The organism is Paramaledivibacter caminithermalis DSM 15212, from assembly GCF_900142245.1.
Classification (GTDB): domain Bacteria; phylum Bacillota; class Clostridia; order Peptostreptococcales; family Caminicellaceae; genus Paramaledivibacter; species Paramaledivibacter caminithermalis.
On sequence record NZ_FRAG01000019.1, the window covers coordinates 1 to 57,671 of the forward strand.

Here is a 57,671-nt window from a genome sequence, read left to right on the forward strand (position 1 = left end):
CGATAATTAGAGTAATACTCATAATCGTGGTGAAGAAAAGTTGCCTTTCCACAAAGGGGACAGCGAGGGTATTTAGGTACCTTTTTAGATATTGGTTTATCAGGAGCAAATTGGTGATTACATTTGCGACAAAGGTATTTTTGATAACCATCTTTATCTTTACCATAACGGTAAAAAGAATCTTTATTATTGCATTTTGTACATTTAATTGGTACAATTTTTTGCATGAGGACTTCATCCTTTCTGGGAGGTATAGTTTTTTTAGCAAAAACATTGTACCACAGAGGATTGAAGTCCTCAATTTTCATTTAAGTTTACAGAGCGATTTTATAAGAAAGGATGATAATTATGAAAATGACATTCCGTTGGTATGGTGACAATGATAAGGTTACCTTAGAGCATATAAGGCAAATACCTGGAATGGTGGGAATTGTTTCGGCAATATATGATATTCCAGTAGGAGAAGTATGGCCATTAAGAAAAATAATTCAGCTAAAGGAAAAAATTGAAGCTAAAGGATTAACTTTAGAGGTTATTGAGAGTGTTCCTGTTCACGAAGATATTAAATTAGGACTTCCTACTAGAGATAAGTATATTGATAACTATCAAGAAACAATTAGAAATCTAGGAAAAGCAGGTATACCTGTTGTGTGCTACAATTTTATGCCAGTTTTTGACTGGACAAGATCTGCTTTAGATTATGAATTAAAGGATGGCTCGAATGTTCTTATCTATGATGAACAAACTGTTTTAAAAATGAATCCTTTATCAGGAGATTTAGAATTGCCAGGTTGGGATACAAGCTATAAAAAAGGTGAATTAGAAGAATTACTAAATAAATATCAGAAGATATCAGAAGAGGATTTATGGAACAATCTTGAATATTTTCTGAAAGCTATAATACCTGTGGCGGAAGAAGCAAATGTCAAGATGGCTATTCATCCTGATGACCCACCATGGTCGATTTTTGGATTACCAAGAATAATTACAAGCAAGGAAAATTTAATAAGATTTATTAATTTAGTTGATAGTCCAAACAATGGATTGACCTTATGTAGCGGTTCACTAGGAGTAAATCCACAAAATGACATCCCAGAACTTATACGTTTTTTTGGTAAAAAGAATAAAATTCACTTTGCCCATGTTAGGAACGTAAAAATAACAGGCGAAAAATGCTTTGAGGAGGCGTCCCATAGGTCAGAGGATGGTTCTTTAGACATATATGAAATCATTAAAGCATATCATGAAATAGGCTTTAATGGACCACTTAGACCTGATCACGGAAGAATGATATGGGGAGAAACAGGTAGACCAGGCTATGGTCTTTACGATAGGGCATTAGGTGCTACATATATTAACGGGATATGGGAAGCTGTAGAAAAAAATAAATAAATAAAGGAGAGATAAAAATGAATATTCCATTCCATATAGATTTAGGAAATAAAGTGGCCGTTGTTACAGGCGGTGGTGGTGTTTTATGTGGAATATTTGCGAAGGCATTAGCACAATGTGGTGCAAAGGTTGCAATACTTGATATTAAAAAAGAGAATGCTGATAAAGTAGCCCAAAGAATAAAAGCTTCTGGAGGTAAAGCCATTGGGGTAGAAGCAAATGTTTTGGATACCAATAGCTTAGAAAAAGCAAAAAGTATAGTAGATGAAGAGCTTGGAACATGTGACATTCTTATTAATGGCGCAGGGGGAAATCATCCAAAGGGAACTACTACAAAAGAATTCCTCGAAAAGGATGATTTGATAAAAAAAGAAGGTTTAACTACCTTTTTTGATCTTGATTCAAGGGGAATTGAGTTTGTATTCAATTTAAATTTTTTAGGCACATTGCTTCCAACACAAATTTTTGCAAAGGATATGATAGATAAAAGTGGAGCAGTAATTATTAATATATCGTCCATGAATGCCTATACTCCTTTAACTAAGATACCTGCCTATAGCGCTGCTAAGGCTGCTGTGAGTAATTTTACGCAGTGGCTAGCAGTACATATGGCAAAGGTAGGAATACGTGTAAATGCCATTGCACCAGGCTTTTTTTTAACTAAGCAAAATGAGGCTCTGCTTATAAATGAAGATGGAAGCTATACCCTTAGAGCAGAAAAGATCATTAGGCAAACTCCAATGAATAGATTCGGAAAGCCAGAAGAACTAGTGGGTACATTATTATGGTTAGTAGATGAAAATGCTTCTGGATTTGTAAATGGGACTGTAATTCCTGTAGATGGAGGATTTTCGGCTTATTCTGGAGTATAAATCCTAAAGACTATTTTAACTTAACTTGTTATGCTAGTTCCCTATCACAAGAGGTTTAATATTTCTTTTTCGCTCATGTAATAAAAATAAACCTGTTTTTTCATATTATTTTAGATGTGAAAACAGGTTTATTAAAATCACTCAAATGAATATTAATCTCTGAGACATTTTAAAATAGAAAGTTAAATTAACTAACACAAGGAGTTAACTTATTGCGTTATTATGAAAATATATATCAGTTGGAGGTGTAATATATTATGGATATTAGATACAGCGTTAGTCCTTTTGAAGGAAAAAATCTTGATACTGAAGGTTTAAGACGAAACTTCTTAATAGAAGATATATTTCAGCTGGATTTTATAAAGCTTGTTTACAGCCATGTAGACAGAATAATTGTTGGAGGAGCTTGTCCTGAAAAGCCTCTTAAACTAGAAGCTGGTAAGGAGCTTGGTGCTGATTATTTTCTTGAAAGAAGAGAGATGGGAATAATCAATATTGGGGCAAAGGGATATGTTATAGTAGACGGACAAAGATTTGAGATGGGGAGGGGAGATGGATTATACATAGGTAAAGGTGCAAAGGAAGTAATATTCGAGAGTTATGATACTGAAAATTTAGCAAAATTTTATTTCAATAGTGCTCCTGCTCATATGAAGTATCCTATAAAAAAAATCGATATAAGCAATGCTAAACCACAGCGATTAGGATCTATAGAGAAATCCAATACAAGGACTATTTATAAATATGTTCATCCAGAAGTTTGTCAAAGCTGTCAGCTTTTGATGGGAATGACTATACTGGAGCCTAATAATGTATGGAACACTATGCCTTGTCATACCCATGATAGAAGGATGGAGGTTTATATGTATTTTGATATGCCTCAGGATGGACTAGTTTTTCATTTGATGGGAGAACCACATGAAACTAGACATATAGTGATAAAAAATGAGCAAGCAGTTATTTCTCCAAGTTGGTCAATACATTCTGGGGTGGGTACTTCAAACTACACATTCATATGGGGTATGGTAGGAGAAAATCAAGTGTTTAGTGATATGGATTATATAAAAAATTGTGATTTGAAATAAAGAGGAGTGGAGATATGGATTGGAATATAAACCAGCTGTGTGATAAGTTTTCTATGGATTTCTTTTCTTTACATGGGAAGGTTGCCATAGTAACTGGAGCAAACAAAGGTTTAGGACTTGCATATGCAATAGCTTTGGCTAAAGCAGGAGCAGATATATTTATAATTAGCCATAATAATAATAATTGGCAAGAAATAAAAAAGACTGTTGAAGGGCTAGGTAGAAGGATAGAATTTACGGAGGCTGAGTTATCAATAAAGGAAAATGCTAAGAAAGTGATAGATCAATGCGTTGAAAAATTTGGAAAGATAGATATATTAGTTAATAACGCAGGAACAATAAGAAGATCACCTATACTTGAATATAAGGATGAGGACTGGGAAGATGTAATTAAAATCAATTTAAGTTCAGTATATTATTTGAGCCAAGCCGCAGTTAGGTATATGGTTAAGCAGGGTTCAGGAAAGATAATTAATATAGCTTCGATGCTATCCTTTCAAGGAGGAAAATTTGTACCGCCCTATACTGCAAGTAAGCATGGTGTTGCAGGAATTACAAAGGCTTTTGCCAATGAGTTAGCTGAGAAAAATATACAAGTAAATGCTATAGCACCTGGATATATAAAAACTGCAAATACTAAAGCTATTAGAGAAGATAAAGAAAGAAATGCAGAGATTTTAGCTAGGATACCTGCTGGAAGATGGGGAGAAACCTCTGATTTAATGGGTACTGTAGTGTTTTTAGCTAGTCATGCCTCCGATTATATAAATGGTCATATATTAGCTGTAGATGGAGGCTGGCTTGTAAGATAAATATTTTTTAAGAAAATAAAATGTTAATAGAGTTTAGATGTTTGAAAAATCTAGTAGTATAGCCTATTTCCTTATTTTTAGTTATCTTGACATCTTAAATATCATTACACTTGGATTTCCCAAGTGAGAATTATACAATTTGCTCATGTACTCATGTATGAATAGAGTTCTACCATGGGCAATCTATATTGATAAATTATTATGATATTGAATTATAAAATAAATTCATTGAGAAAATTGCATAATATATTAAAAAATTTTAGAATACAAAATACAGTAGAGATAGTCTAGAAAGCTATCTACATATTGTATTGTCAAATTATTAATGTTAATTATGCAAATTTTCTCTATTGTAAAAAAATGTTATTTACAAAGAGAAAATATGATGATATAATAATTTTAAATAAATAAGTAAACGTTTACATAAAGAAATTTATTTTTGTTTTATATGTAAACGTTTACATATAATATTATTTTTTTAGAATTAATAAGTAAACGTTTACATAAGAGGAAGGCAGTGATTTTAAATTGAAATCAAAAAAAATTAGGGGCTATACAACATTAAAGGATGTAGCTAAAAAAGCTAATACTTCTGTAGCGACAGTATCATATATATTAAATGGTTCAAAGGATAGGTATGTTAGTGATGAATTAAGAGAAAGAGTACTTAAAGCAGCTAAAGAACTTAACTATATGAAAAGTAGCATGGCAAGCAGTTTAAAAGGCAAAAAAAGAGGTGTTATAGGTGTTATAATTCCTCAATTTGAGAATGTTTTTTTCATTAGGATTGTACAGGCAATAGAAGAAGTAGCTCAAGATTTAAATTATATAATTGCAACTTGTAGCTCTGGTGACAATCCTGAAAAAGAAAAACAAATTATAGAAAGATTGATTCAGCAGAGAGTTGATGGTTTTATTATAAGTCCAACCATAAAGGGAAAGGAAAATATTGAAATTATTAGAGAAATAGGCATTCCATATGTAATAATCGATAGATCTATAGATAATAAAAAGGATCATGATTTTATAGAGTCGGATAATAAAGGCGGGGGGTTTATTGCAACTGAGCATCTACTTGATTATGGACATAGGAATATTGGTTTTATAGGTTGGGATGTAGAAATAGAGAATTTGAAGGAGAGACTTGAAGGATACATGGAAGCTATGAAAAAAAGAAATTTAAAAGTAAAGGATAACTGGATTGAAGTAGGGGATTTAAGCAGAAATGAAGGTTATAGAATGACGGAAAAACTCCTACAAGATCAGTCTATATCTGCCATCTTATTTGGCAATCATGTTTTAGCGGAAGGGGGGATAATGGCTCTAAGAGATAAAGGAAAGAAAATACCCCAGGATATATCTGTAGTATTGATTGGTTCTCCCAAATGGACACAAATAGGTGTGATTAAATTCACATGTGTTAAGCAGTCAGAAGCAGAAATGGGGAAAATGGCTGCCGATAGACTATTTAGTATTATAAATAGTACTACCAATGAGCTGAAACATATTCAGAAAAAGGTAAAAAACAAGATACTTATTGGTGAGTCAGTCAAGAAAATTGAAAAAAAAATTAAGGAGGAGTTTTAATGAAAAGAGTTATTATTTTAGGGTTATGCTTAATTTTAGTTTTAGGATTAGCTGTGGGATGTTCACAAAAGCCTACTGCTTCAGTGGAACCTGAGAAGAAGTCTGATAAAGAAGAAGCTAAGGCTGAAGTCGATTGGCCAACAAAGGATATAAAGATTATAGTTCCTTGGAATCCTGGTGGAGGTACAGATTTAACGACTAGAACAATTGCGGATGAAATGAGCAAGGCTTTAGATGCAACAATAATGGTTGTAAATACTCCAGGTGCAAGTGGTTCCATTGGAACACAAGAAGTATTAAATTCTCCACACGACGGATATACCATTGCTGCAAATGGAATGATGCCCTTTGTAAGTTATTCTGTAATGGGATATTTAAAAAATACATATAGAGATTGGCATGTGTGGCTAGCTACTTTTTCACCTAATGTTATAGCAGTAAATAAAGATTCTCAATACAAAGACATGAAAACATTAGTAGATGCATTTAAGAATGGTGAGGTTAGTGTTGGAACAGCTGGACCAGGAACTGGTGGGCATATTGGTATTGAGGTTGTAAGGTCTAGTTTGGATTTTGATTATAACCATGTTCCGTATGGAGGTGGAAACCCTGCTATAGTTGCAGCGCTTTCAGGAGAAGTAGATGTTACTCCGCAGCTTTCTATGGAGATGATAGATATGCTAAGATCAGGGGATTTAAAGGGTCTAGCTGCATTAACTGAAGGACCATTACAAATTAGTGAAGAAATTGCGATTCCATCATTGGCAGATGTTATACCAGAAGCAGCTAAGGCTGTTCCAATGGGAGAGTCTTTTGGTATTGCTGTACCTAAGGATACCCCAAAAGAAGTTGTAGATAAAATTGACGAAGCCTTTAAAAAAGCTATTGAAAGTGAAGCAGTTAAGAAGTTTGCAGAAGAAAAGGGAGTAGTTGTTTTAGGCTATAGCGGTGATAAAGCTCAGAAATTTTTAGATAAACTTGCATCCGTTGTTTGTTGGACACTATATGATGCGGGAAATGCTAAAATATCGCCAGAAAAATTCGACATCCCTAGAGCAGAATAGTGATATTAAATTTTCTATTAGAGGATAGAGAAACATAAAAAGAATTCGCTTTCCAAGTGTTTAAAACTAGGCATGTAAAAAATACTTGGAAGCGAATTACCCCAATTATATTTATTATACTATATTTTTTTCAAAGGGAAGGGTAGAAAATGAAATTAAAACAAAAACATCAGTATTTAGATATTGTAACTGCTGTAGTGCTTTCAGCAATATCAATATATATAATTACTGAAAGCTGTTGGATTATAAAGGATTCCAAGGTTAAACTATATACTTCGCCTGGACTTATGCCATTGATTCTAGGGATTTTTCTTTTGCTGTGTTCACTTATTCTTCTTAAGAGAAACATAGAAAAATTGGTTCTTAAAAAGATATTGTCGAACTTTAAATTGTTGTTTGAAAGCTTTATAAGGGATAGTAATACAATAAATATTCTAAAGGGAATAATTTTTTTGGCTATTTATGTATTTTTATTAGTGCCAAATTTTAGGTTTTGGTTAGCATCGTTAATATTTTTGATTAGTATTATGTCAATTTTTAGAGCTACATCACTAGTCAGGATATGTATAATTTCTATACTAAGTGTAGTTTCTATTAACGTGCTATTTCAAGTAATTTTTCACGTTCCATTACCGTAACGAAAGAGGTGTTATTACAATGATTTCTCAATATATAATTGATGCTTTACAGCAATTGCTAATACCCATAAATTTTATTACGCTCTTGATATCTGTTTTTTTCGGATTGTTAGTTGGAATGCTTCCAGGCTTAACAGCAACAATGGCAATAGCTCTTCTAACTGGATTGACTTATAGAATTGCTCCAGATACAGCTATTCTTTCCCTTGTTGGAGTTTACGTAGGCTCCATATCTGGTGGGTGTCAATCAGCTATTTTATTGAATATACCTGGAACACCTGCTTCTGCTGCTACCGCTACAGATGGCTTTAAAATTGCCAAGAGGGGTGAAGGGGGATTAGGTATTTTTTTAGCAACGACATCTTCATTTTTAGGTACAGTGATAAGTATATTTTGTATTATTTTGCTAACACCACTATTAACCAAATTTGCATTGAAATTTGGCTCTTATGAATTTTTTCTTTTGGCTTTATTTGGAGTAGTAATATGTGGGAATCTAACCTCGGGTGATGATTCGTTAAAGGGATGGATTTCAGGTATATTAGGTTTGTTTATAGCCCAAATAGGTTTAGATGGGCTTAATTCATATCCAAGATTTTCTTTTAATAATATTGAACTAATGGGAGGAATAACTTTAATACCTGTTATGATTGGTTTATTTGGTTTTCCAGAAGTTATAAATGCTTTCATGAAGGAAGAAAAGCAAATCTTAAATATTACAAAATTCAAGATGACGGAAGGATTTAAAATAATTAAGAAAAACATAGTGACTGTGATAAGATCTGGATTAATAGGAGTTATGGTTGGAATAATACCAGGAGTAGGGGAGGATATTGGTGGATGGCTCTCCTATTGGGCGGCAAAAACCAATAGCAAAGCAAAAGAAACATTTGGGCAAGGAAACTATGAAGGTGTGATAGCTGCCGAAGCAGGAAATAATGCTTGTGTTGGTGGAGCTATTATTCCAATATTATCCCTTGCAGTACCAGGTAGCGCACCAGCAGCAGTGCTGTTAGCAGCTTTTTGGTTGCACGGACTCAGACCTGGTCCTTTGATGATGAAGGAAACACCTTACTTTTTATATCAGCTATGTATATTCTTAACGGCTGGAGCATTTATGATGTGGATTCTATCACAAATAATATCAAAATTTACAGTTAGAGTATTACAGATAAATAAACAGATACTAATGCCTGTTATTTTTGTTTTATGTACTGTTGGAGCTTTTGTAATCAATAATAGAATATTTGATGTATACTTGATGTTTATTTTTGGAATTGTTGGATTGTTTTTAGCCAAGCTTAATTATCCAGCTGCTCCATTCTTACTAGGGGTAATACTTGGACCTATGGCAGATACTAATCTGAGAAGAGCTTTAGTATTATCAAAGGGAAGTCTCAAACCGTTCTTTACTAGACCCATTAGTATATTTTTTATAGTATTAATAATGGTTTTGATATTATCACAATTAAATTTTGTTAAAGGGTTAAAAAAAGAACTAGTAAAGGGAGCGAAGTAAATGAAATATATAAATGTTGGTTTAATTGGAAGTGGGTTCTCAGCGGCTCTTCATTGTGAAGCTTATAAGAGAGTATATGGTGTAGATGTTCGATTAAAGAGTATAGCATCTACAAGTAATGGGGTTGATGAGTTTGCCCAGAAATATGGAATAAAGACGATCTATAAGGATCATGTAGATCTACTGAATGATGAGGATATAGATGTTGTAGATATATGCACTCCAACTTATTTACACCATGATATGGTAATAGATGCATTGCTTCATGATAAGCATGTTATATGTGAAAAGCCATTTATCGGCTATTTTGACAAAATGAAAATTGGTGATAGAAAAACTCTAAATCATATACTAGAAAGAATGAATAAAGTAAGGGATATATTAACTAAGACTAATAGAAAATTTATGTATGCAGAAAACTGGGTTTATGCACCTGATATCAGCAAAATAGCTGAGGTTATTAGAAAAAGGAAAGACAAAATACTTTATATGAAGGGTGAGGAGTCCCATAGTGGGTCCCATGCTTCACATGCTACAAGCTGGAGTAAAACTGGGGGGGGAGCCCTTATAAGGATGGGATGTCATCCCTTAACAGCTATATTGTATTTAAAAAGAATTGAGGCAGAGACTAGGAATGAAAAAATCGTTGTCAAGAGTGTACTAGGAGATACGGGAGTTTTAACAAAGGCTTTATGTGAAGATGAGCTTTCATATATAAAGGCAAGACCAATAGATGTAGAGGATTGGGGTAGTGCTTTAATAACTTTTTCGGATGGGACTAAAGCCAGTATTATAGCGGGCGATATGATATTGGGCGGAGTTAGGAACAATATGGAAATATATTGTAATGACGGGATTATGATGTGTTCTATAACTCCTAATAATAAACTATTAGGTTACTTTCCTGATGAAAAAAATCTAGATGATTTGTATATAACTGAAAAAATTGAAACAAAAAAGGGATGGCAGTTCTTTTGTACTGATGAGGAATATGTCAGAGGTTATATTAATGAACTTCAAGATTTCATGGAGTGTGTTTTATACAATAGAGAGCCGATTAGTGATTTTGAATTGGCTTATGAAACTATTAAAGTAATATATGGGGCATATAATTCAGCCCATGAAGGTAGAAAATTTGAATTTATATAGGAAATGATTTGGAGGTTAAAATGGATAGAAAAGTAAATTTTGCTATTATCGGATTAGGGAATATTTCTAACATTCATGCTTTGGCAATAAATAATATTGAGAATGCTTGTTTAAAGGCAGTATATGGTAGGAATATAGAAAAAGCTAAAAACTTTGCACAAAAATATAATGTTGAAAAGGTTTATACTGACCTTCCTAAGATGTTGACTGATAGAGAGATAGAAGCTGTTTGTATTCTCACTCCTAGTGGGCTTCATGGCGAGTTAGGAAAACAGGTGGCTAAGGCTAAAAAACATGTTATAGTAGAAAAGCCAATAGATATAACCTTGGATAAGGCAGATGAATTGATTAAAACGTGCGAAGAAGAAGGTGTAAAGCTTGCTGTAATTTCACAGCATAGAATGGATCAATCAATAATCAAGGTAAAGGAAGCTGTAGATAATGGTGATTTTGGAAGACTAGTACTGGGAGATGCTCATATAAAATGGTTTAGATCCCAAGAATATTATGATTCAGATTCATGGAGAGGAACATGGGAATTAGACGGAGGAGGAGCTTTAATAAATCAAAGCATCCATACTATCGATCTTTTACTGTATATCATGGGAGATGTTGATAGTTTATACGCATATTGCAACACTTTAGGGCATGAGAGGATTGAAGTAGAGGATGTTGCTACTGCGACACTGAGATTCAAGAATGGTGCATTAGGGACTATTATTGGATCTACAGCAGTCTATCCAGGTTTGCCAGCAAGGTTAGAAATTAATGGAACAAAGGGAAGTGCAACAATAGAAGGAGATGAAATCGTTTATTGGAATTGTTTAGATCCTCAAAAAAGCATAAATATTGTTGACAATACTCATAAAACAGGTGCTTCAAATCCAATGGATATTGATTATATTCCTCATAAGCTTCAGCTTGAAGGAATTGTTGATGCAATAATAAATGATAAAAAAATAAAATGTGATGGCTATGAAGGTCGTAGAGCATTAGAGGTAATACTAGCTATTTATGATTCTGCGAAAACAGGAAAACCAGTAGTTTTAAAGAATTAGGTTATTGACTTTAGTAAAGAGGTGTAAATATGGGAGGATTTCTTTTAAGTGCTTTTTCAGATGAAGTTAGTAGTAATCTATATGCTCAGATTGATGCTCTTATCGAACATGATATTAAGTATATGGAGATTAGAGGAATAGAAGGAATAAATATTATTAAACATCCATTAGAAAAGATAAGAAATATAAAAAGGATACTCATGGAAAAATCTGTAGGTATTTCTGCAGTTGGGTCACCAATTGGAAAAATCAATATTAAAGATGATTTCAATAAACATCTTGAACTTTTCAAGTATTCACTAGAGGTAGCCAGCATACTTGAAGCACCTTTTATTAGAATTTTCAGCTTTTATATTTCTGAGGATAAGAGATTTGAAGATTGCAGAAATGAAGTTGTTGATAGGTTGGGAGCGATAGTGGATATGGCAAAAAGCTATAATATAACCCTATTGCATGAAAATGAGAAGGGGATTTATGGAGATACGCCACAAAGATGTTTAGATATTTTTAAGACTTTAAATAATCCAAACTTTAGGGCAGTTTTTGACCCTGCTAACTTTATACAATGCAATATAGAGCCCTACCCCTATGCTTTTAATATTCTTAAAGATTATATTGAATATATACACGTAAAAGATGCTAGGATGTCAGATAAAATCAATGTTCCAGCAGGGCAGGGAGATAGCAATATAAAGGAGCTTTTAGCAGAGTTAAAAGTAGACGGATTTACTGGATATCTTTCTCTTGAACCACATTTAGGATATTTTGAAGGTTTTTTAGAACTAGAGCCACACAGTGATATAAGGCATATGAAAAAAAGCAATGTAGAAAAATTTAGTATTGCAGTTGAAGCCTTAAGAAGTATAATTAAAGAAATATGATGTAGACATAAATGTCTATGATTATTTTAAATTTACATAGATAATTGAGAAAGCAATGTAAATATTTTCTAGAATAAGTCAACAAATAAGAATTATTAATATTTTCCATATATTAAATATAATTACTTGAGGAAATTGCATAATATATATGGTATGATTTTGGAAATTTTAAAACTATATATAGTAATTGATTTTTTAGAACGGTAATTATGCAATTTGCCTACTTAAAATAACATATAAGTTACAATTTCTTATATGTTATTTTTATATTTGTACGATTAATTTTCAAAAATATTGTTAACGTGTGCAAGTTGTGTTATTATAAATTTGAGGTGATTGAATGAGTGTCACGATAAAGGATATTGCCAAAATTGCTAATGTTTCTCATACAACAGTATCTAGAGCTTTAAATGATAGTCCCCTTATTAGTGAAGCAACAAAAAACAAAATAAAAAAAATTGCAAGAGAATTAAGTTATACTCCTAACTATAATGCAAAAAGTCTTGTATTGGACAGGTCATATAACATAGGAGTGTTTTTTTCTACAATGGGAGAAGGTACATCACCAGATTTTTTCTATGAAGTTATAAGCGGAGTAAGTCATGTTATAAAAAACACCTATAACTTAGTTGTTGCAGGAATAGATGACTATGATGATTATACTTTAATAAATAAAAAAAGATATGATGGAATTATTGTAATGAGTCAAAGTAACAAGGACAATGGATTTATTTATAATATCATAGAAAAGAAAATTCCTATAGTTGTATTAAATAGAAAAATGGAGGAGCAAGGGATTATCAATATACTTTCCAATGATCGAAAGGGTGCCTATAATGCAGTAGAATTCCTTATTAATCAAGGACATAAAAGAATTGCTATTATAGAAGGTAAAAAAGGTTTCGAATCTACTAGGGAGAGAAAAGAGGGCTACATAGAAGCCTTGATAGGTAACGGAATTGATGTAAAAAAGAAATACATGGTTCAAGGAAAATATGATTTAGGAAGTGGATATCAGGCTATGCTAAACTTGCTTGATATCAGTGAAAGACCTACGGCGGTTTTTTGTTCCAATGATGATATGGCAATAGGTGCTATGAAGGCCATTACTGAAAAGGGGCTAAGAGTTAAAGATGATATATCAGTTGTAGGTTTTGATGGCAGCAAATTTTCAGCCTATTGTTTACCAGCACTTACAACAGTAAAAAGACCCATACAAAAGATTAGCTCTGATGGCGTAAGGAAGTTACTTGCATTGATTGATAATAAAGAAGTATCAGAAGGGGTTTATTATATGAATACAGAATTAATCATTAGAGACTCTGTTGGAAAAATAGAATAAATATGTATATACTGAATTCACCCGTTGTGCTTAAAAATAAAAATTTCTATTTCTTAAGTGCAAAGGAAATATTAAAATTCCTGTGATAGGAATTAGCACAGTGAGTTAAGTTCTGTATTCATATTTTTTTGCTGTCTTATGCACACGTTAACAAAACAAGGAGGTATGATAATGAAAAAAATTCAAGAAACCTATCATAAACCAAAGCATACTGAGAAAATATTACAGTTTGGAGAAGGAAATTTTTTAAGGGCATTTACTGATTGGATGATAGACAAAATGAATAAAGAAGCTGATTTTGATGGTGGGATAATTGTTATTCAGCCTTTGAAAGATGGACTAATTGATGTACTGAATGAACAAAATGGTCTTTACACCCTTTATCTAAATGGAATCAAAGATAATGAGGTAAAAAGAGAAAATACAGTGATTGAAGCCATAAGCAGAGGAATAGACCCCTATAGTGATTATGACAAATATTTAGAAGTTGCAAAAAATCCAGATTTAAGGTTTATTTTATCAAATACCACAGAGGCTGGAATAGACTTTGATGAAAACGATAGATTGGAAGATAGACCGCAAAAGAGTTTTCCAGGGAAATTAACTGCATTATTATTCGAAAGATTTAAGATTTTTAACGGTGATTCAGGAAAAGGTTTTATTTTTATACCATGTGAGCTTATAGATAAGAATGGAGAAAAACTAAAGGAGATAATCTTAAAGTATGCAGATTTATGGAATTTAGGAGAGGCTTTCATAAATTGGATAGATAGTTCAAATATATTTTGCAATAGCTTAGTAGATAGAATAGTACCAGGATATCCAAGGGATAGAATCAATGAAATCACTAAAGAATTGGGCTATGAGGATAAATTAGTAGTGGAGGGAGAACAATTTCATCTTTGGGTAATAGAAGCTCCAGACTTTGTAAAACGTGAATTTCCAGTTAATAAGGCTGGTTTAAATGTGGTGTTTACTGATGATTTGACTCCCTATAGAACGAGAAAGGTAAGGATTTTAAATGGAGCACATACAAGCATGGTTCCTGTCGCATTATTATATGGATTGGAAACTGTCAGAGAGACAGTAGAGGATGAGGTTATGGGTAGGTTTGTTAAGGAAGCTATATTCGAAGAAATAGTTCCTACCCTTGATTTACCAAAGGAAGAATTAGACTATTTTGCAGGTGCTGTATTGGATAGGTTTAAAAATCCATTTATTAAGCATCTTTTAATGAGTATTTCCCTTAATTCAAACTCAAAATATGAAACTAGAGTTTTACCATCGGTTTTAGAATATAAAGCAAGAAAGGGGAAGCTTCCTAAAAAATTAGTATTCTCATTGGCTGCTTTAATAAGATTTTTTAAAGGAGATATAGATGGAAAAACCATTGAATTAAAGGAAACTGTCGAAATTATTGATATGTATAAAAAGCTATGGAAAAGCTATGATGGTACAAACAACGGACTAAGGAAGATTGTAGAACATGTTTTATCACAGGAAAAGATTTGGAAAATGGACTTAAATACTATTGAAGGTTTAACAGATGAAGTAATACGTTATTTGATTCAAATAGAAGAATATGGAATAAAAGAGGCTATAAGTGAGGTGCTGTAATGAAGCGATTTATTAAGATTAACAGCAAGGATAATGTAATAGTTGCTTTAACGAATTTAAAGAAAACTGACATTTTAGAGTTAGAAGGAAAAAAAATAAATTTAAAGGCAGATATAAAAAGAGGTCATAAGGTAGCTATTGAGAAAATAAAATCTGGAGAAAGAATTATCAAATACGGATATCCTATTGGATGTGCGACAAAGAATATTGACGTAGGTGAATGGGTGCATACTCAAAATGTTGAAACGAATTTAGAGGGAATTTTAGAATACAACTATAATCCTAATATAAAATCAATAGATATAGAGAATAGAAAATTAAGCTTTAGGGGGTACAAAAGGGAAAATGGTAAAGTTGGAATAAGGAATGAGCTTTGGATTATACCAACTGTTGGTTGTGTAAATGGCATAGGGGAAATGATAATAAGAAAATTTAAAGAAGAAGTAAACCCAAAGAAAATAGATGAAGTAAAAATATTTAAACATAATTATGGTTGTTCTCAATTAGGAGAGGATCATGAAAACACTAAAGCTATTCTCAGAGATATTGTAAAGCATCCTAATGCAGGAGGGGTATTAGTACTAGGACTCGGTTGCGAGAATAATCATATGGAAGGCTTTATAGATTCCTTGGGAGAGTATAATAAAGAAAGAACAAAATTTTTAGTTGCTCAAGAGGTTGATGATGAAATACTAGAAGGGGTTAAATTATTAAAGCAGTTATATAAGAATATGAAAAAAGATATAAGACAAGAAATACCAATAAGTGAATTGGTTATAGGACTAAAGTGTGGAGGCTCCGATGGATTATCGGGAATAACAGCCAATCCTCTTTTGGGAGAGTTTTCCGACTTTCTTATATCACAAGGGGGTAGTTCGATATTGACTGAGGTTCCAGAGATGTTTGGAGCAGAGACTATACTTATGGATAGATGTGTAAGTAAAGGAATATTTGATAAGACAGTCAAGTTAATCAATGATTTTAAAGAATATTTTATTGGTCATAATCAGGTTGTATATGAAAATCCTTCACCAGGAAATAAGGCTGGAGGCATAACTACCCTAGAAGAAAAATCCTTAGGTTGTATTCAAAAATCAGGTTCTAGTGGTGTTGTTGATGTATTAAAATATGGTGATGTAATAAAGAAAAAGGGTTTAAATCTACTTAGTGCTCCTGGAAACGATTTGGTAGCAGCAACAGCCCTAGGAGCATCGGGTTGCCATATGGTATTGTTTACAACTGGAAGGGGAACTCCCTTTGGAAGCTTTGTTCCAACCATGAAAATTTCAACAAACAGCAATTTATATAAGCAAAAAACAAATTGGATAGATTTTAATGCAGGGGTATTAGCGGAAGATGTATCTATGAAGGAGCTTTTACAAGAATTTATTGATTATATAATAAGGGTTGCCAGCGGAGAATATGTAAATAATGAAAAAAATAAATTTAGCGAAATAGCGATTTTTAAGACAGGGGTAACCCTGTAAAAGGGTTTAATATATCATTTATGGTATAAAGAGTGAACTTAATAAAAAAGAAGGGATGATTTGTTTGAAAAAGTTTATGGATGAAAATTTTTTACTAATTAATGATGCTGCTGTTAAATTATATCATGATTATGCAAAAAATATGCCTATTTATGATTATCATTGCCATTTAAAGCCTGAAGAAATATGGGAGGATAAAGTATATAAAAACATTACTGAAGTTTGGTTATATGGAGATCATTATAAATGGAGAGCTATGAGAAGTAATGGAATAGATGAAAAATACATTACTGGAGATGCAAGTGATTATGATAAGTTTATGGCATGGGCAAAAACTATCCCCTACTGCATAGGAAATCCACTATATCATTGGACGCACCTTGAGCTTCAGAGATACTTTGGTATATATGAAATATTAAATGAAGATACTGCAAAGTCTATATGGAATAGATGTAATGAGATGTTAAATAGTAAAGACTTTACTGCAAGGGCACTCATGAAAAAATTCAATGTTAAGCTTGTTGGAACAACCGACGACCCAACGGAGTCATTGGAATATCATAAAAAGATTAGAGAAGAAGGTAAACTAGATGCTAAGGTGGTTCCTTCATTTAGACCTGATAAGGGCATTGATATAAATAAAGAAGGCTTTGTAGATTGGATAAATAAGTTATCTGAAGTCACTAATAGGTCAATCGAAGACTATGAAGATCTTCTAGAGGCTTTAAAGGAAAGAATAGAGTTTTTCCATGAGCAAGGATGTCGTATATCTGATCATGCCTTGGATTATGTTCCATATAAAGAGGCTGAAATAGAAGAAGTAAGGAAGATATTTGAAAAAGCAATGAATATGGAAGATATAAGCTTAGAAGAAGAGGAAAAATATAAAACATTTACATTAGCATATATGGCAAGAATATATAGCCAAAAAAATTGGACTATGCAACTTCATATTGGTGCTATGAGAAATAATAATACAACTATGTATAAACTACTAGGAGCAGATACAGGTTTTGATTCTATAAACGATTATGAAATAGCTGTGTCATTATCTAGGTTTTTAGATTTATTAGATAAAGAAAAAAAGCTTCCCAAGACGATTCTTTACACATTAAATCCTAAGGACAACTATGTATTAGGTACAATGTTAGGAAATTTCCAAGGTGATGGAATTCCAGGGAAAATACAGTTTGGGTCTGGTTGGTGGTTCAATGATCAAAAGGATGGTATGATTAAACAAATGACTGACCTAGCTAATCTAGGACTTTTAAGTAGATTTGTAGGAATGCTTACGGATTCTAGAAGTTTCCTATCCTATACTAGACATGAGTATTTTAGAAGGATATTATGTAATCTTATAGGTGAGTGGGTAGAAAATGGTGAAGCTCCTAATGATATGAAGCTTTTGGGATCGATGGTACAAAATATATGCTATAATAATGCTAAAGATTATTTTGGAATAGATATATAGATTTTTATAAACCTGTTTTTTTCTTCAAAAATATATAAAAAACAGATTTATTACTTAGGAGAAGAGGAGACATCAAAACCTCTGCCATAGAAATTAGCTTGGAAGCTTAAATTAATAATAAATGTAGGGTTTAGCTAGATGTAAAGGGAAAGAATATCTCAAATTCTTTCTCTTTTATAAAGTCTTTACTTAAATTTCTATATCAATTTATTGAGTGATAATCTTATCTTAAAGGCAAATAGCATCTGTGAGGGGATATAATGAAAATAATTCAAAGAAAAAAGCAAAAATCCATAAAGATACGGGTAATAAATATATTTATTTGGATTCTTATTGTCATGATTATAGTTTTCTATATTTCTTTTTCATTGAAAAAAAATATAATAAAAGAGTATAACAAATCTATGAATACAAGTATAATGCTTAGTAATCTATCTATAGAGATTAATAAATGTATAGGCGAGTTTGATAAGTACATGAAGAATAGAGAAAAAGAGAACTTTGAAAGATATACTAAATCCAAGGATGAAATCAATAGAATATTAATACAAATAGATAAGGATATTGAAGATAAATACAGCGCCATATTCCTTAGAAATCTTAAGAACATGTTTGATTACCATATTGCACTGACAAATGAAATTTTATTTCAGGAGCAGTTAAATATTGATACCTATGTAAAATTGATGGAGCTCAAAACACTATTTTCATATATGAACAAACATTCGCAGATGCTGTCTACTGCATATTTAGATTACAGCAGCCAGCAGTATTCAAAACTACTTAAAAAATATAAAACTGCCGATGAGAATATTTACACTGTTTTTATCCTTTTTGCTTTAATAATCTCTACTTTTGCTGTAAAGATGCTAAAGGATATTTTAACTACAATAGATAATCTTTCTAAATCTGCCCAATTATTGTCAAATGCAAATTGGGAAGTGCCTGATATTAGGAAAAGCTCCTATAAAGAGCTAGATGCATTGGCTAATGCATTTAACCATATGAAAAAAAGTATAAAGTCCTTTATTGAGGAATTAAATAAAAAAGCAGAACTAGAAAATAATCTTAATAAAGAAAGATTGAAAAACGTTGAAAAGGATAAACTGCTTAAAGAATCACAGCTTAAGGCTTTACAGGTACAGATGGATCCTCACTTTTTATTCAATACTTTAAACACAGTTAGTAGGATGGCAATGTTCGAAGGAGCAGACAGGACTGTAAAGCTTACCCAGTCAGTTTCAAAAATTTTAAGATATAATTTAACTCATATGGGGAAAATGGTTAAACTTCAGGAAGAACTTACTGTCTTAAAGGCATATGCAATTATTCAAGAAACTAGATTTCAGGATCAAATGACCTTCAAGTTTAACATAGATAAAGATATAGGTCATATTCTTATTCCACCTATGATAATACAGCCAGTTGTGGAAAACGCTATTATACATGGACTTCAAAATACGGTAAGTGAAGGACGAATAATAATAAGTATAATGAAAAAGAAGGATTATATTGAAATTAAGGTTAGTGATAATGGTATAGGAATGAAGGAGGATATAAGTAAATATTCTGTTGAATACAATAACAGCATAAATAAAGGAAATACCACAAGGATAGGGCTATCAAATATTAGAAAAAGACTAAAATTACACTTTGATAGAGATGATTTGATTAAGATTGATAGCAAGCAAAATATAGGAACAACAGTTTCTGTACTAATTCCATTAAAGGTAGGTGAAGAAAATGCTAAGGCTTATGATTGCTGAAGATGAAGCCCTAGAAAGAAAAGCCCTAAAATTTCTTGTGGAAAAATTCTACAAGGATGAAATTAATATTATAAGTGAAGCATTTAATGGAATAGATGCAGTTGAAAAAGCCATAAAGCATAAACCAGATATTATTCTTATGGATATTAGTATGCCGATTATGGATGGACTAAAGGCAGCTAGCCTTATAAGGAAACAGTTAGTTAATACAGAATTTATAATTTTGACTGCCTATAGTTATTTTGAATATGCTAAAGAAGCAATAAAGCTTGGAATGAATGACTATTTATTAAAACCAGTTTCTGATGAAGAATTTTGTAATTCTATAAATAAATTGTTGAAAAAAATCTATAAAAGAAGAGAAGAAGTCAATAGATTTTTAGAATTAAAAAAGCAGCAATTAGAACTAGTGCCACTTTTAGAAAAGGAGATAATAATTAAAACTATTTATGGTGTAGAGCTGCCCTATAAGGAATATCTCGACTATTTAAAAATGTTAAAAATAAATAGTAAATATTTTACGTGCTTAATATTTAAAGGAAATAAAACAAAGGATTTTAATGGCAAAATAGAAGCTACAATAAAGAATAAGTTAAAATTTAAAATTTCTCATGTTATAAGCTATATATACCTTAATGAAATAGTATTTATTTTATTTGACGATAAACTTATGACAAAGACCAATGATGATGAATTGAGTAGTCTTTTAGTGGAAATAGAAAATTCTATTAGGGATGCCTTTAATATAGATGTTTGTGTTGGAGTAAGCAGAGTTTTTGATAGCACTTCAAAGCTGCATTTAGCCTATAATGAGGCTAAACAGTCAAGTTCAAGGAATGGTGACAGAAATGAAGAGATACATTTATATTCATATGAAAAAGAACAAATTATTTTTAAAAAAATTGCAAATGAAGACTTAGATGGAGCATTAAATGTTTTTGAAGAAATTTTTAATAGTATTATCAATAATAGTGAGTCATTTGACGTAGGAGTGATAAAGAAAAAGCTAAAGGAGTTTCTGCTAGTACTTAATAGAAACATTGTTTGTTTTTGGGGAGATGACTTTAGAATCTTTAAGATGAGTGAAGTAGAAGAATATATAGGTAGCACTAACAATCTAATGGAGATTAGTAGCTATATAAAAGATTTAATCAAAGAAATCATTACTAATATTTCGGAGAATAAAAAGGATAGAGGGGTAATAATTGCTGAAGAGGTAAAGGCATATATTAATGATAATTATATGAGAAATATTTCCTTAGATGAAGTAGCTGATCATATAAAGCTTAGCTCTTATTATTTATGTAAGATATTTAAAAAAGTAGAAAAGATTAATTTTAAAGATTATTTAATTAAGATAAGAATGGAAGAGGCAAAAAAAATGCTTAGACAAGGGGATAAATCAATAAAGGAGATTGCCTTTGAGGTAGGATATACAGATCCTAATTATTTCAGTAGGGCATTTAAAAAATATGTTGGTAAATCAGCAACTGAATATTCAAAATTATAGATTTTTTAAACATGACAAAAAATTAAAGAAGATAACAAGTAAGTCCATGGAAAACTTTTTTTATCTACTGTAGGATTTAATTGTAGGTTAGTAGATTGAAAGAAGGGAGACAAAGAAAATGAAAAGGTTTTTATCTATTTTTGTTGCTTTAGTTTTAGTTATAGGTATGTTAAGTGGATGTGGGGCAAAACAAGAAGAAACCCAAACATCTCAAAACCCTGCTAAAGAAAGTGAAAAGACTGAGCCTATTGTATTAAGATTGGCAGATGTTCATAATGATGGCTATCCAACTGTAATAGGGGATAGAGAGTTTGCAAGGCTAGTTGAAGAGAGAACTGATGGAAGAATTAAGGTTGAAGTTTATCCAGGAGGACAATTGGGAGATGAAAAGACTGTTATTGAGCAGGTTCAATTTGGAGCCATTGACTTAACCCGCACTAGCATATCACCTTTGACAGAGTTCCAAAAAAAGCTAAGTGTATTGATGCTGCCTTATATTTATAGAGATAAAGAACATATGTTTAAGGTTTTAGATGGACCAATGGGAGAAGAATTCTTAAATGGTCTAAGTGAAGCAAACATGTTAGGATTATGTTGGTATGATGCAGGTGCTAGAAGCTTTTACAACTCAAAAAAAGAAATCAAAACTGTTGAGGATTTAAAAGGATTAAAGATAAGGGTACAAAAAAGTGAAATAATGCTTGACTTAGTTAAAGCATTAGGAGCGTCACCTACACCAATGGCATTTAGTGAAGTATATAGTGCTATACAAACAGGAGTAATAGATGGAGCAGAAAATAACTGGGCAAGCTATTTAACAACAAGTCATTATGAGGTTGCAAAATATTACACAGTAGATGAGCATACAAGAGTTCCTGAAATGATATTAATGAGTAAAATGACATTTGATAAGTTATCTCCAGAGGATCAAAAAATTATAAAGGAAGCAGCAAAGGAAGCAGCACTTGTTGAAAGAGAAGAGTGGGCAAAGGCTGAAGCAGAAGCAGAAGAAAAAATTGTTGCAAATGGAAATATAGTTACTAGACTTGAGTCTAAGGATGAGTTCCAAAAGGCTGTATCTTCTTTATATGATAAATATGGAGCAGATTACAAAGACTTAATTGAAAAAATTATCAATACTAAGTAACGATTATATAAGGTGAAGAATATATTCTTCACCTTTTTAAAAGGGAAGGTGAAGAAGGTAGTGAGTTTTATAAAAAGAATATTGGATTTTTCAGATAAAATATTTGAATATATTGCTATGACATTTATCGTTTTAATGACATTGATTATTACATTACAGGTAGTCACTAGATATTGCTTTTCTATGACTCCTAGATGGTCGGAAGAGGTTGCACTTATACTTATGGTATGGTTTGGATTTATGGGTATAGCAATAGGAGTAAAAAAAGGAATTCATATAAGTATAGAATATTTTGTTAGCTTATGTCCTCCTTCTATACAGAAGGTTCTTATGAAGATTAATGATATAATAGTAGGTATTTTTGGTTTGATGCTTGTTGTATATGGAATACGATTAGTGAAGGTTACTGGAACATCAACGCTACCTGCCACACAGTGGCCAGGATATATATTGTATTTTATGGTTCCTGTATCAGGAGCAATGATTGTTTGCTATTGTATCGCTAAGCTTTTTGGAATTGAGCCAGATGACAAAATAATTAATCTGAAAAATAAAAACGCAAAGTAATAGGTCTAGGAAATGGGGTGATACTATGATTAACGTAACTGCTATTTGTTTATTGATAGGTTTATTGTTTTTCTTTTTGATTATAAGGGTTCCTATCGCTTTTTCATTAGGTTTATCTACTATGATTACAGCACTATATCTGAAGCTGCCTGCCATGGTTGTTACTCAGCAGATGGTGAAGGGAATAAACTCCTTTTCTTTATTAGCTATTCCTTTCTTTATTTTAGCTGGAGAAATTATGGGAGAAGGAGGAATATCAAAAAGACTCATTGACTTTTCCAATGTAATCGTTGGAAGGCTTCGTGGAGGACTTGCAATGGTAAATGTTCTTGCCAGTATGTTTTTTGGAGGGATATCAGGTTCTTCAGTTGCAGATACTTCTTCCATAGGTTCAATTATGATTCCAATGATGGAAAAACAAGGATATGATAAGGATTATTCAATAAATGTGACTATTACTTCCTCAACTCAAGGAGTTATAATTCCTCCAAGTCATAATGTAATCATATACTCATTGGCAGCTGGAGGCTTATCGGTTGGCAAATTGTTTTTAGGAGGAATGATACCTGGTATTTTTCTAGGTTTAGCCTTAATGGCACTAAGTTATGCTATTGCTGTAAAGAGAAATTATCCAAAAGGTGAAAAAATATCCTTTAGTGAAGCTAAAAAAATAGTTAGAGAAAGTATTTTAGGATTATTTACAGCAGTAATCATAATGGGAGGAGTGATATCTGGAATATTTACAGCGACAGAGTCTTCTGCAATAGCTGCTGTATACGCATTCATTATTACCTTTTTTGTTTATAAGGACATACCTATGAAAAGGATGGGGGTTATATTAAGAAATTCCTTAAAGACTTTGTCTATGGTTATAGCGGTTATTGCTACATCCAGTGCCTTTGGATGGATGATGGCTTATCTCAAAATACCAGCTTTAGTAACAAATTCATTAATTTCATTATCCGATAATAAATATGTAATATTGCTAATTGTTAATCTAATTCTTTTACTATTGGGAATGATTATGGATATGGCTCCCCTGATTTTAATTACAACACCCATATTATTGCCAGTAGTTACAAAAGTAGGAATGGATCCAATACAATTTGGTATTGTAATGATGCTTAACCTTGGTATTGGGCTAATTACCCCTCCTGTTGGTTCAACTTTATTTGTTGGATGTTCCATTGGTGGAGCAAAAATAGAAGATATAGCAAAGTCATTATTTCCTTTTTATGCTCTGATGTTTATTGTGCTTATGATATTAACGTTTATACCTGAAATTACTACATTCTTACCTAATTTAATTATGGGAAAATAAAGATTGGCGATTTTACTGGCGATTTTCTGCCAGTTTTTTTATTTTAATTATTTCACTTGATATCTTCTGGTTATTTTTAGATAATAATACAAGAGGTATAAAAAGAAGGAAAATATACGAACAAACATTTGCATACATTTATGAATTAATATAATATTAGAATTAGGTATCTATAATATTGAAAGGAGTAAAGATATGGATTTATCTACCTTAAATGAAAAACAGAGGGAAGCTGTTGAGAACATCAGGGGACCTCTTCTTATTTTAGCAGGTGCGGGATCAGGAAAAACTAGGGTTTTGACCCATAGAATAGCTTACTTAATAGAAGAAAAGGGTGTATATGAAGGTAATATATTGGCTATAACCTTTACAAATAAGGCTGCTAAAGAGATGAAGGAAAGAGTCGAAGGATTAATAGGGAGTATTGCTTCAAACATGTGGATTAGTACCTTTCACTCAGCCTGTGTAAGGATACTTCGTAGAGATATAGATAAAATAGATTATACTAGAGACTTTGTTATATATGATACTGCCGATCAAAGGACTGTAATTAAGGAATGTCTTAAGGAGCTTAATCTAGATGAAAAATCATACCCTATAAAATATATACAAAGCGTAATTGGTGATGCTAAGGATAAGCTCCTTACACCACAAAAATATAGTGAACTTAACTATAGCGATTTTCGTATGAAGTCACTTTGTGATTTATATGAGTTGTATCAAAAAAAGCTTGTAAGCAACAACGCATTAGACTTTGATGATTTGATACTTAGAACCATTGAACTTTTTGAAAAAAATCCTAAAGTTTTGGATTTTTATCAGAGGAAATTTGAGTACATAATGGTTGATGAGTATCAAGATACAAATAAGGCTCAGTATAAGCTTGTGAGTATGCTTTCAAGAGTACATAGGAATTTATGTGTTGTGGGAGATGATGATCAGTCGATTTATAAATTTAGAGGAGCAGATATCAGAAATATATTAGATTTTGAAAAGGATTTTCATGATGCCAAGGTAATAAAGCTAGAGCAAAATTATCGCAGCACAAAGACTATACTTGAAGCTGCTAATAACGTTATAAAAGAAAACATGGGTAGAAAAAGGAAAAGACTTTGGACAGCCAATGATGAGGGTGAAAAAATAAATTATTACAAAGGTCAAACAGAGCGTGATGAAGCAGATTTTGTAGTTAGGGAGATTGAAAAGAAATCAAAATATGAGAAAAGAAAGTTTTCTGATTTTGCTATTCTCTATAGAACAAATGCTCAGTCCCGTGTGATAGAAGACTCTCTGATGAGAAATAATATACCTTACAGGATATATGGGGGGCTTAAATTCTATGATAGAAAAGAGATAAAGGATATCATAGCCTATTTAAGGGTGATTCAAAATCCTATTGATGATGTAAGCTTATTAAGGGTGATTAATACTCCCAAAAGGGGCATAGGAAACAAAACAATTGAGAGGCTTAAGGAAATAGCTGATCAAAGAGGAGAAAAACTGTTTAATACTATGCTGGATATAAATGAAATCGGCGGTTTCTCAAAAAGGGTAACTGCAGGCATTAATTCTTTTTTAGATGTAGTAACAAAATATATTGTCAATAAAGATGAATTTAAAATAACAGAGATAATAGAAAATGTACTAAAGGAAACAGGATATATAGAAGAATTGAAAAATGAAAACACTGTTGAGGCTACAACAAGGATTGAAAACCTTGGAGAATTTATGTCGGTAGCAATGGAATTCGAAAATAACTCTGAAATTAATACCTTAGAAGAGTTTTTAGGAAGCATATCCCTAAGCTCTGACTTGGATAATCTTGAGGATGATGATAATACAGTAACCCTAATGACCTTACATAGCGCAAAGGGACTAGAATTCCCAGTAGTATTTATGGTGGGAATGGAAGATGGAGTTTTTCCAGGCTCAAGATCCATGGTCGATGATGAGGAATTGGAAGAGGAAAGAAGACTCTGCTATGTGGGGATAACTAGGGCTAAGGAAGAGTTGTATTTAACCCATGCTTCAATGAGAACATTATATGGGAGAACTAATGTTAATCCAGTATCGAGATTCATTGATGATATACCACAGGAGTTATTGGATATTGAGGGTATACTTGGAAGTAGAAGTGAATCTGGATTAGATGTAAATAATCTGAATTCCTTTGCAAACAGTCATATGATAAGCTTAAGAAAGCCTAAGGAACAGAAAATACAAAAAAAGCCTGCAAGTAATGTGAGTTCTTCTGAGATTAAACCAGGAACAAAAGTTCAGCATAAGAAGTTTGGAACTGGAACAATTATAAGTATTGATGGAACTGGAGATAAAGCTGAACTTACCATTGCCTTTGACCAACAAGGAATAAAGAAGCTTATGCTAGGCTTTGCACCGATACAAATAGTGAATTAGTTTAAAGTTCTAAGAAAAAAGACAAAATAGAAGTGACTCAAAAACTTGGAACTTAGAACTTGTAACTTGGAACCTGATATGAAAGGAGATTATCCTATGAATAAAAATGAAGCTAAAGCTAAGCTTGATAAGCTTAGAAGAGAAATAAACCATCATGACTATAGATACTATGTATTAGATGCTCCAGAAATAAGCGATTACCAATACGATATGCTTATAAAGGAACTTATGGATTTAGAGGAGAAGTTTCCCCAATTTAAAACTCCAGATTCTCCTACCCAAAGAGTAGGTGGAGAACCTTTATCAAAATTTGACCAAGTTAACCATACAGTACCTCTTTTGAGTCTAGGTAATTCATATGATGCTGGTGATCTCCTTGATTTTGACAGAAGGATTAAAAAAGAAGCTGGAGAAGCTGTAGAATACGTGGTTGAATACAAGATAGACGGATTATCCGTTGCTCTAAAATATGAAAAGGGAATTTTTATAAGGGGAGCAACTAGGGGAGATGGCATAGTTGGTGAAAATATAACAAAAAATCTTAAAACTATAAAGTCTATTCCATTAAGGCTTCGGGAAGAGGTAGATATTGAAGTAAGGGGAGAAGTTTATATTCCAAAGGAGAAGTTTGCACAGCTTAACAGACGACAGGAAGAAAATGAAGGAACCATTTTTGCCAATCCAAGAAATGCAGCTGCAGGTTCCTTAAGACAGCTTGATCCTAAGATAACAGCATCAAGATCCCTTGATATATTTATTTTCAATATATTAAATATTAATGGGATAGAAATATATAAACATTCTGAGGGATTAGAATATCTTAAAAAATTGGGATTCAAAACTTCGCAATACGAAATTTGCAAAAATATTGAAGAAGTAATAAACCTTTGTGAAAAATGGCAGGAAAAAAGACATGATTTACCCTTTGAGATAGATGGTCTTGTAATCAAGTTAAATGATTTAGCTCAGCGAGAAAGGCTTGGAGCCACAGCTAAAAGTCCAAGATGGGCCATAGCCTTTAAGTTTCCAGCAGAGGAAAAGGAAACAATAGTAAAGGATATAATAGCACAGGTTGGGAGGACAGGAGTTATAACACCAACTGCAATACTTGAACCTGTAAGGGTTGCAGGGTCCGTTGTAAGTAGAGCCACTCTTCATAATCAAGATTTTATAAATGTGAAGGATATAAGGATTGGAGATTCAGTTATAATACATAAGGCAGGAGATGTAATCCCTGAGGTAGTGAGGGTAATTAGTGAAAAGAGAAAAGGAAATGAAAAAAAATACATACTACCTGATAAATGTCCAGAATGTGGAGAAAACACTGTAAGATTAGAGGGAGAGGCTGCTGTAAGGTGTATAAATATTGCATGTCCAGCCCAGTTGAGAAGGGGAATTATCCACTTTGTTTCAAGAGATGCCATGAATATAGATGGTTTAGGTGAAGCATTGGTTACCATGCTTTTAGAGAAAAAGTTTATCAAAGATCCAGGAGATTTATATTATCTAAAGGATAGAGCTGAGGAACTTGCTAATTTAGAGAGAATGGGGAAAAAATCTGTTCAAAATCTTTTAGATGCCATAGAAAAATCTAAGGAAAATGACCTAGGAAGACTTGTAAATGCCCTTGGTATAAGACTTGTTGGCACCAAGGCTGCAAAGCTTCTTGCCCATAGCTTCGGGGATATGGATAAATTAGCTAAGGCAAACGAAGAAGAACTTACGGAAATAGATGAAATTGGTCCTAAAATGGCTGAAAGTATTGTAGCCTTCTTTAAAGATGAAGAAAATAATAAAGTTATAGAAAAACTAAAGGTGGCAGGTGTTAATATGAAGAGCAATAAAAAGCCTGTTGACAATGTAGAGATGAAACTGGAAGGTATGACCTTTGTACTTACTGGTACATTAGAAAGCTATTCCAGAAAGGAAGCAAAGGAAATAATAGAAGCCTTAGGTGGAAAGGTAACAGGAAGTGTAAGTAAAAAAACCTCCTATGTACTAGCAGGTGAGAATCCAGGTTCAAAACTTGATAAGGCAAATAGCTTAGGGGTAAAGGTTATTACGGAAGAAGAATTTAAACAGTTAATAATGAATAATTAATATATAAATGGACAAATTGATTTTGCATGAAACGAATTAAATTTTCGTGATAAACAATAAGGTAACAGAAGCGCACAAAATTTAAACTGAAAAAGCTTTTGTGCGTTCTATATAGTTGAAATAATTAAGGATTTTATACAGCTGGGATAAATGAAGTATAGTTTTACATAATTGTATTTTGGGAGGTTTTATAATGTCTATAGATATTAAAACCATTGACTATATAGCTAACTTAGCTAGATTAGAATTTGATAATAAAGATAAGGAAAAAATTGTAAACCAACTGAAATCTATACTAAAATATATGGATAAGCTAAAGGAAGTAGAAATTGATGGTGTAGAACCTACTTTAAACGGTATTGAGACGAAAAACGTGTTTAGAGATGACGTTATTAAACCTTCCTTAGATAGAGAGAGTATTTTAATGAATGCTTCAGAAAAAAAGAATTGGTGTTTTAGTGTACCTAGAGTAGTAGAATAGCTTGAGGGTATTACTATTGGGTCAAGATTTAGATTAAGGTTAAGATTGAGAAACATGTCAGTTTTTTAATAAGAGATACTGACTATTAGCTTAAACTTCGCACTCAGCACATTTATAAAAGGAGTGTATACCTATGAAGCTTTATGATTTAACTGCCCATGAAATAAGGGATATGCTTAGAAAAAAAGAGGTATCCTGCAGGGAAGTAACAGAAAATATTCTAGATAGAATAGCCAAGGTAGAGCCTTATATATCTTCATATATAACTATAAATGATGAAGGAACACTTTCTATGGCTGATAATATAGATAAATTAATAAAAAATGGAGAGGACTTAGGGGACCTTGCAGGAATACCAATGGCTCTAAAGGATAATATTTGTACCGATGGAATACTAACCACTTGTGGATCAAAAATGCTTCAAAATTTTGTTCCACCATATAATGCAACTTGTGTAGAAAGGTTATATAATGAAAAATCTATTCTAATCGGTAAAACAAATATGGATGAATTTGCCATGGGTTCTTCTACTGAAAACTCGGCATTTAAGCCCACGAGAAATCCTTGGGATCTAAGCAGAGTTCCAGGAGGATCCAGTGGTGGTAGTGCCGCTTCAGTTGCAGCTGGAGAAGCCTTTTTTGCCTTAGGGTCAGATACTGGAGGTTCTATAAGACAACCAGCAGCATTATGTGGACTTGTCGGTTTAAAACCTACCTATGGAATGGTATCGAGATATGGCCTTGTCTCCTATGCATCTTCATTGGATCAAATAGGTACATTGACTAAGGATGTAGAGGACTGTGCTTTAGTGATGAATGTAATTGCAGGATATGATTTTAGGGATTCAACTTCAGTAAGTGGAGTGGCTTTAGATTATAAAGAAGCTTTAATACAGGATGTCAAGGGCTTAAAGATTGGTATACCTAGAGAATATTTTTATGAAGACATAGACATAGATATTAAAAAGGCTGTATATGAAGGTGTAAAAGTATTGTGTGATATGGGAGCAGAATATGAAGAAATGTCTTTACCATATACGGAATATAATCTTGCTACATATTTTATAATAGCCTCGTCGGAATGTAGTTCAAATCTTGCTAGATACGATGGAATAAGATATGGATATAGGGCTTCAGAGTGTAAAAACCTTAACGATGTACTTATTAAAAGCAGAAGTGAAGGTTTTGGTGAAGAAGTAAAAAGAAGGATAATGGCGGGAACATACTCTTTGAGTTTTGGATATTACGATGAGTATTATAAAAGAGCTTTGAAGGTAAGGACATTAATAAAGAACGACTTTGCTAAGGCCTTTGAGAAATATGACGTATTAATAACCCCAACTTCTCCCCATGTTGCATTTAAATTTAATGAAAAGACAAGGGATCCACTTATGATGTATAAGTCAGACATATGTACTGTTGGAATAAATATTGCTGGATTACCAGCTATATCAATATGTTGTGGATTTAAAAACCATCTTCCAATAGGACTTCAGATTATTGGAAGGCATTTTGATGAAAAAACGATACTCAGGGTTGCATATACCTTTGAACAAAATACTAAGTATCATAAAAAAAGAGCGGTGATATAATGTCATATAAAACAATAATTGGACTTGAAATACATGTAGAGCTTAAGACAAATACAAAGATTTTTTGTTCATGTCCAGCTGAATTTGGAGGAGAAGAAAATACCAAGTGCTGTCCAGTTTGCTTAGGACTTCCAGGTTCACTTCCTGTTATAAATAAGAAGGTAATCGAATTTGCAATCAGAGCTGGACTTGCATTGAATTGCAACATCAATGAAAGGAGCCGAATGGATAGAAAGAATTATTTTTATCCAGACTTACCAAAAGCATATCAGATATCTCAATATGAAATACCCTTATGTAAAGAAGGATATATAGAAATTGAAACAGAAAATGGGTCTAAAAAGATTAGAATAAGAAGGATACATATTGAAGAGGACACAGGGAAATCTATTCATCTAGAGGATGGTATTTCATTATTAGATTATAATAGGAGTGGTGTGCCTTTAATTGAGATAGTTACCGAGCCTGATATGAATTCTTCAAAGGAAGTACATAGTTTTTTAGAAAATTTAAAATCCATATTAGAATACATAGATATTTCAGATTGTAAGATGGAGCAAGGCTCACTGAGATGTGACATAAATATAAATGTAAAAAATAAAGATAAGAATATAGAAACAAATATAGTTGAACTTAAAAATTTGAACTCCTTTAAAGCAGCGGTTAGGGCTATAGATTATGAAGAAAAAAGACATATAGATTTATTGGAACATAATAGGAATACTGACAAGGAAACTAGAAGATGGAATGATATTGAAAATAAAACAATGAAGATGAGGAGTAAAGAAAATATAGAGGATTATAGATATTTTCCAGATCCTGATTTAGTATATGTAGTTGTTGATAGAAAATGGATAGATAAAGTTAGGAAGGAATTACCCGAGCTTCCCCGTGAAAAAGTAGAAAGGTTTAAGAGATATTATAATTTATCTGAATATAATGCAAGGATTCTAGCTTCATCAAAAAATATAGCAAAATTTTTTGAAGATACTTGTAATGAAGTAGAGAACAGTAAATTAGTAAGTAATTGGATAATAACGGAAGTTCTTAGAAGAATAAAAGAAGAGGGTATTGAAATAGATAAAATGAAGATAAATCACAAAGACTTTGCTTCATTAATGAGATTTATTATGAATAAAACCATAAGCAATAGCATGGCAAAGAAAATTTTCAGGGAAATGATTATCACAGGAAAAGCTCCACAAGAAATAATTGAAGAAAGAGGGCTAAAGCAAATTACTGACAATGAAACTATAAATGGAATAATACAAGAAGTATTGAAGTCCAATTCAAAATCTATAGAAGATTATAGAAATGGAAAGAAAAAAGCATTAGGCTTCTTAATTGGTCAAGTGATGAAGGAGACTGGAGGGGAAGCCGATCCCCAGATAGTTAATAAGTTAATCAAGGAAGCTTTATCCTAATTGAATCTATAGGATTTAACTAAAAAATGCCATAGATTCTTTTTTTGTATAATAATTCAGGTGAATCTATAAAAAGTTACATAATGACTTTTTAAAAGCTAAATATGTTAATTAAATAATATAATTTAAAGTTAAATAATGGAATTAACTATTTTATGTAAAACATTATGAAAAATATAGTCTGCAATTTATTGAATATATACAAAAATAATTTATTACAATTAAGATAAAAGTTTTACAAAATATGAATAAATAACTGACATTTTTTTATAATCATGATTATATACAAATCATTTAACTTAATAAAATTGTGAAATATCAACCGTTTTATAAAATGTTACAAATATTTAAATTTATTAATATGATCAAAACGTTGAATCTTTAAATAATTTGAGATATGATGAGAATACATAAAAATTTGATTATATATATTTTTTTACATACAATTTTTTGAAAAATCAATTAAATTATAAAAGATTAATTATATAGAATTGTTTTTGGAAATGTTGAATATTTATAAATTGCTATTTAAAGCTAATTATGTAATTTTTGTATTTGGTTAAATTAACCAGTTATGATAGTAAATAAAATTTAATTTATTTAAGGGAGGTGTTTGATACTATTAAGATTTTTAAATATTTGTTTTTTAAATATAGTATTTCAAATTATTTTTGAAAGGAGTGTAAATTTTGCTTAGATTTCTTGTAAACAGGATAGTTTCTTTAATTATCACCTTATTTTTAATTATAACTGTAACCTTCTTTTTAATGCATGCAGTACCAGGTGGACCATTTACACAGGAGAAGAAGCTACCACCTGCAATAGAAGAGGCTTTAAGAGAAAAGTATCATTTAAATGACCCATTATGGAAACAATATATTGATTACGTAGGGGGAGTGCTAAGATTAGACCTAGGACCTTCTTTAGTTTACGAAGGGCGTAGAGTTAACGAATTTATAAAAGAAGGCTTCCCTATTTCTGCAAGAGTGGGGACTTATTCGATTTTATTGATATTGTTATTAGGTATACCTTTTGGAGTAATATCGGCACTTAAGCAAAATAAGTGGCAGGACAACCTTGTAATGTTTGGAGCAACCTTGGGAATTACGATACCTAACTTTGTTATTGCTACGGTTCTTTTATATGTGTTTGCACTTAAATTAGGATGGGTTCCAACCTTCGGTGTAAAGGACCCTAAAGGGTGGATTTTGCCAGCTATAGCATTATCAGGATATTCATTATCCTTTGTGGCTAGATTGACTCGTTCTACTATGCTTGAAGTTCTTCAGCAGGACTATATAAGAACGGCTAGAGCAAAGGGGTTATCCGAAGGAGTAGTTATATTTAAGCATGCTTTAAGAAATGCAATCATACCAGTTGTATCCTATGTTGGACCGTTAATTGCAGGTATATTGACAGGTGGATTCGTAGTAGAGAGAATATTTGCGTTACCTGGAATGGGTAGATATTTTGTTATCAGTATAACAAATAGAGATTATCCTACAATCATGGGTGTTACAATTTTCTTTGCTGCATTTTTAATGATTATGATTTTAATTGTTGATTTACTCTATGGATTGATCGACCCACGTATTAAAGTTACGGATTAAGGAGGGTTTGACTAACTTATGAATAAGACAAATGATGTAAATAATATAAATTTCACTCCTGATTTATGGGAAAAAATTCAGGGAAAAACGAAAAAAGGTGACGAAATAAGCAGGCCAAGTTTGACATATTGGCAGGATGCATGGAGAAGACTTAAGCTAAATAAGGCTTCTATGGGTGGACTATTTACGATTATTCTATTAATTATTATTGCTGTTTTTGGACCACTGGTGTCACCATATACTTATTATGATCAGGACTTAAATTTAGCAAGTATACCCCATAGATTTGAAATATACCAAGTAGATGAAAATAATCATGTTTATTTGCATAAGGCATTAAGGATGTATACAGTTACAGCTAAAGGAGAAGTGTTAGAAAAGCTTACTCCTGTGGAAAATAATGTAATGAAGAAATATCAGGTTTATGAAGTGAATGGTAAAAAAATTACTGTAGATTATAGTTCTAAACCAATTCAGTTAAAATCTGAAGATGGAAATATAATACAGCCATTAAAAAAGGTATGGAATAAGAGGTTTTGGTTTGGTACTGATGAACTTGGTAGAGACCTTTTGATAAGAGTTATCTACGGTGCTCGTATATCACTTTTGATTGGTTTTATAGCAGCAATAGTTAATTTTACTATAGGAGTTTTATACGGCGGTACTTCAGGGTATTTAGGTGGAAGAGCAGATAACATAATGATGCGTATTGTTGATATTATAAATACTATACCATTAGTTTTATATGTTATCCTTATAATGGTAGTTATAGGCTCAGGTCTTAGAAGTATAATCATAACTTTAGGGACTATTTATTGGGTAAATATGGCTCGAATAGTAAGAGGTCAAATTCTGAGTCTTAAGGAACAGGAGTTTGTCTTAGCTGCTAAAACTTTGGGAGCGGATACATGGAGAATACTAGTAAGACATCTCATACCGAATGCAATGGGGCCTATAATTGTTACTATGACTATGATGATTCCAACTGCAATATTTACTGAATCATTCCTTAGCTTTATTGGACTAGGAGTATCAGCACCTATGGCATCATGGGGAACACTTTGCAACGATGCTTTAGGAGGATTGCGATCCTATCCTTATTTACTATTCTTTCCATCATTGGCTATATGTATAACTATGCTTGCTTTTAATTTCTTAGGTGATGGGTTAAGAGATGCACTAGATCCACGTTTACGTAAATAGAAAGGGGTGATTGTTTTGTCACAAAAGTTATTAGAAGTTAAGGACTTAAAAACGTCGTTTTATATACATCTTGGAGAAGTACAGGCAGTTCGTGGAGTTAGCTTTTCAGTAGATAAAGGTGAAGCTATAGGAATAGTTGGAGAATCGGGAAGCGGAAAAAGTGTTACATCTATGTCTATAATGAGGCTTTTACAATATCCTGGAAGAATCAAAGATGGAGAAATTATTTTTAAGGGCGAAGATATAGTAAAAAAATCAGATAAGGAAATGATGGCAATTAGAGGAAATGAGATAGCCATGATATTTCAGGATCCAATGACATCCCTTAATCCTGTTTTCACAATTGGGGATCAAATAATGGAAGCCATCAGAAGGCATCAAGGTCTCAATAAAAAAGATGCAAAGGAAAAGGCTATTGAGATGCTAAGACTTGTTGGGATTCCATCACCAGAAAGCAGGGTAGATAATTATCCCCACGAGTTTAGTGGAGGAATGAGACAAAGAGCCATGATAGCTATAGCTCTATCATGTCAACCTGATCTATTAATTGCAGATGAGCCTACCACTGCTTTGGACGTTACTATCCAAGCACAGATTCTTGAACTTATGAAGGATTTGAAGGATAAAGTTAATACATCAATAATTCTCATAACCCATGATTTAGGAGTTGTTGCTGATGTATGTTCTAGAATAGTAGTTATGTACGGTGGATTAATCATGGAAGAAGGTACTTCAGAAGAAATATTTTATGATCCGAAGCATCCCTATACAATGGGTCTGCTTAAATCAATTCCAAGGCTTGATTTAGGTCAAAAACAAAGACTGGTACCTATAGAAGGAACTCCACCAGATCTTATTAAGCCGCCTGTAGGCTGTCCATTTGTATCAAGATGTCCTTATGCTATGAAAATCTGTAAGGAATATCGTCCTCCATACTTTGAGGTGAGTAAAGGTCATAGGTCAATGTGCTGGCTATTACATGAAAAAGCACCAAAGGTTGAGGTTGAGACAGGTGTAAAAAGGGGGACAGCATAATGAGTGAAGAAAATATGAGAAAAAGTGATATTTTAATAGAAGTAAAAAATTTAAAGAAGTATTTTCCAATAAATAAAGGTCTTTTAGGAAATGATGTTCAATATGTAAAAGCTGTAGATGATGTAAGCTTTTATATTAGAAGAGGTGAAACATTAGGATTAGTTGGAGAATCAGGATGTGGGAAGTCTACAACTGGTAGAACTATCATAAGATTGTATGATCTTACTGATGGAGAAATTATATTTGATGGAGCGGAAATAGGTAAGATGCGTCAAAGTGAAGTAAAACCTTTTAGAAAAAAAATGCAAATGATATTTCAAGATCCATATGCTTCACTAAATTCAAGAATGACGGTTGCAGATATAATCGGAGAGCCACTGGATATTCATGGTCTTGCCACTGGAAAGGAAAGACAAGAGATAATCTATAATCTGCTTAATAAAGTAGGATTAGGAAAGGATCATGCAAGTAGATATCCCCATGAGTTTAGTGGTGGACAGAGGCAGCGTATTGGGATTGCGAGAGCATTGGCTGTTGAACCAGATTTTATAATATGTGATGAACCAATTTCTGCCCTTGATGTATCAATTCAGGCTCAGGTTGTTAATATGCTCGAAGATTTACAAAGTGAAATGGGATTGACGTATCTCTTTATTGCCCATGATTTATCAATGGTTAAACACATATCTGACAGGATAGGAGTTATGTATTTAGGAAAGCTTGTTGAGGTGGCAGAAAGCAAAGAATTATATGAAAAACCTACCCATCCATATACGCAGGCTCTTTTGTCAGCCATACCTATTCCTGACCCAGAAGTAACTAGATCTAAGCAGAGGGTTATATTAGAAGGGGACGTGCCAAGTCCTATAAATCCTCCTTCAGGGTGTAGGTTTAGAACTAGATGTAAATATGCTATGCCTATTTGTTCAGAAGCTGAACCTGAATTAAAGGATATTGGTGGAGGACATATGTGTGCATGTCACTTAAATGATAGATAGTTTTTAGTAGATGCTTTAAAAAGAAAATGTAGTGGGCATGTTTGATCTTACATGCCCCTTGGACCTAATAATATAAAAAATTTCAAATATATATAAATGTTAATACAATTAAAATTTTTATTATATTTATGAAGGATTTTTAATTTTTTTATAGAATTATTGTATTAAATTAAAATGAATGAGTAGGATATTGTTTTATAAGTTTTTATAAAACCTAGTAAACAAGCTTTTCTGATGTTGGTTTTACAAATACTAACATTTAGTAACAAAGTTAATTTTTAAAATCACATGTAAACTTGTGGAGTAGGATACAAAAGTTAATATTAAACTAAACTTAATGTGTGTAGTTAAGTGAGAAACTTGCATAATTAACACTAATAATTTTGAAATACAGTATCTAGGTAGCTTTCTTGACTCTTTGTACTATGTTTTGCACTCTAAAATTTTTTAAATATATCATGCAATTTTCTCAAATATTTAGAATGATGCCTATTAAAATAGGATTAAATTTTTTTGCAAGAAAAATATTCAGATTATTTCATAAGATTAATTTAACTCAACAATTTCAAGTTTTATTAAGCTATTAAGTCAATAAGTGGTATTAATCATTTACCGCTTATATATAAATAAAAAGAATACATAAAAAATTAGGAGGGGTTATTTTGTTTAAAAGAAGTTTTTCATTATTATTAGTGTTGGTTTTAGTAGTAGCTGCATTTGTTGGTTGTGCTCAGAAATCTGAAGAACCAGCACCAGCTAATGATGGTGAACAAGACAAAACTAAAGCTGAAGAACCAGCACCATCTGAAGCTCCAAAGGAACCACAAGTAATAACTTATAATCTTGAAGCAGACCCAGAAACTATAGACCCACAGTTAAATACTTCTGTTGGTGGATCTATAATAATTTCAAATATGTTTGAAGGATTAGTTACTTTTGATGAGAACTTAAAGCCAGTTCCAGGTGCAGCTGAGAGCTGGGAAATAAGTGATGACAAACTGGTTTGGACTTTCCATTTAAGAGAAGATGCAAAATGGTCTGATGGCAAGCCTGTTACAGCTCAAGATTTTGAATATGCTTGGAAGAGAGCCGTAACTCCTGAAACAGCTTGTGAATATGCATATCAATTTGACCTAATTAAAAATGGCACTAAATGTTATCAAGGTGAAGTGCCTGTAGATGAATTAGGTGTAAAAGTTATAGACGATAAGACCTTTGAGGTAACTTTAGAAGCTGCTGCTTCATATATGATAGAGATATTTGGATTTCCAACTCTATATCCAGTAAGAAAGGATATAGTAGAAAAGGATCCTGAGGGATGGTCATTCAATCCTGAAACAGCTGTTTCAAATGGCCCATTTAAATTAGCATCATATACTCAAAATGATGTTATGAAGTTAGTACCAAACGAAGAATATTGGGGAAGAGATAATGTTAAGCTAGATGAACTTAACTTTGTATTTATTACAGAGCAATCTACAGCTTTATCAGCTATGGAAGCAGGAGATCTTGATGGTATTGATAATGTACCAAATCAAGAAATTCCAAGACTGCAAGCTGAAAATGAAGACTTTATTATTGCTCCTCACTTAGGAACCTACTTCTACGTATTCAATGTAGAAGAAAAGCCTTTTGATGATGTAAAAGTAAGAAAAGCATTTTCAAAGGCTATAGATAGAAATGCTATTGTTACAACCGTAACATTAGGTGGACAAGTGCCAGCAACAGGATTCGTTCCGCTAGGAATTATGACTGGTGGAGAAGATTTTAGAAAAGCTGGTGGAGATTATGGTGTAGATCCAATGGCTGCACAGGTTGAAGAAGCCCAAAAATTATTAGCAGAAGCTGGATATCCTAATGGAGAAGGTTTCCCTAAGGTTACACTTAAATACAACACTAGTGAAAATCATAAGAGAATAGCTGAAGCTATTCAAGAAATGTGGAAGAAAAACTTAAACGTAGAAGTTGAATTAGAAAATATGGAGTGGAGAGTATTTATTCCAGCTAGACAAAATGGTGAATTCCAAATAGCTAGACATGGTTGGATAGGTGACTATAACCACCCAATGACTTTCCTTGATATGTTCTTATCAGATAGTGGCAATAACGATGCTCAATGGAAGAATGAAGAATTTGATAAGTTAATCCTTGAAGCTAAGGTTACTGCTGATGAAAAGAAAGCTGCTGAATTAATGCATAAAGCAGAAGATTTAATAATGGAAGATCAAATAGTAATGCCAATCTATTATTATACTCATCCAATGATGATGGGTCAACATGTTAAAGGTTGGTATAGATCACCTCTTGGATCAATGTACTTTAAAAACGCATATGTAGAGAAATAAGATTATAAAAATTGATGGTCAATAGACTTTTATTATGTTAAAAAACTAAAAGCTTAAGGGTACATTAATATACCCTTAAGCTTTTAGTTTTTTATTGTTATTTAATGCCATAAATAGTCAAAAAATGATTATAAAAATAAAAATATGGTGTAAAAAAATAATATGTTACAAAAAATTAATATATTACAGAAACTTAAATATTGAAAAAATTTTGAAAATAAATTATAATAAAGCAAAGTTGTCTTATTAAAGAGGGAAGATTTACTACATAGGCAAGAAGCTTTAACAATAGTTAGTAGCTTAATCCAAACGCATGATATATAGGCTGGATTTATTTAATAACCTATATTTATAGGTTAGAAATAAATTATAAAAAATAAAAAGGTGGGGATTATTTTGTTAAAGAAAAGCTTAGCGTTATTTTTAGTGTTTGTTCTAGTAGTATCAGCTTTTGTTGGTTGTGCTCAAAAGCAGGAACCTTCAAAAACTCCTGAAGAACAGCCAAATGAAACTACTGAAGAACCAGCAAAAGAAGAGCTAAAGCAAGAAGATGAACAAATTTTAACTTATAACCTTTTAGCTGATCCAGATAGTATTGATCCACATAAAGCAACTTCTGTTGGAGCATCAATAATCATGCAAAATATTTTTGAAGGATTAGTAAGAACTAACGAAAATATGGAGCAAGATCCTGGTGCAGCAGAAAGCTGGGAAACAAATGAAGATAAAACTGTTTGGACATTTCATTTAAGAAAAGATGCTAAGTGGTCAGATGGTAAAGATCTTACTGCTGAAGATTTTGTATATGGATGGAAAAGAGCAGTTGATCCTGCAACTGCATGTGAGTATGCTTATATGTTAGACCCAGTTAAGAATGCAACAAAAATTTATTCAGGTGAATTAGATGTAGATGAATTAGGTGTAAAGGCTATAGATGAGAAAACTTTAGAGGTTACTTTAGAGCAGCCTACTGCATACATACTTGAATTATTTGCATTTCCAACATATTTTCCAGTTAGAAAGGATGTAGTTGAAAAGAACCCTGAAGCATGGGAATTTGATCCAGCTACAGCTATTACAAATGGCCCATTCAAGTTAGGCGAATATATCCAAAATGATGTACTGAAAATTGTTCCAAATGAGAATTATTGGGATAAAGATAGAGTTAAGCTTGATGAAGTAAGATTTGTATTTATTACTGAGCAATCTACTGGATTAGCTGCATTTGAAGCAGGAGATATTGATGGTACAGATGAAGTTCCATCTCAAGAAATTCCAAGGCTTCAATCTGAGAGTGATGAGTTCATAATAGCTCCATATCTTGGAACGTATTTTTATTGTTTTAACGTAACAAAAGAGCCATTTGATAATTTAAAGGTTAGGCAAGCATTTGCTAAAGCTATAGATAGAAATGCTATTGTTACAACTGTTACTTTAGGAGGTCAAAAGCCTGCAACAGGTTTCGTACCTCCAGGAATTATGACTGGTGGAGAAGATTTTAGAAAAGCTGGTGGAGACTATGGTGTAGATCCAATGGCTGCACAGGTTGAAGAAGCACAAAAATTATTAGCAGAAGCTGGATATCCTAATGGAGAAGGTTTCCCTAAGGTTACACTTAAGTACAATACTAGTGAAAACCATAAGAGAATAGCTGAAGCTATCCAAGAAATGTGGAAGAAAAACTTAAACGTAGATGTTGAATTAGAAAACATGGAGTGGAGAGTATTTATTCCAGCTAGACAAAATGGTGAATTCCAGATAGCTAGACATGGTTGGATAGGTGACTATAACCATCCAATGACTTTTTTAGATATGTTTTTATCTGAAAGTGGTAACAATGACCCTCAATGGAAAAATGAGGAGTTTGATAAGCTGATTTATGCGGCAAAGAAAGAAAGTGATCCTGAGAAAGCAGCTGAGTTAATGCATAAAGCTGAAGATTTAATGATGAAGGATCAAATAGTAATGCCAATTTACTACTATACTCACCCTTATATGATGAAAAACTATGTTAAAGGTTACTTTAGAACTCCCCTTGGGCATATATTCTTTGATAGAGCTTATATAGAAGGAAAAAATCAATAATTTAATAGCGTGAGTATTAAAAGACGGTCTGTTTTCAATAGACCGTCTTTTGTTTAGTGTAGGGCATTTTTCCAAAAGAGATTCTGACCAAAAGTGAAGGGATTGGATATCTCTTAGTTTTTATTGTATCAATTTTCCTTTCGTCTGAATATCATAAATAGTAACACTACTTTGAGGAGGGAAAAATATGGTTGAACTTACTATGCTTCATTGGATTTATGTGATTATGACCTTGGTAATTTTGATGGTAATGATAATGAGAAGGGATACAATAATTCCATGCATAATAGGTGTTTTTCTTATAAGTTTTATAGCGAAGAGGAGTATTGTAGGAGCTACAAAGGGAATATTTGATTCTTTTATTGTTGCTACAAGTGAACTTATTGGAATAATATTAGTAATATCTTGTATAGTAGCTATGTCGAAGGTGTTAGAAGAAATTGGTGCAAACAATCTTATGGTTAAGCCCTTTGCACAATTTATAAAGACACCTGACATAGCTTTTTGGTTTATAGGAATAGTTATGCTGATAGTTTCTTGGTTTTTTTGGCCATCACCAGCAACTGCACTTGTGGGAGCTGTTCTTTTACCAGTAGCATTAAAGGTGGGATTACCTGCTATAGGGGTGGCAATGGCCATAAATCTATTCGGTCATGGGTTAGCATTATCTAGTGACTATGTAATACAAGGTGCACCTACTATAACAGCAAGTGCAGCAGGTATACCTGTTGAAAAAATAATGTTAAAGGGAACTCCTTTATTTTTAACTATGGGTATAATAACTATAATTATTGCTTATGTTTTACTTAAAATAGACATGAAAAAGGGAAAAATAATAGGTCCTAAGGTAGATTTTGATGAAGAAAGTAATAGAAAAAAAACAAGTAACGTAGCTAAATTTGCAGCAGTAATTGTGCCTATTGCATTTTTACTTGACATTGCTACAATGTTTTATTTCAAATTAAGGGGAGGAGATGCTACAGCATTAATAGGAGGAACAGCAGTAACATTGATGATAATAATAACTATAGCTGAGTATAAGAGGGAATCCTTAGATAAGATAACTAAATTTATAAAGGATGGATTTATGTTCGGAATGGAAATATTTGGACCGATAATACCTATAGCAGCCTTCTTTTATTTAGGAGAAATATCTCCTATTGAAGCAGTTTTAGGAAAAGGGGTGTTGCCATTAGGGTCTCAAGGAATATTATCTGATATGGGTAGGGCTTTATCTTCTATAGCTAAAATGAACAGACCTGTAGTAGCAAGTATGGAAATGCTGGTAGGTGCCATTACTGGAATGGATGGATCAGGATTTTCAGGTATGTCGCTAGCTGGGTCTCTTGCTAAGGTCTTTGGCACAGCAGTTAATGGTAGTATCCCAGTATTAGCAGCTCTAGGGCAAATAGGAGCTATATGGGTTGGAGGAGGAACGCTAGTACCATGGGGATTGATACCTGCTGCAGCAATTTGTAGAGTAAAGCCCATGGATTTAGCACAGAGAAACTTTATACCAGTTATAACTGGTTTAATTGTCACAACTATTGTAGCGATGCTTTTGATTTAGTTTTTATATTTTCTTCATCCTTTGGTCTGAAATAAATACATTCTGGATTATACACATTTGAAGGTGTGGAAACATGGGTTAAAGTACATTTACCATTGTCTTGAAAAATACAATCCTTAATAGTACAATTTATATTTATCATAGTACCACCTCTACCTTGGGGTTTTAAGTTCTATGTGATTCAATATATATCTATATATAGTATTTCACCAATATGATAAATAATTAATTTTATTAGGGTATAATATTAACAAATTTAACAAGACTAATTTAGAGGTGATGCTATGACTGTTCATAAATATTTGGAGATAAATAAAGTTTACCATATAATAAGTGTCATAGATCTTAACAATGTACTTAAAAATGGAATAAGATACGATGACAAAAAAACATATAAATCAAAGTATTATGAATTCCATAACTACATAGATGAATATAAAAACAAAAATATACCTAATTGGGTTATAAGAAAAAAAGCCATATTTGGAAGCTTATATTTTTCTAAAGAGCATATGTTTCATTCTCATACAGCATTATTAGGTATAAAGATTGATCCAAATAAATGCTGGATTGCCAACGAAAATCTAGCAAATCAGATTTACGAACCCTTTATTCTCCATAAAATAGATGAGTATAGTGGGGCTAAGAATTATTTGGAAAATGAGGGCAGTAAGCTTTTATATAAGTATTGGGAAACATCATGTTCATTTAAGGAAAATCTTAAACTAAGATTGGACAAGAATGATGGGTATGATGCAGAAGTATTAATATTTCATGATATAAAGCCCTCCGATATAGAGGTATTATATATAATATCAGATCATAGGATGATGACAAAGGAAGAATGGAAAAAGCATTTTTGTAATGACAAGGGAAATAGAAGAAAGGAAAAAGGTTATTAGGAAATTATCTAGGGTCCTTATGACAAAATTATTGTTCTATTGATCTTAAAGAATCACCATAACAACCTTTTTCTTTTCTCTTTTTTCTTATGCCCTATTTACAGTATTAAATTTCCTTCCATTGCCATAGTTAACATTGCATCAGATGCAAATAGAGCATGTTCACAGCTAAATTCATTAGAATACTTGTTAATTTTTAAATCGGCTTTATTGATTTTAAATCCCTTCTCAATAACGTATGCTTTTTCATGATCTATAATATCTTGAATAATAGATGCTTCGCCATTAGATTTTCTGAACATATTGATTTCTTTATTAATACCAGGAGGAGGAGTTTGGAGTCCTGTATCATTTATTGAAGCATCAAAGAAATTAGTTAATTGATTATTAATGCTTTTTTTCATCTCTGCTGAATTGGTTGCTTTTAGAAGCTTATTTAAAGACCTTAAGACATAGGATATGCTTTTAGAAGAATATTTGATATCATCATCCTTGTTAAGTTTAAATAGCCCCATATTTTCATCCCAAACTGTATTTAAATTTGAATAAATGTTTTCTGATGCACTTAAGAATAAATCAAAATTCGTATACTGAAAACCGTTAATTAGAGCTTCTATAGATTTAAAATGAGAGGCTAAGGAGGCAGCTTCATTTTTATACCTATTTGATAATATAAAGCCTTTTTGCTTTTGTCTTGTATAAAGCTCATCACAGAGACTTATTACAAATGATTTATGCTTTCTTTTCTTATCCAATATATGTAATGCTTCGACCATAGAAGAAGTTAAGCTTGAAAGATTAGCTGTATCAAGCTCAATCATTTCATGTTCATGGCTTTCTAAAATATTGAGTAAATTGAAGGCATAATTTTTAAATATATCTGCCTTTGATGATTGAAAATACCGTTCGTAATTAGAATCCTTTAGGGTTTTATATAAAACTGCATAGGCCCAAAGCATGTAAACTTGGTCTTCCCAGTCTATTTTTTCATTTGTTTCCTTAAGTTTCAGTTCATTTGAGTCAAAAATTAAATTTTCTTTTTTTACAAAAAAACCCTTTGAATTTCTAAGATATGAGTAGGAAAAGAGAGCTTGATTTATTGCTAAATCTAGCAAAATCATACCTAAGAGCTTCTCAGTATATGTAGAATTTTTATTTCTATTTATTACACTATTGTTATATAAGAATCTAGATAAATTTACCTCATTCAAAATTAAAAGACCTTGATTTTTTGGTTTAAGCTCCTTTTTAAAATTTTTATTATTAAGGTCTAGTCCAATATCTATATCTTTCTTAAACTCTGGGTCAAGAGAAGTATTTAGTTTAGCTCCAGAATATATTGCTTTTATGGGAGATAGATTATTGACAAAGGAAAAATCAAAACTAAGGGTGGATAGTTTTTTAGTGTCATCTTTCAGATGATTTTCATCAACGGGTGGACTGATTTCAAGCTCTTTATTAGTCATAATGTTTTTATCAGTTTTGATATTTAACTTACCGATATAGTTTTTAATATCCTCATCGGATAAATTATATTTTACTCCAAATTCAGAAAGTAAGGATAATGTTAAAATATTTGAAAAAGAATAAATCAAGGCTTGTCTATGTATGTTTTCCTTTGAGTAATCTAAACTCTCAAGCAAGTCTTTTACGTCCACAATATCACCACCTCTTTAGAAAATTAAAGAAAACAAAAAGAAAAGCTTTATTGTATATAATATATATATTTATAAAATCTTTCGATATTCTCAGAAAATCAAATAATTTTTCAAATGAGAAACTTGCATAATTAACACTAATAATTTTGGAATACAATATGTAGATAGCTTTCTTGACTATCTCTGCTACATTTTGCACTCCAAAATTCTTTAAATGCATTATGCAATTTCCTCAATTATCAATAAATAAAATGATGTTTTTTAAAATAATACATACAATTGAAATGAAAAGTGAGATATAATGTAATAGGAAAATATTTTTGTAACTTTTAGATGAAAATTGTATACTTGAAACTTAGAATTTCAAGGTTGTAAAGTGTCTTCATACATTTTTGCCTAAAGAAAGGATGAATAAAGTGAAGATTGGGAAATTAGATTCACAATTACTAGAAAAAGTTATATTTAATAATATAAAATTACATAGGAAAGAGGTAATGGTTAGACCAGGTATAGGAGAAGATTGTGCTGTTGTGGATTTTGGAGAGTATGCTCTAATAATGTCTACTGATCCTATAACTGGTGCAGCAAGTGAAGTTGGAAGGCTTGCAGTGCATATAAATTGTAATGATATAGCTTCAAATGGAGTAGAACCATTGGGACTTATGATGACAATTTTGGCACCAGAGGAGACTACGGAAGAGGAAATAGATGAGATTATGAAACAAGCCTCAACTGAAGCAGCAAAGCTAAATGTAGAAATTATAGGGGGACATACGGAGATAACTGGAGCAGTAAATAGGATAGTTATTTCTGCTACTGCTATTGGAAGACAATTAAAGACAGATATAGTAAAAACATCTGGAGCTAAGGTTGGAGATAAAATAATTATGACAAAAACTGCTGGACTTGAAGGGACTGGAATAATAGCCCATGATTTAGAAGAAAAATTGAGTTTGATATTTTCCCGGGAAATGATAGAAAGTGCTAAAAAAATGGTGGATAAGATAAGTGTTGTAAAGGAAGGGATAATAGCTGGCAAAATAGGTGCTAGTAGTATGCATGATGTTACAGAGGGTGGTATTTTAGGTGCTGTTTGGGAGATTTGTAAAGCATCAAAGGTAGGTTGTAATATTTATTTAGATAGAATACCGATAGCAGAGGAAACGAAAAAAATCTGTGATTTCTTTGATATTGACCCATTGAAGTTAATATCTAGTGGAACTATGTTGATAACAATAACTGGAGATAAGAAAGATCAATTAATTAAAAATCTAAATGAAAGCGGAATTGATGCTAGTGTAATTGGAGAAATTACGCAAGAGGGAAGATATATTGTTAGACATGATGAACAGACTGAAATACAACCACCAGAAAGTGATGAGTTATATAAAGTTATATAGGAAAAATGTTGAATGAGATATGTTATAAAATATAGATATTCTAGTAAAACAGTTAATTTATACACATCAAAAATCCTTAAAAACTCTGGATATTTTGATATGTATAAATTAAGTTTTACTATGGGAAATCTATAGATATTCCAGTAAAACAGTTAATTTATACACATCAAAAATCCTTAAAAACTCTGGATATTTTGATATGTATAAATTAAGTTTTACTATGGGAAATCTATATATACTAAGAAAAGGTGTAAGAATTTTTCTTTAATTTTAAGTATACAACATTTTTCCATATTAAATTCTAGTTACATTTAGTTACATAAAGTTGCATAAAATCACACTAAATGATATAAATAGAATTATAGGAGTTTAACCTATTGTGCTAGTTTTCGCAAGAGTTTTAATATTTCCTTTTCGTTCATGTAATAAACCTGTTTTCTTATATAGTTTCAAAGGTAAAAACAGGTTTATAAAAAAGTCTTTTATAAAGCTTTATAAGGTAGACTTTTTGAAACACATAACGAAAATTATATATATAGTTTGATAGGTTTATAATTTCCTATGTGTTATAAAAATCACTCAAATGAAACATTAAAAATCTCTAAGGTGTTAAAAAACAAAAAATCCAACTAACTAGCACAAGGAGTGAGTTTAAGTAAAGACTTTAATTTATACATATCCAAAACCCCTAAAAACATTGTGTATTTGTACATGTATAAATTAATTTTTACTATGTAAATGTAAATCCTATATAATGAAACAACAAAGGGGGCAATAGAATGAAAAAAATTATATCGTTAATACTGGTGATTGTTCTAATGATGAGTATGACGATAAATGGTTTTGCAGCTAAGAAATTTGAAAAGGATACCTTAAGCATTATTGATGGAGCTACAAATAAGCAATATGATGTTTATACTGTTAATCTAATAATGGAAGGACGAGATATAATATCTGATGTCCCTGGGATGTTGTTTAATGACAGAACCTTAGTACCAATAAGGTTTATCAGTGAGAATCTTGGAGCTAAAGTCAGTTGGAATCAAGAGAGAAAAGAAGCTACTTTAAAGACTGAAAGCAAAGAGATTGTTTTAAAAATTGATAGCCCTAAGGTTCTTGTAAATGGTAAGCAGCATATACTTCCAGATAATGTACCAGCAAAATTGATCGGATATGAAGACAACTTTAGAACAATGGTTCCTTTGAGGTTCGTATCTGAGCAGTTGGGTATGGAAGTTGGATGGATTGGAGATACCATGACAGCAACTATAGATAAACCTTTACAAAGAATTAAAAATATTACATACAATGGTTCAGATAAATTCCCTGAAATTATAATAAAGACTACTGGAGAAGTAGCAACTACATCTTTTTTCCTTAATGGTAGTGCAGTTGGTGGGGAAGATAGATTGGTAGTTGATATTCCAAATTCTATTTTAGATAATTCAGTAAATTTAGACATATATGATAGAGAAGTTAAATCAATAAATGCTTTACAATTTGAAGAAAATCCATACAAAACTAGAATTTTTATAGATGTAGATAGAAAAAAGGGACATGAAATAGTTTATGATGATGATAAGAAGGAGTTAAGGATTAAGCTCATTAACTCTGTAAAAAATGTTAAGGTTGACAAAATATATAATGTAGACACTGTAGTGATTCAAACTGCTGAAGAACCAACATATAATGTTATGTTCTTAAATGGAAAAGTAGTTGTTGATGTTCTTGACAGTTTATTAAAGTTTGATAAAGAAGCCATAGATATTGGAGAAGGTCCATTAAAGGGTGTTAGAGTTTCACAATTTAGTCCAGATCATAATTATGAGCCAAATGATAAGATAAGTAGAGTAGTTGTTGATTTAGCGGATAACGCTAGTCCAGATAATGTATACATAGAACATGCAGAAAATAAAATATTTGTATTTGTTGCAGGAAAGCCACTAGATGGAATAGATTATTATAAAGAGGATATTGATTTGGCAAAGCTAGAGATAACTGCCAATAAGGAAGGTATATACTTAAAAAGCTATAATAAAGCTAAAAATGAATTGAATCTAAGGATTTTAAAGGATAATATTGTATTAGACCCATTAAAAATTGATATTGATGATAGTATAGTTAAATACATTAATGTTGATGACAAAAGTAGCAGTGAATATTACAATATAGACATAAAGCTTGCTGAAGATACCAAGTTCCAAGATTATTCAAATAATAATGTTACTGACAAGATAGTTTTTGGCTTTATTAATAATAAGGTGAAGGAATCTAGATTTAAAGACAGACTTATAGTTATTGACCCAGGTCATGGAGGATATGATTCAGGTGCAAAAAGCCCTAATTTAAAAATGAAGGAAAAGGATGTAGTTTTAGATGTATCTTTAAAGCTTAAGAAACTCCTTGAAAATGAAGGATTTAAAGTTTATATGACTCGTGATGATGATAACTATATAGGTTTATATGATAGAGCAACTATTGCAAATGAACTTGGAGCAGATGTATTTGTTAGTGTACATGCAAATGCACATAGCAGGAGTAGTGCAAAGGGAGTTGAGGTACTATATTATCCAAACGATGGTAGAGGTAATAAGACCTTCTCTAGAATAATGCAAAATGCCCTTGTTAGAGGCTTAAATGCAATTGATAGAGGAATAATACAAAGACCGAAGCTGGTTGTTACCAGAGAAACAAAAATGCCAGCAGTTTTATTGGAACTAGGATTTTTAACTAATCCAACAGAGGAAAAATTGCTTTCACAGAAAGATTATAGGCAAAAATGTGCAGAGGCTACATTAAAGGGTATAATTGAATACTTTGATACTGTATTAGTGAAATAGACTGGTATATATCAGTCTGTTTCATTTTTTTTTAAAACTATAGTTTTTATATATACATTTTTAAAGTAAGCATATATAATATAACGGTAACCTTAAGATTTAAAATCAAAAAAGGGGGAAATATAAATGCTACTTGGTTATCTTTTTATTTTTGCTGCAAGGGTCATGGACGTTTCTTTATTTACTATTAGAATGCTTCTTATAGTAAGGGGTAAAAGGCTACAGGCTGCAATTATCGGCTTCTTTGAAGTCATTATATATATTACGGCTCTAGGAAAGGTGGTAAGTGGACTATCGGATTACAGAAATTTAATAGTTTATGCTTTAGGATATGCTTGTGGTAATTTTATTGGTAGTTTAATAGAAGAAAAGTTAGCAATTGGTAAAATCACTGCTCAAATAATATGTCAACATTGTGATGGACAGCTTTTAGCCAAAAAGCTTAGAAATAACGGATTTGGAGTAACCCTTGTAGAAGGGGAAGGAAGGGATGGTAAAAGGCAAATACTTAATGTTATGCTAAATAGAAAGGATACGAAGAATTTATATAATGCATTGGACGAACTAGAAAATAAGCCTATTGTTACAGTTTTTGATATAAGGAGCATAAAGGGCGGATACTTTACTAAAATGAAAAGGAGATAAGTATATAGATTTCTTAAATATAATGTTAAAATCACTATAGAAATTTAAGTAAAGACTTTAATTTATACATGTCTAAAACGGCCAGAAGCGTTGCGTATTTGCACATGTATAAATTAAGCTTTACTATAAACAACATTAACATTTAAAGTAAATTTTAAAGAAAGTAATGAACGTTTCTACATTTTTTCTTTGAAATTTATTAAACCTTGAAGTTGTTTATCTCTATATAAATCCTATATTATTTAAAAAAAGTAAAATAAAATAGACATAGTATTACTACCCCTCTAATATAATTTAATATACAGTTTTGATTTAGGGGGGATTTTTAGCATGAGGCGGAAAAAAGCTATAGCAATAGTGGTCTCAGCTTGCTTGGTATTAAGTTTAGTAGTATGGAAAGGTACTAGCATGCTGAAGACTTTTTTAAACAAAGAAGAACAACAGGTTCCAACACTTATTGAAAGCCCAGAGGATGATCAGAACTTAAGGAATACAGTTTTATATTATAAGGATGATAAAGGATTTCTTGTTCCCGTTATGAGAAAAATACCATGGCCTGAAGGAAAAGGAATTGCAAAAGCTGCTATAAGAGCACTAGTGGATAATCCTGCTAATAGGAAAGACATGGAGAATATTGGGTTGATACCTGTAATACCTGCAAATACTGAGATTTTAGGTATGAGTATAAATGATGGTCTTTGTAAGATCGATTTCACAAAAGATTTTCTAAACTATGGCAATAAAGAAGAAGAGGAAGCAATCGTTAAATCTGTGATATATACATTAACTGAATTCCCTACTATTGAAGAAGTCCAAATCATGATTGAAGGAAAATATCCAGATAAGCTTACATATGGATTAAACCTTACTACTCCACTGACAAGGAAAGATATAAATTATAATGGAAAAGGCAAAGGTAATGGTAAGGTAATAGTGTACTATCAAGGAACAGTTAATGGTATAGAGAATTATTTTGTGCCTGTAACAAAGGATATTGAAATAGCAGAAAATGAATCAGTAACTGTTTTAAGAACAATAGAAGCATTAATAGAGGGTCCAGATGAAGATTCAGGGTTATTTACTGTAATCCCATCCACCTTAGAAGTTAAAAATGTTGATATAGTAGATGGAGTAGCCTATGTTAATTTTAGTGAAGAAATAAAGGAAATTGAAGATGAAAGTATTGCTCAAGATATAGTTAAATCCATAGCATTAACACTTAGTGAATATTATGAAAATGATGTTGCTTTAGATAAGGTAAGTATAATGGCAGATGGTAAAGAAATTGATTTTGGTAATGTAACAAAGAAAGAACCTGCAGCAGTACCAACATTTGCAAATGAGTATTAAACAAAAAAATCCAGGGAGACCTGGTTTTTTTGTGGAAAATTTCAAGAAAATAACTCCGATAGAATATTAAAATCCCTTAAGTTATCCTAAAACAGAAAATTATATTTACTAGCTTGACGGGTTAACATATATAATAGTTATATGATAAAATATATAGGTAAGTAATAGAAGGGAGATAAATATGAATAGAGTTGATGGAAGAAAACCGGAAGATATAAGACCAGTAAAAATAACAAAGGATTATTTAATTCACCCACAGGGTTCTGTTTTAATAGAAATGGGCAATACAAAGGTTATTTGTACAGTAACCGTAGAAGAGAAGGTTCCACCCTTTTTAAAGGGAAGCGGAAAGGGCTGGATAACAGCTGAGTATTCTATGATACCAGGATCAACCCATGCAAGAAAGTTTAGAGAAGCTACAAAGGGTAAGCTAGAGGGAAGAACCCATGAGATTAAAAGGCTTATAGGAAGAGCGCTGCGTTCTGTTGTTGATTTAAATAAATTGGGGGAAATAACTCTATGGATTGACTGTGATGTAATACAAGCAGATGGTGGAACTAGGACAGCATCCATTACTGGAGCATATGTTGCATTGGTAGATGCACTAAATAAATTAGTTGATAAAGGAATACTAAAAGCTTTGCCTATTATAAATCATGTTGCGGCAATAAGCGTTGGAGTAGTGGAAGGTACCCCTGTATTAGATCTATGTTATAAAGAAGACTCAAATGCCAAGGTTGATATGAACGTGGTTATGACCGATAGTGGTGAATTTATTGAAATACAAGGAACAGGAGAAGAATCACCCTTTAATAAGGCTGAGTTAATTAGTCTCTTAAGCCTTGCTGAAAAGGGAATAGATGAACTTATAGGTATTCAGAAAGAAGCGTTAGGAGTTGAAATATAAAAAAACGGTGGTGTGTGAAGGATGAAAATGATTTTGGCATCAAAAAATAAGCATAAGTTAAAGGAAATAAGAGATATACTTAAGGATTTCGATATTCAACTAATACCAATGGATGAAGCAGGTTTTGAGTCGATTGAAATTATAGAAGATGGAGAAACCTTTGAAGAAAACTCTATGAAAAAGGCTATTATAGTCATGAAAAAAACCAATACTATTACTATAGCCGATGATTCAGGACTTGAAGTGGATTATCTAGATGGAAAGCCTGGCGTTTACTCTGCACGGTTTGCAGGAGACAATGCCACAGATAAGGATAATAACCAAAAGCTGCTAGATATGCTACAAGGCCTTCCACTTAAGAATAGATGTGGGAGATTTATATCTGTAATCTCGGTGGCATTTCCTGATGGAAGAACAATTAGCGTTAGAGGAGAGTGTGAAGGAATAATTGGACTAGAAGAAAAGGGTACAGAAGGCTTTGGATATGATCCTTTGTTTATTGTTCCTCAGTATAATAAAACCTTTGCTCAGCTTGGAAGTGATATAAAAAATAAGATTAGCCACAGGGCTAGAGCACTTGATAAATTTAGAGTTGAGCTTGAAAAGTTATTACATAAAAAGTCATGAGAATAGGTTTGTTGAGTGATACCCATGGAGATACTTTGAGTGCTGAAAAAGCCATAAAGGCCATGGGAGATATTGATTTACTTCTTCACGCTGGGGATACATACGCAGATGCTAAAGCATTACAGGATGTTTTTGGTATTGAGGTAGTGGCTGTAAAAGGTAATACTGATTTCTATTGTAATGCAGCATCAGAAACTACCATAATTATTGAGGATAAAAAAATATTTTTGACTCACGGACATAAGTATAATGTTAAATTTGGAATTGATAGATTATATTATAGAGCCTTAGAAACAAATTCAGATATTGTTGTTTTTGGACATAGTCATGTTCCTACACATGTAGAAGAAAATAATATGATATTTGTAAATCCAGGAAGTATATCTAGACCAAGGGGGGGCAGTAAACCTTCCTATGGATTAATTAATATATCTAAAAAAAATATAGATATAAAGATATGTAATCTATGAATTAATTTAACCCGCCAAGCTAGTTTGTATGGCGGGGATTTTAATATTCTCTTTTTGCCTAATGTATAAAAATCTATAAAATAGCAAATAATTATTTAGAAAAATATCAAAAAAATATTGACGAAGTATTATATATGTTGTATAATAATCTTCGGCAGCTATTCGGGGTGTAGCGCAGTTTGGTAGCGCATCTGGTTTGGGACCAGAGGGTCGCGGGTTCAAATCCTGCCACCCCGACCAATTTAGAAGTAAGAGGTTAGAAGTTGGAAGCTGGACTAGGGTTATATCTGAAGGGTTTAAAATGACTTAAAAGAATGACAAAAGTCCAACATCCAACATCCAACATCTTGCATCCATTACGCGGGTGTAGCTCAGTGGTAGAGCCCCGGCCTTCCAAGCCGGTTGCGAGGGTTCGATCCCCTTCACCCGCTCCAGAATTAACCCTTGTGCCCATAGCTCAGCTGGATAGAGCAACGGCCTTCTAAGCCGTGTGTCCGGGGTTCGAATCCCTGTGGGCACGCCACTAGTTGGAAGTTAGAGGCGAGAGGTTGGAAGTGAGAAAAAAGACTTTAGATAATGTATGTATAATAGATTATGAATAATGATATGGCGGCTGTCGTCAAGTGGTTAAGACACAGGATTGTGGCTCCTGTATGCGTGGGTTCGAATCCCATCAGCCGCCCCAATTAGATAAGCTTAAGAATAAGTTTAAGATTAAGAGGAGTTAGGATGCATATTCAGATGGCATAAAAGACAAAAAAGATAAGACCTAAATGCTAAATCTTAACCTTAATCTTGATTTTTAATACATTGGGGATTAGCCAAGTCGGTAAGGCAACGGACTTTGACTCCGTCATTCACAGGTTCGAGTCCTGTATCCCCAGCCACTTTAAGATTTAGATTAAGACTAAGAATTTAGGGATAGTTTTTGAGGTCTTTAAAAGACCAAAGAGAAATGACTGAAAATATTCTTAATCTTAAACTTAATCTTAACATGACCCATTAGCTCAGTCGGTAGAGCACCTGACTTTTAATCAGGGTGTCCCGCGTTCGAGTCGCGGATGGGTCACCAAAATAGAGGCAAGAGGTTAGAAGTGAGAAGTTGGAAAAACACAAAAGACTAGTTAGGGTTAGACCTTAGTTCTAACATCCAATCTCAAACATCTACCATCTAATCTTGCGGGTATGGCGGAATTGGCAGACGCGCTAGACTTAGGATCTAGTGTCTTGTACGTGGGGGTTCAAGTCCCTCTACCCGCACCACATAAAAAGGCTCTGAGAATAATTATGTTCTCAGGGTTTTTTATGTGTAATTTTTCTAGGTATTCTATAGATATTCCAGTAAAACAGTTAATTTATACATATCAAAAATCCCCAAAAGCTCTGGATATTTTGATATGTATAAATTAAGTTTTACTATGTAAATTTTATATAGAAATTTAAGTAAAGACTTTAATTTATACATGTCCAAAATGCCCAGAAGCATTGCATATTTGTACATGTATAAATTAAGTTTTACTATGTAAATTTTATATATTTGAAAAACCATTTAAAAATTTAGTAATTTCTAGGAATACTATATATAAAACATTGATAAAATATAATAAAATGTAGAGAATTATTTACATTTGTGAAAAGCTGAACCTAATAATATTTTTTATATATGATATATAGAATATAATTTAATAGTGATATGATAGGAGGAAAGTTATTGAAAATTAAAACTATGGGTTTCCCAAGAATGACAAGAAAAAAAGGAGAAAAAAGAGATTTTTTACCAGAATTATTTAAAAAGCTATCTAATTTCAAAGGCATTGATATACTTATTGAAGATGGTTATGGTAAAGGAATGGGATTAACTCATGAAGACTATTTAAATAAAAATTCAAATTTAAAGTTTACTACCCATGATGATATATATAAACAAGATTTAGTTATTGTACTTAGAGCACCAAATGAAGAAGATATAAAGATAATGAAAGAGGGATCAATTCTTATTTCCATGCTCCATTATGATACAAGGCCATTACGGAATGACTTATTAAAATCAAGGGGGATAATAAGTTATTCAATGGATTCCATGGTAGATGATGAAAATAATAGAATGGTGGTAAATTATTGGGGAACTTCTATGACAGGTGCTGCGGTAGCCTTTAATAAGCTCAAAGAAACAATGAAGTATTTTTATTCAGAAGGAAGAAGACCCATTAATGTAGCAATAATTGGTTTGGGTAAGGTAGGCATCAATGCTGCTAGAGCATTTAAAAGATTAAGTGATAAAACCTTTTACAATAAAAAAATTCCTGGTGTTATAATAAAAATACTTCCAAAAAGTATTACTATAAATACTGAGGCATTAAAATATATTCTTAAAGAAACAGATATATTAGTAGATGCAAGCAGAAGAAGTGACCCATCACAGATTATTGTACCTAATTCACTTATTTACTATATGCCAAAGCATTCAATAATATTAGATTTGACTGCTGATCCTTATAATGATGAAGTTGACCCTATACAGCAAAAAGCAGTTGAAGGCATACCTACAGGAACTTTAGAAAAGTATATGATTTATCCTGAGGATGATGTATATAAGACTATACCTGATAAAGTAGATACGACAAATAGACGAATTGTGGCAAGTTGTAATGCTTGGCCAGGGGTACATCCAAGGGAATCTATGTCTACATATGGTAAGCAAATATATCCGTTTTTGAAGATTTTATTAGAAAAAGATCCGTACTCTCTTGATATTAATAGTGAAAATCTCTATGAAAGAGCTTTAGTAAAGTCATCTTTACATTATTTTATGGAAAATTTGAAAAATTAATAGAGCCAATATAAAGTTATTCGTTTATTTAATTAATCGAGAAACTTGCATAATTAACATTAACAATTTTGAAATACAATATGTAGATTACTTTCCTGACTCTCTCTACTACATTTTGCACTCCAAAATTCTTCAAATATATTATGCAATTTCCTCAATTATTAAAATCCTGTATTATTTATCGAAAATAATACAGGGTTTATTAATTTGACCATAATATTGCTGTGATATTTAAAAATACTGGATTGGAAATAATAACCTTACTAAATAATTAAATTTTAGATAATAATATTAACAATAATTAAAAAATGGTATATGACAGTTATTTCAATAAACTAAGCCTGATGTAAAATAGTACCATGGTTTAATCTATTGATTTTTCCATTAATTTTTCTTATCATAGATATTGTCAACAAAAATTGATATATGCCGATTAAATTATTTGAATATTCAAGTGATTGAAATGGTATAAGTTATAGGTAGCTTTTAAAAAATTATTTAGTTTTAAATTTAAAGGGGCCCCTTAAAATTTACAAGAAAAAATACTTTTAGGGAGGAAAACGTTATGATAAAAAATAAGAAGTTCATAATGATTTTGTCAGCAATTATGGTTTTTGCCTTAGTTTTAAGTGCATGTGGCACAAAACCAGCTGAAGAAGGAGAACCAACTGGTGATAAAGCTGTGAAGGATACTTTGGTTATTGCTCAAGGAGCAGATGCTAAATCTCTTGATCCACATGCTACAAACGATCAACCATCTTCAAGAGTTAGTAAACAAATCTACAACACTTTAGTTGAATCAACAGTAGATATGGAGTTAGTACCTGGTTTAGCGGAAAGCTGGAATCAAGTAGATGAAACTACTTGGGAGTTCAATATAAGAAAAGGTGTTAAATTCCA

45 protein-coding genes and 7 tRNA genes (1 of these 52 running past the window's edge) are annotated in these 57,671 nt (G+C 32.0%); 49 read left to right on the forward strand and 3 right to left on the reverse strand.

All coding sequences use genetic code 11. The annotated features are described in order from the left end of the window. Positions 1–227: IS1 family transposase (locus BUB36_RS08930; protein WP_330390470.1), on the reverse strand; the 227-nt coding region annotated here is incomplete at its 3' end. A 121-nt stretch (positions 228–348) separates the two neighbouring features. Between BUB36_RS08930 and uxuA the strand changes: the two genes are divergently transcribed. The 32 genes from uxuA (at position 349) to BUB36_RS19685 (ending at position 43,142) form a co-directional block, all read left to right on the forward strand. Beyond that, positions 349–1,392 (forward strand): mannonate dehydratase, encoded by a 1,044-nt coding sequence (gene uxuA / locus BUB36_RS08935; RefSeq protein WP_073149159.1) that lies wholly within the window; start codon positions 349–351, stop codon positions 1,390–1,392. A gap of 17 nt (positions 1,393–1,409) precedes the next feature. Further along, on the forward strand, positions 1,410–2,264 hold the full coding sequence (locus BUB36_RS08940; protein WP_073149161.1) for an SDR family oxidoreductase: 855 nt from the start codon (positions 1,410–1,412) through the stop codon (positions 2,262–2,264). A gap of 257 nt (positions 2,265–2,521) precedes the next feature. After that, positions 2,522–3,349, forward strand: coding sequence for a 5-dehydro-4-deoxy-D-glucuronate isomerase (kduI, locus tag BUB36_RS08945; protein WP_073149163.1), 828 nt, complete (start codon positions 2,522–2,524; stop codon positions 3,347–3,349). Positions 3,350–3,363: 14 nt separating this feature from the next. After that, on the forward strand, positions 3,364–4,161 hold the full coding sequence (kduD, locus tag BUB36_RS08950) for a 2-dehydro-3-deoxy-D-gluconate 5-dehydrogenase KduD (RefSeq protein WP_073149164.1): 798 nt from the start codon (positions 3,364–3,366) through the stop codon (positions 4,159–4,161). 528 nt (positions 4,162–4,689) lie between these two features. Further along, entirely contained in the window at positions 4,690–5,748 is a 1,059-nt protein-coding gene (locus BUB36_RS08955; RefSeq protein WP_084111895.1) for a LacI family DNA-binding transcriptional regulator, read from the forward strand. Beyond that, a complete protein-coding gene (locus BUB36_RS08960) occupies positions 5,748–6,812 on the forward strand; it encodes a tripartite tricarboxylate transporter substrate binding protein (RefSeq protein ID WP_073149166.1) in 1,065 nt (354 codons plus the stop codon). Before BUB36_RS08955 ends, BUB36_RS08960 begins: the two co-directional genes overlap by 1 nt. A gap of 149 nt (positions 6,813–6,961) precedes the next feature. Continuing rightward, a complete protein-coding gene (locus tag BUB36_RS08965) occupies positions 6,962–7,450 on the forward strand; it encodes a tripartite tricarboxylate transporter TctB family protein (protein ID WP_073149169.1) in 489 nt (162 codons plus the stop codon). 19 nt (positions 7,451–7,469) lie between these two features. Beyond that, positions 7,470–8,969, forward strand: a complete 1,500-nt coding sequence (locus tag BUB36_RS08970) for a tripartite tricarboxylate transporter permease (RefSeq protein WP_073149171.1) — start codon at positions 7,470–7,472, stop codon at positions 8,967–8,969. After that, complete coding sequence (locus BUB36_RS08975; RefSeq protein ID WP_073149173.1) at positions 8,970–10,118, forward strand: Gfo/Idh/MocA family protein; 1,149 nt, start codon at positions 8,970–8,972, stop codon at positions 10,116–10,118. It abuts the gene before it with no gap. A gap of 20 nt (positions 10,119–10,138) precedes the next feature. Next, positions 10,139–11,176: a Gfo/Idh/MocA family protein gene (locus BUB36_RS08980; protein WP_073149175.1), complete on the forward strand. Its 1,038-nt coding sequence runs from the start codon at positions 10,139–10,141 to the stop codon at positions 11,174–11,176. Between the two features lie 29 nt (positions 11,177–11,205). Continuing rightward, a complete protein-coding gene (locus tag BUB36_RS08985) occupies positions 11,206–12,057 on the forward strand; it encodes a sugar phosphate isomerase/epimerase family protein (protein WP_073149177.1) in 852 nt (283 codons plus the stop codon). 340 nt (positions 12,058–12,397) lie between these two features. After that, positions 12,398–13,399, forward strand: a complete 1,002-nt coding sequence (locus tag BUB36_RS08990; RefSeq protein WP_073149179.1) for a LacI family DNA-binding transcriptional regulator — start codon at positions 12,398–12,400, stop codon at positions 13,397–13,399. Between the two features lie 171 nt (positions 13,400–13,570). Continuing rightward, positions 13,571–15,016 (forward strand): tagaturonate reductase, encoded by a 1,446-nt coding sequence (locus BUB36_RS08995; protein ID WP_073149181.1) that lies wholly within the window; start codon positions 13,571–13,573, stop codon positions 15,014–15,016. Beyond that, positions 15,016–16,503, forward strand: a complete 1,488-nt coding sequence (locus BUB36_RS09000; RefSeq protein WP_073149183.1) for a UxaA family hydrolase — start codon at positions 15,016–15,018, stop codon at positions 16,501–16,503. Before BUB36_RS08995 ends, BUB36_RS09000 begins: the two co-directional genes overlap by 1 nt. A 55-nt stretch (positions 16,504–16,558) precedes the next feature. Further along, the gene (uxaC, locus tag BUB36_RS09005) at positions 16,559–17,974 is read left to right on the forward strand and encodes a glucuronate isomerase (protein ID WP_334292999.1); all 1,416 of its coding nucleotides are present in this window, start codon (positions 16,559–16,561) and stop codon (positions 17,972–17,974) included. Positions 17,975–18,234: 260 nt separating this feature from the next. Then, positions 18,235–19,740, forward strand: a complete 1,506-nt coding sequence (locus BUB36_RS09010; RefSeq protein ID WP_073149186.1) for a sensor histidine kinase — start codon at positions 18,235–18,237, stop codon at positions 19,738–19,740. Then, positions 19,718–21,250 carry a response regulator gene (locus tag BUB36_RS09015; protein WP_073149188.1) on the forward strand — a complete coding sequence of 511 codons (1,533 nt, stop codon included), beginning with the start codon at positions 19,718–19,720 and terminating at the stop codon, positions 21,248–21,250. Before BUB36_RS09010 ends, BUB36_RS09015 begins: the two co-directional genes overlap by 23 nt. A 118-nt stretch (positions 21,251–21,368) precedes the next feature. Continuing rightward, the gene (gene dctP / locus BUB36_RS09020; RefSeq protein WP_073149190.1) at positions 21,369–22,397 is read left to right on the forward strand and encodes a TRAP transporter substrate-binding protein; all 1,029 of its coding nucleotides are present in this window, start codon (positions 21,369–21,371) and stop codon (positions 22,395–22,397) included. A 60-nt stretch (positions 22,398–22,457) separates the two neighbouring features. Beyond that, positions 22,458–22,964, forward strand: a complete 507-nt coding sequence (locus BUB36_RS09025) for a TRAP transporter small permease (protein WP_073149192.1) — start codon at positions 22,458–22,460, stop codon at positions 22,962–22,964. Positions 22,965–22,989: 25 nt separating this feature from the next. After that, a complete protein-coding gene (locus tag BUB36_RS09030; protein WP_073149194.1) occupies positions 22,990–24,285 on the forward strand; it encodes a TRAP transporter large permease in 1,296 nt (431 codons plus the stop codon). Positions 24,286–24,480: 195 nt separating this feature from the next. Further along, entirely contained in the window at positions 24,481–26,700 is a 2,220-nt protein-coding gene (pcrA, locus tag BUB36_RS09035) for a DNA helicase PcrA (protein WP_073149196.1), read from the forward strand. A gap of 96 nt (positions 26,701–26,796) precedes the next feature. Next, positions 26,797–28,800, forward strand: a complete 2,004-nt coding sequence (ligA, locus tag BUB36_RS09040; RefSeq protein ID WP_073149198.1) for an NAD-dependent DNA ligase LigA — start codon at positions 26,797–26,799, stop codon at positions 28,798–28,800. A 193-nt stretch (positions 28,801–28,993) separates the two neighbouring features. Continuing rightward, a complete protein-coding gene (gatC, locus tag BUB36_RS09045; RefSeq protein ID WP_073149200.1) occupies positions 28,994–29,281 on the forward strand; it encodes an Asp-tRNA(Asn)/Glu-tRNA(Gln) amidotransferase subunit GatC in 288 nt (95 codons plus the stop codon). Between the two features lie 133 nt (positions 29,282–29,414). Next, positions 29,415–30,872 carry an Asp-tRNA(Asn)/Glu-tRNA(Gln) amidotransferase subunit GatA gene (gatA, locus tag BUB36_RS09050; RefSeq protein WP_073149202.1) on the forward strand — a complete coding sequence of 486 codons (1,458 nt, stop codon included), beginning with the start codon at positions 29,415–29,417 and terminating at the stop codon, positions 30,870–30,872. Continuing rightward, a complete protein-coding gene (gatB, locus tag BUB36_RS09055) occupies positions 30,872–32,296 on the forward strand; it encodes an Asp-tRNA(Asn)/Glu-tRNA(Gln) amidotransferase subunit GatB (protein WP_073149204.1) in 1,425 nt (474 codons plus the stop codon). The genes gatA and gatB overlap by 1 nt, the downstream gene beginning before the upstream one ends. Before the next feature lie 689 nt (positions 32,297–32,985). Next, complete coding sequence (locus tag BUB36_RS09060; RefSeq protein ID WP_073149206.1) at positions 32,986–33,906, forward strand: ABC transporter permease; 921 nt, start codon at positions 32,986–32,988, stop codon at positions 33,904–33,906. Positions 33,907–33,924: 18 nt separating this feature from the next. Then, the gene (locus BUB36_RS09065) at positions 33,925–35,109 is read left to right on the forward strand and encodes an ABC transporter permease (protein ID WP_073149208.1); all 1,185 of its coding nucleotides are present in this window, start codon (positions 33,925–33,927) and stop codon (positions 35,107–35,109) included. A 15-nt stretch (positions 35,110–35,124) separates the two neighbouring features. Beyond that, the gene (locus tag BUB36_RS09070; protein WP_073149210.1) at positions 35,125–36,144 is read left to right on the forward strand and encodes an ABC transporter ATP-binding protein; all 1,020 of its coding nucleotides are present in this window, start codon (positions 35,125–35,127) and stop codon (positions 36,142–36,144) included. Further along, positions 36,144–37,142, forward strand: a complete 999-nt coding sequence (locus BUB36_RS09075; RefSeq protein WP_106406495.1) for an ABC transporter ATP-binding protein — start codon at positions 36,144–36,146, stop codon at positions 37,140–37,142. Before BUB36_RS09070 ends, BUB36_RS09075 begins: the two co-directional genes overlap by 1 nt. Before the next feature lie 662 nt (positions 37,143–37,804). Beyond that, complete coding sequence (locus tag BUB36_RS09080) at positions 37,805–39,487, forward strand: peptide ABC transporter substrate-binding protein (RefSeq protein ID WP_073149212.1); 1,683 nt, start codon at positions 37,805–37,807, stop codon at positions 39,485–39,487. Positions 39,488–39,883: 396 nt separating this feature from the next. After that, the gene (locus BUB36_RS09085) at positions 39,884–41,572 is read left to right on the forward strand and encodes a peptide ABC transporter substrate-binding protein (protein WP_073149214.1); all 1,689 of its coding nucleotides are present in this window, start codon (positions 39,884–39,886) and stop codon (positions 41,570–41,572) included. Between the two features lie 187 nt (positions 41,573–41,759). Continuing rightward, complete coding sequence (locus BUB36_RS19685) at positions 41,760–43,142, forward strand: hypothetical protein (protein WP_073149216.1); 1,383 nt, start codon at positions 41,760–41,762, stop codon at positions 43,140–43,142. Here BUB36_RS19685 and BUB36_RS19690 read toward each other — a convergent pair. Next, positions 43,117–43,284: a hypothetical protein gene (locus BUB36_RS19690; RefSeq protein ID WP_165613058.1), complete on the reverse strand. Its 168-nt coding sequence runs from the start codon at positions 43,282–43,284 to the stop codon at positions 43,117–43,119. The two genes, BUB36_RS19685 and BUB36_RS19690, sit on opposite strands and share 26 nt — an antisense overlap. Before the next feature lie 142 nt (positions 43,285–43,426). On the opposite strand from BUB36_RS19690, the gene BUB36_RS09095 reads away from it, so the two are divergent. Then, entirely contained in the window at positions 43,427–44,044 is a 618-nt protein-coding gene (locus BUB36_RS09095; RefSeq protein WP_073149218.1) for a hypothetical protein, read from the forward strand. A gap of 98 nt (positions 44,045–44,142) precedes the next feature. On the opposite strand, the gene BUB36_RS09100 is transcribed toward BUB36_RS09095, so the two are convergent. Further along, positions 44,143–45,702, reverse strand: a complete 1,560-nt coding sequence (locus BUB36_RS09100; RefSeq protein ID WP_073149220.1) for a hypothetical protein — start codon at positions 45,700–45,702, stop codon at positions 44,143–44,145. A gap of 407 nt (positions 45,703–46,109) precedes the next feature. On the opposite strand from BUB36_RS09100, the gene BUB36_RS09110 reads away from it, so the two are divergent. The 16 genes from BUB36_RS09110 to BUB36_RS09185 form a co-directional block, all read left to right on the forward strand. Next, positions 46,110–47,102 (forward strand): AIR synthase family protein, encoded by a 993-nt coding sequence (locus BUB36_RS09110; RefSeq protein WP_334293000.1) that lies wholly within the window; start codon positions 46,110–46,112, stop codon positions 47,100–47,102. Positions 47,103–47,881: 779 nt separating this feature from the next. Further along, positions 47,882–49,942, forward strand: a complete 2,061-nt coding sequence (locus BUB36_RS09115; RefSeq protein WP_073149226.1) for an N-acetylmuramoyl-L-alanine amidase — start codon at positions 47,882–47,884, stop codon at positions 49,940–49,942. Positions 49,943–50,068: 126 nt separating this feature from the next. Next, a complete protein-coding gene (locus tag BUB36_RS09120; RefSeq protein WP_073149228.1) occupies positions 50,069–50,587 on the forward strand; it encodes a DUF2179 domain-containing protein in 519 nt (172 codons plus the stop codon). A gap of 330 nt (positions 50,588–50,917) precedes the next feature. Then, positions 50,918–51,937, forward strand: coding sequence for a GerMN domain-containing protein (locus BUB36_RS09125; protein ID WP_073149230.1), 1,020 nt, complete (start codon positions 50,918–50,920; stop codon positions 51,935–51,937). A gap of 181 nt (positions 51,938–52,118) precedes the next feature. Continuing rightward, on the forward strand, positions 52,119–52,844 hold the full coding sequence (rph, locus tag BUB36_RS20730) for a ribonuclease PH (RefSeq protein WP_073149232.1): 726 nt from the start codon (positions 52,119–52,121) through the stop codon (positions 52,842–52,844). A gap of 21 nt (positions 52,845–52,865) precedes the next feature. Next, positions 52,866–53,471 carry an XTP/dITP diphosphatase gene (locus BUB36_RS20735; RefSeq protein WP_073149234.1) on the forward strand — a complete coding sequence of 202 codons (606 nt, stop codon included), beginning with the start codon at positions 52,866–52,868 and terminating at the stop codon, positions 53,469–53,471. Beyond that, positions 53,468–53,941, forward strand: coding sequence for a metallophosphoesterase (locus BUB36_RS09140; RefSeq protein WP_073149236.1), 474 nt, complete (start codon positions 53,468–53,470; stop codon positions 53,939–53,941). Before BUB36_RS20735 ends, BUB36_RS09140 begins: the two co-directional genes overlap by 4 nt. Before the next feature lie 163 nt (positions 53,942–54,104). Next, a tRNA-Pro gene (locus tag BUB36_RS09145) sits at positions 54,105–54,181 on the forward strand. 120 nt (positions 54,182–54,301) lie between these two features. Next, a tRNA-Gly gene (locus BUB36_RS09150) sits at positions 54,302–54,375 on the forward strand. 12 nt (positions 54,376–54,387) lie between these two features. Further along, positions 54,388–54,464 (forward strand) — tRNA-Arg (locus BUB36_RS09155). Positions 54,465–54,550: 86 nt separating this feature from the next. Next, positions 54,551–54,626: transfer RNA gene (locus tag BUB36_RS09160), tRNA-His, on the forward strand. Between the two features lie 126 nt (positions 54,627–54,752). Beyond that, positions 54,753–54,828: transfer RNA gene (locus tag BUB36_RS09165), tRNA-Gln, on the forward strand. A 109-nt stretch (positions 54,829–54,937) separates the two neighbouring features. Next, positions 54,938–55,013: transfer RNA gene (locus BUB36_RS09170), tRNA-Lys, on the forward strand. Between the two features lie 107 nt (positions 55,014–55,120). Then, positions 55,121–55,204: transfer RNA gene (locus BUB36_RS09175), tRNA-Leu, on the forward strand. 448 nt (positions 55,205–55,652) lie between these two features. Further along, positions 55,653–56,771, forward strand: coding sequence for a Rossmann-fold NAD(P)-binding domain-containing protein (locus BUB36_RS09180; RefSeq protein WP_165613059.1), 1,119 nt, complete (start codon positions 55,653–55,655; stop codon positions 56,769–56,771). A gap of 565 nt (positions 56,772–57,336) precedes the next feature. After that, on the forward strand, positions 57,337–57,671 hold the beginning of the coding sequence (locus BUB36_RS09185) for a glutathione ABC transporter substrate-binding protein (protein ID WP_073149238.1). Its footprint extends 1,213 nt past the window's final position; the window shows 335 of its 1,548 coding nt (coding positions 1–335); the start codon lies at positions 57,337–57,339; its stop codon lies off the right edge, out of view.

What these genes read in the sequence shown, in the direction of transcription:
- ligA (WP_073149198.1), top strand. Translation starts at nt 26,797, where the DNA reads ATGAATAAAAATGAAGCTAAAGCTAAGCTTGATAAGCTTAGAAGAGAA.
- BUB36_RS09000 (WP_073149183.1), top strand. Translation starts at nt 15,016, where the DNA reads ATGAAGCGATTTATTAAGATTAACAGCAAGGATAATGTAATAGTTGCT.
- BUB36_RS19685 (WP_073149216.1), top strand. Translation starts at nt 41,760, where the DNA reads ATGGTTGAACTTACTATGCTTCATTGGATTTATGTGATTATGACCTTG.
- BUB36_RS08990 (WP_073149179.1), top strand. Translation starts at nt 12,398, where the DNA reads ATGAGTGTCACGATAAAGGATATTGCCAAAATTGCTAATGTTTCTCAT.
- dctP (WP_073149190.1), top strand. Translation starts at nt 21,369, where the DNA reads ATGAAAAGGTTTTTATCTATTTTTGTTGCTTTAGTTTTAGTTATAGGT.
- BUB36_RS08975 (WP_073149173.1), top strand. Translation starts at nt 8,970, where the DNA reads ATGAAATATATAAATGTTGGTTTAATTGGAAGTGGGTTCTCAGCGGCT.
- gatA (WP_073149202.1), top strand. Translation starts at nt 29,415, where the DNA reads ATGAAGCTTTATGATTTAACTGCCCATGAAATAAGGGATATGCTTAGA.
- BUB36_RS09015 (WP_073149188.1), top strand. Translation starts at nt 19,718, where the DNA reads ATGCTAAGGCTTATGATTGCTGAAGATGAAGCCCTAGAAAGAAAAGCC.
- pcrA (WP_073149196.1), top strand. Translation starts at nt 24,481, where the DNA reads ATGGATTTATCTACCTTAAATGAAAAACAGAGGGAAGCTGTTGAGAAC.
- BUB36_RS08980 (WP_073149175.1), top strand. Translation starts at nt 10,139, where the DNA reads ATGGATAGAAAAGTAAATTTTGCTATTATCGGATTAGGGAATATTTCT.
- BUB36_RS09065 (WP_073149208.1), top strand. Translation starts at nt 33,925, where the DNA reads ATGAATAAGACAAATGATGTAAATAATATAAATTTCACTCCTGATTTA.
- uxaC (WP_334292999.1), top strand. Translation starts at nt 16,559, where the DNA reads ATGATTTGTTTGAAAAAGTTTATGGATGAAAATTTTTTACTAATTAAT.
- BUB36_RS09110 (WP_334293000.1), top strand. Translation starts at nt 46,110, where the DNA reads ATGAATAAAGTGAAGATTGGGAAATTAGATTCACAATTACTAGAAAAA.
- BUB36_RS08995 (WP_073149181.1), top strand. Translation starts at nt 13,571, where the DNA reads ATGAAAAAAATTCAAGAAACCTATCATAAACCAAAGCATACTGAGAAA.
- BUB36_RS08940 (WP_073149161.1), top strand. Translation starts at nt 1,410, where the DNA reads ATGAATATTCCATTCCATATAGATTTAGGAAATAAAGTGGCCGTTGTT.
- BUB36_RS09125 (WP_073149230.1), top strand. Translation starts at nt 50,918, where the DNA reads ATGAGGCGGAAAAAAGCTATAGCAATAGTGGTCTCAGCTTGCTTGGTA.
- kduD (WP_073149164.1), top strand. Translation starts at nt 3,364, where the DNA reads ATGGATTGGAATATAAACCAGCTGTGTGATAAGTTTTCTATGGATTTC.
- BUB36_RS08970 (WP_073149171.1), top strand. Translation starts at nt 7,470, where the DNA reads ATGATTTCTCAATATATAATTGATGCTTTACAGCAATTGCTAATACCC.
- BUB36_RS09140 (WP_073149236.1), top strand. Translation starts at nt 53,468, where the DNA reads ATGAGAATAGGTTTGTTGAGTGATACCCATGGAGATACTTTGAGTGCT.
- BUB36_RS19690 (WP_165613058.1), bottom strand. Translation starts at nt 43,284, where the DNA reads ATGATAAATATAAATTGTACTATTAAGGATTGTATTTTTCAAGACAAT.
- gatB (WP_073149204.1), top strand. Translation starts at nt 30,872, where the DNA reads ATGTCATATAAAACAATAATTGGACTTGAAATACATGTAGAGCTTAAG.
- BUB36_RS08960 (WP_073149166.1), top strand. Translation starts at nt 5,748, where the DNA reads ATGAAAAGAGTTATTATTTTAGGGTTATGCTTAATTTTAGTTTTAGGA.
- gatC (WP_073149200.1), top strand. Translation starts at nt 28,994, where the DNA reads ATGTCTATAGATATTAAAACCATTGACTATATAGCTAACTTAGCTAGA.
- kduI (WP_073149163.1), top strand. Translation starts at nt 2,522, where the DNA reads ATGGATATTAGATACAGCGTTAGTCCTTTTGAAGGAAAAAATCTTGAT.
- BUB36_RS09075 (WP_106406495.1), top strand. Translation starts at nt 36,144, where the DNA reads ATGAGTGAAGAAAATATGAGAAAAAGTGATATTTTAATAGAAGTAAAA.
- BUB36_RS09010 (WP_073149186.1), top strand. Translation starts at nt 18,235, where the DNA reads ATGAAAATAATTCAAAGAAAAAAGCAAAAATCCATAAAGATACGGGTA.
- BUB36_RS09030 (WP_073149194.1), top strand. Translation starts at nt 22,990, where the DNA reads ATGATTAACGTAACTGCTATTTGTTTATTGATAGGTTTATTGTTTTTC.
- BUB36_RS20735 (WP_073149234.1), top strand. Translation starts at nt 52,866, where the DNA reads ATGAAAATGATTTTGGCATCAAAAAATAAGCATAAGTTAAAGGAAATA.
- BUB36_RS09120 (WP_073149228.1), top strand. Translation starts at nt 50,069, where the DNA reads ATGCTACTTGGTTATCTTTTTATTTTTGCTGCAAGGGTCATGGACGTT.
- uxuA (WP_073149159.1), top strand. Translation starts at nt 349, where the DNA reads ATGAAAATGACATTCCGTTGGTATGGTGACAATGATAAGGTTACCTTA.
- rph (WP_073149232.1), top strand. Translation starts at nt 52,119, where the DNA reads ATGAATAGAGTTGATGGAAGAAAACCGGAAGATATAAGACCAGTAAAA.
- BUB36_RS09115 (WP_073149226.1), top strand. Translation starts at nt 47,882, where the DNA reads ATGAAAAAAATTATATCGTTAATACTGGTGATTGTTCTAATGATGAGT.
- BUB36_RS08965 (WP_073149169.1), top strand. Translation starts at nt 6,962, where the DNA reads ATGAAATTAAAACAAAAACATCAGTATTTAGATATTGTAACTGCTGTA.
- BUB36_RS09095 (WP_073149218.1), top strand. Translation starts at nt 43,427, where the DNA reads ATGACTGTTCATAAATATTTGGAGATAAATAAAGTTTACCATATAATA.
- BUB36_RS08985 (WP_073149177.1), top strand. Translation starts at nt 11,206, where the DNA reads ATGGGAGGATTTCTTTTAAGTGCTTTTTCAGATGAAGTTAGTAGTAAT.